The sequence below is a fragment of the Microbacterium indicum DSM 19969 genome (assembly GCF_000422385.1).
GTDB classification, from domain to species: Bacteria; Actinomycetota; Actinomycetes; order Actinomycetales; family Microbacteriaceae; genus Microbacterium; species Microbacterium indicum.
The window spans coordinates 172,444-228,948 of record NZ_AULR01000001.1 but is presented as its reverse complement, the minus strand read 5'-3'; the positions used below and the strand labels follow the sequence as shown (position 1 = coordinate 228,948).

The 56,505-nt window shown below is 71.9% G+C and carries 52 protein-coding genes (2 of these 52 cut by a window edge); 28 read left to right on the top strand and 24 right to left on the bottom strand.

The features are described 5' to 3' along the window. On the bottom strand, positions 1-869 hold the 5' portion of the coding sequence (pstS, locus tag H576_RS0101000) for a phosphate ABC transporter substrate-binding protein PstS (RefSeq protein ID WP_029149366.1). 250 nt of this gene lie to the left of the window's left edge; the window shows 869 of its 1,119 coding nt (coding positions 1-869); it begins with the start codon at positions 867-869; its stop codon lies off the left edge, out of view. A gap of 180 nt (positions 870-1,049) precedes the next feature. Between pstS and H576_RS16010 the strand changes: the two genes are divergently transcribed. Then, on the top strand, positions 1,050-1,562 hold the full coding sequence (locus H576_RS16010; RefSeq protein WP_051171980.1) for a hypothetical protein: 513 nt from the start codon (positions 1,050-1,052) through the stop codon (positions 1,560-1,562). A 52-nt stretch (positions 1,563-1,614) separates the two neighbouring features. On the opposite strand, the gene H576_RS0100980 is transcribed toward H576_RS16010, so the two are convergent. The 5 genes from H576_RS0100980 to sdhC form a co-directional block, all read right to left on the bottom strand. Next, entirely contained in the window at positions 1,615-2,499 is an 885-nt protein-coding gene (locus tag H576_RS0100980) for an exodeoxyribonuclease III (protein WP_156888066.1), read from the bottom strand. Between the two features lie 78 nt (positions 2,500-2,577). Continuing rightward, complete coding sequence (locus H576_RS0100975) at positions 2,578-3,333, bottom strand: succinate dehydrogenase iron-sulfur subunit (protein ID WP_029149363.1); 756 nt, start codon at positions 3,331-3,333, stop codon at positions 2,578-2,580. Between the two features lie 2 nt (positions 3,334-3,335). Beyond that, the gene (gene sdhA, locus H576_RS0100970) at positions 3,336-5,165 is read right to left on the bottom strand and encodes a succinate dehydrogenase flavoprotein subunit (protein ID WP_029149362.1); all 1,830 of its coding nucleotides are present in this window, start codon (positions 5,163-5,165) and stop codon (positions 3,336-3,338) included. Positions 5,166-5,185: 20 nt separating this feature from the next. After that, positions 5,186-5,629 (bottom strand): succinate dehydrogenase hydrophobic membrane anchor subunit, encoded by a 444-nt coding sequence (locus H576_RS0100965; RefSeq protein ID WP_029149361.1) that lies wholly within the window; start codon positions 5,627-5,629, stop codon positions 5,186-5,188. 2 nt (positions 5,630-5,631) lie between these two features. After that, positions 5,632-6,060 (bottom strand): succinate dehydrogenase, cytochrome b556 subunit, encoded by a 429-nt coding sequence (gene sdhC, locus H576_RS0100960; RefSeq protein WP_084502315.1) that lies wholly within the window; start codon positions 6,058-6,060, stop codon positions 5,632-5,634. A 180-nt stretch (positions 6,061-6,240) separates the two neighbouring features. Between sdhC and H576_RS0100955 the strand changes: the two genes are divergently transcribed. From H576_RS0100955 to H576_RS0100920, 8 genes are all read left to right on the top strand, one after another. Then, on the top strand, positions 6,241-7,353 hold the full coding sequence (locus H576_RS0100955) for a mannose-1-phosphate guanylyltransferase (protein ID WP_029149359.1): 1,113 nt from the start codon (positions 6,241-6,243) through the stop codon (positions 7,351-7,353). Positions 7,354-7,514: 161 nt separating this feature from the next. Next, positions 7,515-8,633 (top strand): BMP family lipoprotein, encoded by a 1,119-nt coding sequence (locus tag H576_RS0100950; protein ID WP_051171978.1) that lies wholly within the window; start codon positions 7,515-7,517, stop codon positions 8,631-8,633. A gap of 104 nt (positions 8,634-8,737) precedes the next feature. Further along, positions 8,738-10,252 carry an ABC transporter ATP-binding protein gene (locus H576_RS0100945; RefSeq protein ID WP_029149357.1) on the top strand — a complete coding sequence of 505 codons (1,515 nt, stop codon included), beginning with the start codon at positions 8,738-8,740 and terminating at the stop codon, positions 10,250-10,252. Continuing rightward, positions 10,249-11,490 (top strand): ABC transporter permease, encoded by a 1,242-nt coding sequence (locus H576_RS13850; protein ID WP_051171976.1) that lies wholly within the window; start codon positions 10,249-10,251, stop codon positions 11,488-11,490. The genes H576_RS0100945 and H576_RS13850 overlap by 4 nt, the downstream gene beginning before the upstream one ends. Continuing rightward, complete coding sequence (locus tag H576_RS0100935) at positions 11,487-12,779, top strand: ABC transporter permease (RefSeq protein WP_084502313.1); 1,293 nt, start codon at positions 11,487-11,489, stop codon at positions 12,777-12,779. Before H576_RS13850 ends, H576_RS0100935 begins: the two co-directional genes overlap by 4 nt. A 1-nt stretch (position 12,780) precedes the next feature. Continuing rightward, complete coding sequence (locus H576_RS0100930; protein ID WP_029149355.1) at positions 12,781-13,179, top strand: cytidine deaminase; 399 nt, start codon at positions 12,781-12,783, stop codon at positions 13,177-13,179. Beyond that, positions 13,176-14,459 (top strand): thymidine phosphorylase, encoded by a 1,284-nt coding sequence (locus tag H576_RS0100925; RefSeq protein WP_029149354.1) that lies wholly within the window; start codon positions 13,176-13,178, stop codon positions 14,457-14,459. The genes H576_RS0100930 and H576_RS0100925 overlap by 4 nt, the downstream gene beginning before the upstream one ends. Positions 14,460-14,485: 26 nt before the next feature. Next, a complete protein-coding gene (locus H576_RS0100920; RefSeq protein WP_051172071.1) occupies positions 14,486-15,619 on the top strand; it encodes an adenosine deaminase in 1,134 nt (377 codons plus the stop codon). Positions 15,620-15,725: 106 nt separating this feature from the next. On the opposite strand, the gene H576_RS0100915 is transcribed toward H576_RS0100920, so the two are convergent. From H576_RS0100915 to H576_RS13845, 7 genes are all read right to left on the bottom strand, one after another. Beyond that, positions 15,726-17,180, bottom strand: coding sequence for an NAD-dependent succinate-semialdehyde dehydrogenase (locus H576_RS0100915; RefSeq protein ID WP_029149352.1), 1,455 nt, complete (start codon positions 17,178-17,180; stop codon positions 15,726-15,728). Positions 17,181-17,191: 11 nt separating this feature from the next. Then, the gene (locus H576_RS0100910) at positions 17,192-18,037 is read right to left on the bottom strand and encodes a hypothetical protein (RefSeq protein ID WP_029149351.1); all 846 of its coding nucleotides are present in this window, start codon (positions 18,035-18,037) and stop codon (positions 17,192-17,194) included. 93 nt (positions 18,038-18,130) lie between these two features. After that, positions 18,131-19,273, bottom strand: a complete 1,143-nt coding sequence (locus H576_RS0100905; RefSeq protein ID WP_029149350.1) for a mannitol-1-phosphate 5-dehydrogenase — start codon at positions 19,271-19,273, stop codon at positions 18,131-18,133. Positions 19,274-19,284: 11 nt separating this feature from the next. Continuing rightward, positions 19,285-21,294, bottom strand: a complete 2,010-nt coding sequence (locus tag H576_RS0100900) for a PTS mannitol transporter subunit IICBA (RefSeq protein ID WP_029149349.1) — start codon at positions 21,292-21,294, stop codon at positions 19,285-19,287. Positions 21,295-21,317: 23 nt separating this feature from the next. Beyond that, a complete protein-coding gene (gene ptsP, locus H576_RS0100895; protein ID WP_036318817.1) occupies positions 21,318-22,904 on the bottom strand; it encodes a phosphoenolpyruvate--protein phosphotransferase in 1,587 nt (528 codons plus the stop codon). Between the two features lie 62 nt (positions 22,905-22,966). After that, the gene (locus H576_RS0100890; RefSeq protein WP_029149347.1) at positions 22,967-23,236 is read right to left on the bottom strand and encodes an HPr family phosphocarrier protein; all 270 of its coding nucleotides are present in this window, start codon (positions 23,234-23,236) and stop codon (positions 22,967-22,969) included. Between the two features lie 11 nt (positions 23,237-23,247). Next, positions 23,248-23,562 (bottom strand): PTS sugar transporter subunit IIB, encoded by a 315-nt coding sequence (locus H576_RS13845; protein WP_036318814.1) that lies wholly within the window; start codon positions 23,560-23,562, stop codon positions 23,248-23,250. A gap of 144 nt (positions 23,563-23,706) precedes the next feature. Here H576_RS13845 and H576_RS0100880 point away from each other — a divergent pair, with 144 nt between their 5' ends. Further along, positions 23,707-25,596, top strand: coding sequence for a BglG family transcription antiterminator (locus tag H576_RS0100880; RefSeq protein ID WP_051171975.1), 1,890 nt, complete (start codon positions 23,707-23,709; stop codon positions 25,594-25,596). Here the strand turns inward: H576_RS0100880 and H576_RS0100875 are convergent, their stop codons facing one another. Together H576_RS0100875 and H576_RS0100870 are read right to left on the bottom strand one after the other, a co-directional pair. Further along, entirely contained in the window at positions 25,597-27,252 is a 1,656-nt protein-coding gene (locus tag H576_RS0100875; protein ID WP_029149345.1) for a phospho-sugar mutase, read from the bottom strand. Continuing rightward, positions 27,249-28,070: a purine-nucleoside phosphorylase gene (locus H576_RS0100870; protein ID WP_029149344.1), complete on the bottom strand. Its 822-nt coding sequence runs from the start codon at positions 28,068-28,070 to the stop codon at positions 27,249-27,251. Before H576_RS0100870 ends, H576_RS0100875 begins: the two co-directional genes overlap by 4 nt. Before the next feature lie 54 nt (positions 28,071-28,124). Between H576_RS0100870 and H576_RS0100865 the strand changes: the two genes are divergently transcribed. Then, positions 28,125-29,549 (top strand): NAD(P)H-quinone dehydrogenase, encoded by a 1,425-nt coding sequence (locus H576_RS0100865; RefSeq protein ID WP_156888064.1) that lies wholly within the window; start codon positions 28,125-28,127, stop codon positions 29,547-29,549. 80 nt (positions 29,550-29,629) lie between these two features. Here the strand turns inward: H576_RS0100865 and H576_RS0100860 are convergent, their stop codons facing one another. The 4 genes from H576_RS0100860 to H576_RS0100845 all read right to left on the bottom strand — a co-directional run bounded on the left by H576_RS0100860 (position 29,630) and on the right by H576_RS0100845 (position 32,782). Continuing rightward, a complete protein-coding gene (locus H576_RS0100860; RefSeq protein ID WP_029149342.1) occupies positions 29,630-29,938 on the bottom strand; it encodes an ArsR/SmtB family transcription factor in 309 nt (102 codons plus the stop codon). Beyond that, positions 29,935-30,177, bottom strand: coding sequence for an SRPBCC domain-containing protein (locus H576_RS13840; RefSeq protein WP_051171972.1), 243 nt, complete (start codon positions 30,175-30,177; stop codon positions 29,935-29,937). The genes H576_RS0100860 and H576_RS13840 overlap by 4 nt, the downstream gene beginning before the upstream one ends. 120 nt (positions 30,178-30,297) lie before the next feature. Beyond that, a complete protein-coding gene (locus H576_RS0100850) occupies positions 30,298-32,064 on the bottom strand; it encodes an acetyl/propionyl/methylcrotonyl-CoA carboxylase subunit alpha (protein WP_029149341.1) in 1,767 nt (588 codons plus the stop codon). Between the two features lie 79 nt (positions 32,065-32,143). Then, a complete protein-coding gene (locus H576_RS0100845) occupies positions 32,144-32,782 on the bottom strand; it encodes a Maf family protein (protein ID WP_029149340.1) in 639 nt (212 codons plus the stop codon). 31 nt (positions 32,783-32,813) lie between these two features. Here H576_RS0100845 and H576_RS0100840 point away from each other — a divergent pair, with 31 nt between their 5' ends. The 6 genes from H576_RS0100840 (at position 32,814) to H576_RS0100815 (ending at position 39,096) form a co-directional block, all read left to right on the top strand. Beyond that, positions 32,814-34,046, top strand: coding sequence for a class I SAM-dependent RNA methyltransferase (locus H576_RS0100840; protein ID WP_029149339.1), 1,233 nt, complete (start codon positions 32,814-32,816; stop codon positions 34,044-34,046). A gap of 9 nt (positions 34,047-34,055) precedes the next feature. Continuing rightward, the gene (locus H576_RS0100835) at positions 34,056-34,709 is read left to right on the top strand and encodes a response regulator transcription factor (protein ID WP_029149338.1); all 654 of its coding nucleotides are present in this window, start codon (positions 34,056-34,058) and stop codon (positions 34,707-34,709) included. Beyond that, positions 34,699-36,018 (top strand): ATP-binding protein, encoded by a 1,320-nt coding sequence (locus H576_RS13835; protein ID WP_051171970.1) that lies wholly within the window; start codon positions 34,699-34,701, stop codon positions 36,016-36,018. The genes H576_RS0100835 and H576_RS13835 overlap by 11 nt, the downstream gene beginning before the upstream one ends. After that, entirely contained in the window at positions 36,015-37,025 is a 1,011-nt protein-coding gene (locus H576_RS0100825; protein ID WP_029149337.1) for a hypothetical protein, read from the top strand. The genes H576_RS13835 and H576_RS0100825 overlap by 4 nt, the downstream gene beginning before the upstream one ends. Positions 37,026-37,327: 302 nt before the next feature. Continuing rightward, positions 37,328-38,899 carry an acyl-CoA carboxylase subunit beta gene (locus tag H576_RS0100820; RefSeq protein ID WP_036318566.1) on the top strand — a complete coding sequence of 524 codons (1,572 nt, stop codon included), beginning with the start codon at positions 37,328-37,330 and terminating at the stop codon, positions 38,897-38,899. Continuing rightward, positions 38,896-39,096 (top strand): acyl-CoA carboxylase subunit epsilon, encoded by a 201-nt coding sequence (locus H576_RS0100815; RefSeq protein WP_029149335.1) that lies wholly within the window; start codon positions 38,896-38,898, stop codon positions 39,094-39,096. Before H576_RS0100820 ends, H576_RS0100815 begins: the two co-directional genes overlap by 4 nt. Positions 39,097-39,177: 81 nt before the next feature. Here H576_RS0100815 and H576_RS0100810 read toward each other — a convergent pair whose 3' ends face one another. Both H576_RS0100810 and H576_RS16005 read right to left on the bottom strand, forming a co-directional pair. Next, on the bottom strand, positions 39,178-40,011 hold the full coding sequence (locus H576_RS0100810; protein WP_029149334.1) for an endonuclease domain-containing protein: 834 nt from the start codon (positions 40,009-40,011) through the stop codon (positions 39,178-39,180). 90 nt (positions 40,012-40,101) lie between these two features. Next, positions 40,102-40,698, bottom strand: a complete 597-nt coding sequence (locus H576_RS16005; RefSeq protein ID WP_029149333.1) for a hypothetical protein — start codon at positions 40,696-40,698, stop codon at positions 40,102-40,104. Positions 40,699-40,826: 128 nt separating this feature from the next. Here H576_RS16005 and H576_RS0100800 point away from each other — a divergent pair, with 128 nt between their 5' ends. The 7 genes from H576_RS0100800 to H576_RS0100770 all read left to right on the top strand — a co-directional run bounded on the left by H576_RS0100800 (position 40,827) and on the right by H576_RS0100770 (position 46,962). Next, a complete protein-coding gene (locus tag H576_RS0100800) occupies positions 40,827-41,540 on the top strand; it encodes a biotin--[acetyl-CoA-carboxylase] ligase (protein ID WP_245559088.1) in 714 nt (237 codons plus the stop codon). A 26-nt stretch (positions 41,541-41,566) separates the two neighbouring features. Beyond that, positions 41,567-42,085 (top strand): PH domain-containing protein, encoded by a 519-nt coding sequence (locus H576_RS13825; protein WP_156888062.1) that lies wholly within the window; start codon positions 41,567-41,569, stop codon positions 42,083-42,085. A gap of 31 nt (positions 42,086-42,116) precedes the next feature. Beyond that, a complete protein-coding gene (locus H576_RS0100790) occupies positions 42,117-43,241 on the top strand; it encodes a 5-(carboxyamino)imidazole ribonucleotide synthase (protein WP_029149331.1) in 1,125 nt (374 codons plus the stop codon). 104 nt (positions 43,242-43,345) lie between these two features. Then, a complete protein-coding gene (gene purE / locus H576_RS0100785; RefSeq protein WP_029149330.1) occupies positions 43,346-43,816 on the top strand; it encodes a 5-(carboxyamino)imidazole ribonucleotide mutase in 471 nt (156 codons plus the stop codon). Then, on the top strand, positions 43,813-45,249 hold the full coding sequence (locus H576_RS0100780; protein WP_051171968.1) for an LCP family protein: 1,437 nt from the start codon (positions 43,813-43,815) through the stop codon (positions 45,247-45,249). The genes purE and H576_RS0100780 overlap by 4 nt, the downstream gene beginning before the upstream one ends. Positions 45,250-45,319: 70 nt before the next feature. Then, positions 45,320-46,198: an ABC transporter permease gene (locus H576_RS0100775; protein ID WP_029149328.1), complete on the top strand. Its 879-nt coding sequence runs from the start codon at positions 45,320-45,322 to the stop codon at positions 46,196-46,198. Next, the gene (locus H576_RS0100770) at positions 46,198-46,962 is read left to right on the top strand and encodes an ABC transporter ATP-binding protein (RefSeq protein WP_029149327.1); all 765 of its coding nucleotides are present in this window, start codon (positions 46,198-46,200) and stop codon (positions 46,960-46,962) included. The genes H576_RS0100775 and H576_RS0100770 overlap by 1 nt, the downstream gene beginning before the upstream one ends. 118 nt (positions 46,963-47,080) lie before the next feature. Here the strand turns inward: H576_RS0100770 and H576_RS13820 are convergent, their stop codons facing one another. Then, entirely contained in the window at positions 47,081-48,022 is a 942-nt protein-coding gene (locus tag H576_RS13820; protein ID WP_051171966.1) for a glycosyltransferase family 2 protein, read from the bottom strand. A gap of 4 nt (positions 48,023-48,026) precedes the next feature. Next, the gene (locus tag H576_RS0100760) at positions 48,027-49,328 is read right to left on the bottom strand and encodes a UDP-glucose dehydrogenase family protein (protein WP_029149326.1); all 1,302 of its coding nucleotides are present in this window, start codon (positions 49,326-49,328) and stop codon (positions 48,027-48,029) included. A 111-nt stretch (positions 49,329-49,439) separates the two neighbouring features. Between H576_RS0100760 and H576_RS16000 the strand changes: the two genes are divergently transcribed. Further along, positions 49,440-51,143, top strand: coding sequence for a glycosyltransferase family 2 protein (locus H576_RS16000; RefSeq protein WP_051171964.1), 1,704 nt, complete (start codon positions 49,440-49,442; stop codon positions 51,141-51,143). Here the strand turns inward: H576_RS16000 and H576_RS0100750 are convergent. Continuing rightward, positions 51,109-52,188 (bottom strand): glycosyltransferase, encoded by a 1,080-nt coding sequence (locus H576_RS0100750; protein WP_029149325.1) that lies wholly within the window; start codon positions 52,186-52,188, stop codon positions 51,109-51,111. The two genes, H576_RS16000 and H576_RS0100750, sit on opposite strands and share 35 nt — an antisense overlap. Positions 52,189-52,281: 93 nt before the next feature. Between H576_RS0100750 and H576_RS15995 the strand changes: the two genes are divergently transcribed. The 3 genes in view from H576_RS15995 to glf are tightly spaced (at most 46 nt apart) and all read left to right on the top strand, a layout consistent with a single transcriptional unit that may run on beyond the window. Then, positions 52,282-54,282: an LGFP repeat-containing protein gene (locus H576_RS15995; RefSeq protein ID WP_156888051.1), complete on the top strand. Its 2,001-nt coding sequence runs from the start codon at positions 52,282-52,284 to the stop codon at positions 54,280-54,282. A gap of 10 nt (positions 54,283-54,292) precedes the next feature. After that, positions 54,293-56,305 carry a DUF6541 family protein gene (locus H576_RS0100740; RefSeq protein WP_029149324.1) on the top strand — a complete coding sequence of 671 codons (2,013 nt, stop codon included), beginning with the start codon at positions 54,293-54,295 and terminating at the stop codon, positions 56,303-56,305. Between the two features lie 46 nt (positions 56,306-56,351). Next, a protein-coding gene (gene glf / locus H576_RS0100735; RefSeq protein ID WP_029149323.1) for a UDP-galactopyranose mutase crosses the window boundary here: on the top strand, positions 56,352-56,505 show its start. 1,001 nt of this gene lie beyond the right edge of the window; 154 of the gene's 1,155 nt are visible here — the first part of the coding sequence; its start codon is at positions 56,352-56,354; its stop codon lies off the right edge, out of view.

Genomic DNA, 56,505 nt, shown 5'->3' with positions numbered 1-56,505 from the left:
TCGGCCTCGCGGCCCTCCTCGAGGGGCGACGCGGCGACGAGCGCGGCGGCGGCGTCGGCCGAGTACGGGACGTACTCGCCGTTGACCTCGATCGCGACCTGGCCCAGGTCGCCGGCCTGCGACGCGTCGGCGAAGCCGATCGTGCCCTCACCCTGCGTGATGGAGCTGACGACGCCCGAGGTGCCGTCGCCCGACTCGCCGCCGAGGTCGCTCGGCCACTCGTCGCTCTCCTCCCACGTCCACACGTCGGGGGCGACGGCGGCGAGGTAGGTCGTGAAGGTCTCCTGCGTGCCCGACGCGTCGGCGCGGTGCACGGGGGTGATGGCGGTGTCGGGGAGGTCGACGCCGTCGTTCTGCGAGGCGATCGCGTCGTCGTTCCACGTCGTGATCTCGCCCGCGAAGATCTTGGCGATGGTCTCGCCGTCGAGGTTCAGCGTGTCGATGCCGGGGAGGTTGAAGGCCACGGCGACGGGGGAGATGTAGGCGGGGACCTCGACGATGCCGGCCTCCGAGCACGAACCGAAGGTGCCCTGGTCGGCGATCTCGTCGGTCGTGAACGCGCGGTCGGAGCCGATGAAGTTCGACGAGCCCGACTGGAAGTTCTCGCGGCCCGTGCCCGAACCGGTCGAGGTGTAGTTGACCGTGGCGTCGGGGTTCGCGGTCTGGAAGCCGGCGACCCAGGCCTGCTGAGCGGCCTCCTGCGACGAGGCGCCCGTGGCCTCGATGGTGCCGCTGAGCGACGAAGCCGAGGCGGTCGCGTCGGCCGAGGCGTCGGTGGTCGACCCGCCCTCGTTGGCAGCGCAGCCGGCGAGGGTGAGCGCAGCGACGGCGCCGAGGGCGGCGACGCTGGAAAGACGAGTGAGCTTCACGTCACATTCCGTTCCATGTGTGTGGACTGGTGGTGCTGGGTGGGAAGCCCAACGTGTGCCGACGCTAAGCGCGGGTTCTGTCCGAAGGGGAGCGCGAAGGTGAACGGCGGGTGAACGCCGCTGGGAGATTCATCGGGGCGGCGACGGCCCGCGCGGGGCTTCGGGCCGTACGCTTCGGTCATGGCACAGAAGAACTCCGCCGAGCGCAAGGCGAAGGACGCCCTCGACGACGCCCGCACAGCGGCGAAGAAGGCGCGGAAGACCGCGAAGGACCTCTCGAAGAAGGCCGCGGCCCAGCTGGGCGAGATCGCGGCCGACGCCGAGAAGATCGCCGACACCTCGAAGAAGAAGCTCGCGAAGCATCCGAAGCGGATCCGCAAGGCCGCCGAGAAGGTCGTCGCGTCGCTCGAGAGCGAGACGAAGCGCCTCGTCAGGAAGGCCGAGAAGAAGGCGGCGAAGGCGAAGGACGCCGTCGTCGAGAAGGTCGCCGAGGTCGTGCCCGAGGCGCCGGTCGTGCGGCGACCCGCGGCGAAGACCCCGCCCGCCGCGAAGCCCGCGCCGGCGGCGGAGCCCGCGGCAGGCGACCTCGCGTCGCTCACCGTCGTGCAGCTGCGCGCGCGGGCCCGCGCCGAGGGCCGCACGGGCTACTCGCGGCTCACGAAGGCCGCGCTCATCGAGCTGCTGGGCAGCTGAGCACAGCAGGCCGAAGGGGCCCCGGATCCGCTGGGATCCGGGGCCTCTCGCCTCATCCGAGGCGGAAGTCGCTCACGACAGGAGCGTGGTCGCTCCAGCGCGCGTCGTACGACGGGTAGCGGTCGACGCGGTACGCCTCGGCCCGCTCCGCGAGCGCCGGGGTCGCGAGGTGGTAGTCGATGCGCCAGCCCGTGTCGGTGTCGAAAGCCTGCCCGCGGTTCGACCACCACGTGTAGGGGCCGGGGGTCTCGCCCGAGAGGCGGCGGCCGAGGTCGACGTATCCGAGGCCCGTGCGGCCCTCGCTGTAGGCGCGCGTGTCGCTGAGCGCGCCGACCTGGCCGCGGCCGATGCCCTCCTGGCCCGCGACCGCGTCGCCCGCCGCCGTGAGGAATCGGTCGAAGTAGGCTCGCTCGCGCGCGAGGTAGCCCGACTTCTTGACGTTGCCCTTCCAGTTCTTGATGTCGAACTCGCGGTGCCCGACGTTGAGATCGCCCGTGACGAGGACGAGGGCGCCTCCGGCGGAGAGCTCGGCCATGCGCGCCTCCATCGCGTCGAGGAACGCCCACTTCTGCACCTGCTTGGGCGTGTCGGCCTCGCCGGAGTGCACGTACGCGCTCACCACCGTGACGACGTCGTCGCCGATGCGGAAGTCGGCCTCGAGCCAGCGGCCGTCCTGGTCGAGCGGGTCGATCCCCAGGTCGGTGCGGCTCGCGAGGGCGGGCTCGCGCGACGCGATCGCGACGCCCGCGCGGCCCTTCTGCGGCGCCTCGTGGTTGAGCAGGTGCCAGCCGGGCATGAGCGCCTCGAGCTGCTCGCGGGTCGCGCGCACCTCCTGGATCGTGAGGATGTCGACGTCGCTCGTGGAGAGCCACGCGTCCATGCCATTGCGGGCCGCGGCGCGGATCCCGTTGACGTTGATGGAGGCGATGCGGGTCATAGGGTCCAGCCTAGGAGAGACCGCCGACACGCGAAGGAGCCGGCCCCGGCAGGGGACCGGCTCCCGGGGAGTCGTCGATCAGCGGACGCCCGTGAGGACCGCCTGCTTGACCTCGGCGATCGCCTTCGTGATCTCGATGCCGCGGGGGCACGCCTCGGTGCAGTTGAAGGTCGTGCGGCAGCGCCACACGCCCTCCTTGTCGTTGAGCACGTCGAGGCGGACCTGCGCCTCGTCGTCACGCGAGTCGAAGATGAAGCGGTGCGCGTTCACGATCGCGGCGGGGCCGAAGTACTGGCCGTCGGTCCAGAACACGGGGCAGCTCGACGTGCACGCGGCGCAGAGGATGCACTTCGTGGTGTCGTCGAAGCGGGCGCGGTCCTCGATCGACTGCACGCGCTCCTTGCCCTTCTCGGGGGCCGAGTGCGACTGGAGGAACGGCTGCACCGCGCGGAACGACGCGAAGAACGGCTCCATGTCGACGATGAGGTCCTTCTCGAGGGGAAGGCCCTTGATCGCCTCGACGTACACGGGCTGCGAGATGTCGAGGTCCTTGATGAGCGTCTTGCAGGCCAGTCGGTTGCGGCCGTTGATGCGCATCGCGTCGGATCCGCAGATGCCGTGCGCGCACGAACGGCGGAACGACAGGGATCCGTCGATGTCCCACTTGATCTTGTGCAGCGCGTCGAGCACGCGGTCGGTCGGGTACATCTCGACGTCGTAGTCGACCCAGCGCGGCTCGGCGTCCTTCTCGGGGTCGAAGCGCCGCACCATGAACGTGACGACGTACGACTGGATGACCTCTTCTGCGGGGGCCTCGGCGACGGCGGTCGACATGGTCAGTACTTCCTCTCCATCGGCGCGTAGCGCAGCTCGCCGTTCTCGTCCTTCGTGAAGACGACCGGCTTCCATTCGAGATCGATGTGGTCCTCGGGGTTGGGCGAGTGGGGGTCGCCCGTGAGGTACGCCATCGTGTGCTTCATGTAGTTCTCGTCGTCGCGCGTGGCGTAGTCCTCGCGCATGTGGCCGCCGCGGCTCTCCTTGCGGTTGCGGGCGGCGTAGGCGACGATCTCGGCGAGGTCGAGCAGGAAGCCCAGCTCGATCGCCTCGAGCAGGTCGGTGTTGAACCGCTTGCCCTTGTCGTCGACGTACACGTTCTTGTAGCGCTGGCGCAGGTCGTGGATCGTGCCGAGGACGTTCGTGAGCGTCTCCTCGGTGCGGAACACCTGCGCGTTCGCGTCCATCTCCTCCTGCAGCGTGCGGCGGATGTCGGCCACGCGCTCGGTGCCGTTCGAGGAGCGGATCTGCTCGACCATCTCGCGGACGCCGCGGGCGGGATCCTCGGGCAGCGGGACGAACTCGGCCGTCTTCGCGTAGGCCACGGCGTTGCGGCCCGACCGCTTGCCGAACACGTTGATGTCGAGCAGCGAGTTCGTGCCGAGGCGGTTGGATCCGTGCACCGACACGCACGCGCACTCGCCGGCCGCGTAGAGGCCGGGGACGACGGTGTCGTTGTCGGCGAGCACCTCGGCGTCGTTGTTCGTCGGGATGCCGCCCATCGCGTAGTGCGCCGTCGGCATCACGGGGACGGGCTCGACGACCGGGTCGACGCCCAGGTACGTGCGGGCGAACTCGGTGATGTCGGGCAGCTTCGTCTCAAGCACCTCGGCGCCGAGGTGGGTGCAGTCGAGGTAGACGTAGTCCTTGTGGGGGCCGGCGCCGCGGCCCTCGAGGACCTCCTTGACCATCGAACGCGCCACGATGTCGCGCGGCGCGAGGTCCTTGATCGTCGGGGCGTACCGCTCCATGAACCGCTCGCCCGAGGCGTTGCGGAGGATCGCGCCCTCGCCTCGCGCTCCCTCGGTCAGGAGGATGCCGAGGCCCGCGAGCCCCGTCGGGTGGAACTGGAAGAACTCGATGTCCTCGAGGGGGAGGCCCTTGCGCCAGACGATGCCGACGCCGTCGCCCGTGAGGGTGTGGGCGTTCGAGGTCGTCTTGAACATCTTGCCGAAGCCGCCGGTCGCGAAGATCACGGCCTTCGAGTGGAAGACGTGCAGATCGCCCGTCGCGAGCTCCAGCGCCACGATGCCCGCGATCTTCGTGGATCCGTCGTCGGCCTTCACGGTGATGAGGTCGAGCGCGTAGAACTCGTTGAAGAAGTTGATGCCGAGCTTGACGCAGTTCTGGTACAGCGTCTGCAAGATCATGTGGCCCGTGCGGTCGGCGGCGTAGCAGGCGCGGCGCACGGGCGACTTGCCGTGCTCGCGCGTGTGCCCGCCGAAGCGTCGCTGGTCGATCTTGCCGTCGGGCGTGCGGTTGAACGGCAGGCCCATGTTCTCGAGGTCGATGACGGCGTCGATGGCCTCCTTCGCGAGGATCTCGGCCGCGTCCTGGTCGACGAGGTAGTCGCCGCCCTTGATCGTGTCGAAGGTGTGCCACTCCCACGAGTCGTCCTCGACGTTCGCGAGGGCGGCGGCCATGCCGCCCTGCGCCGCGCCCGTGTGCGAGCGCGTGGGGTAGAGCTTCGTCACGACGGCGGTCTTCGCACCGGGGCCCGCCTCGATGGCGGCCCGCATGCCGGCGCCGCCGGCGCCCACGATGACGACGTCGAACTCGTGGTAGTAGACGCCGTCGCGGAGCTCGGCGTCGGGGTACGCAGTGGAAGTCATTCCTCAGTCAATCTGTCGCGTCAGAGGGCGGAGCACGCGTCGGCGATCGCGCCGCCGGGGGTCGCGCCGAGGCAGGGGTCGAAGGTGAACACGACGAGCGTGCCGAGCAGGATCATGAGCGCTGCGACGATCCCGATCACCCAGATCAGGACGCGGCGGGCCGTCTGGTTCAGCACGTAGTCGTTCACGATCGTGCGCATGCCGTTCGCGCCGTGGATGAACGCGAGCCAGAGCATCAGGACGTCCCACCACTGCCAGAACGGGTTCGTCAGCTTGCCGGCGACGAACGCGAAGTCGAGGGCGTGGATGCCCTCGCCGAGCATGAGGTTGACGAACAGGTGTCCGAAGATCAGCACGACGAGCAGGACGCCCGAGACGCGCATGTACAGCCAGCCCCACTTCTCCCAGTTGGAGCCCTTCGCGCGGGCCGGGGTGCGGGGTGCGGCGAGAGTGTCGGCGGTCATCTTCAGCCTCCGATGCCCGAGAAGACGTTGATCAGGTGGCGCCAGCTGAAGCCGATCATGACGACGGCCCAGACGGCGATGACGATCCAGAACATGGCGCGCTGGTGCTTCGCGCCCTTCGACCAGAAGTCGATCAGGATGATCCGGATCCCGTTGAACGCGTGGAACGCGATGCCCGCGACGAGGACGACCTCGCCGAGCCCCATGACGGGGTTCTTGTACGTGCCGATGACCGCGTCGTACGCCTCAGGGGAGACCCGGATGAGCGCCGTGTCGAGCACATGGACCAGCAGGAAGAAGAAGATGGCGACGCCGGTGATGCGGTGCAGCACCCACGACCACATGCCTTCGCGGCCGCGGTACAGGGTGCCTCGCGGAACCTTCGACGTGGTGTTCTTCACGTCGGGAGTGAGTCGCGCGGTTGCGGACACGATCGTCCTCTCTGATCGATTGTGGGAGCCCCGCACGGCGACGACGTCGCGCGCGTGCGAACCGGGTTTCAGGCTACTCCCAGGGGTGCCGGGGTGCGACGAAGGCTCGCCTAAGTATCTCGATGCCGAGATAAACCGTCGGTCACGCGATCGTGATCCGCGCCGGGTACGGTGTCGGGCATGGCTCAGCCGATCGACGACTTCTACGCCGTGATCCCCGCAGGCGGGATCGGATCCCGCCTCTGGCCGATCTCCCGCGCGGAGTCGCCCAAGTTCCTGCACGACCTGACGGGCGCCGGCGAGTCGCTCCTGCAGATGACGTGGGACCGCCTGCTCCCGCTCGCCCCGCGCGAGCGCATCGCGGTCGTCACGGGCCGCGCGCACGGCGTCAAGGTCGAGGAGTCGCTGCCCGACGTCGACCCCGCGAACGTCTTCATCGAGATCGACCAGCGCGACTCCGCCGCGGCGATCGGGCTCGCCGCGGCGGTGATCGAGAAGCGCCACCCGGGCGCGATCATCGGATCCTTCGCCGCCGACCACGTCATCAAGCGCCAGCGCGTCTTCGAGTTCACGGTCCGCCAGGCCGTCGCCGCGGCGCGCGAGGGGTTCATCGCGACGATCGGGATCCAGCCCTCGGAGCCCGCCGTCGGGTTCGGGTACATCAAGACGGGGGAGGAGCTCGACATCGACGACGCTCCGCTCGCCGCCCTCGTCGAGCGCTTCGTCGAGAAGCCCGACCTCGACACCGCACGCGTCTACTTCGCCGACCGCTCGTACCTCTGGAACGCGGGCATGTTCATCTCGCGCGCCGACGTCCTGCTCGGCGAGATCGCCGCGAACCAACCCGAGCTGCACGCGGGTCTCGTCGAGATCGCCGAGGCGTGGGACACCGACGCGCGCCAGGAGGTCGCGGAGCGGGTGTGGCCCACGCTGACGAAGATCGCGATCGACTACGCGGTGGCGGAGCCCGCCGCCGACAAGGGCAAGCTCGCCGTCGTCCCCGGCCAGTTCGATTGGGACGACGTGGGCGACTTCGCGAGCCTGTGGACCCTCCTCTCCGGCGGGGTGCGCGACGACGTGACGGTCGTCGGGGCGCACGACAACGTGCTGAGCGACGAGGCCACGGGCCTCGTCGTCGCGAACACCGACCGGGTCGTCGCGGTCATCGGCGTCGAGGACGTCATCGTCGTCGACACCCCCGACGCCCTGCTCGTCACGACGCCCGAGCACGCGCAGCGGGTCAAGTCGGCGGTCACGGCGCTCCAGCAGCGCGGCCGCAGCAGCGTCCTCTGATCGACACGCGTCGCCTCGGTGACGCATGTGTCACGATCGTGTTTCGCGTGCCGACGGGGTCGTGCGATCCGCCCGCCAGCGGATAACGTGAGCACACTGCTTCATGCGCGGCGGGCGTCCCTGTGCCCTCTGCGAGGGGCTGAACACCAGGAGGACACAGCGTGACCAAGACGATCAAGCGCGCCGCCTTCGGCGGCCTGGCGGTGGCCGGCACCGCGCTTCTGCTCGCCGCGTGCGGCGCAGCGCCCGAAGACAGCGGCTCGAGCTCGGGCGGCGACGCCGCGACCGACTTCCAGCCCTGCCTGCTCTCGGACGAGGGCGGCTGGAACGACCGCTCGTTCAACCAGTCGGCCAAGGAGGGCATGGACGCCGCGGCCGACGAGCTCGGCATCACCTCGATCGACATGGAGTCGACGAACGCGAACGACTACGCGCCCAACATGGAGGAGCTCGTCTCCCAGGGCTGCGACCTGATCGTGTCGGTCGGCTTCAACCTGTCGGCGACGACGATCGAGTCGGCGACGGCGAACCCCGACATCGCGTACGCGATCATCGACGACTTCGCCGACGGCGACGGCGACGGCGAGCCCGACGCCCCGAACATCCGCCCCATCGTCTTCAACACGGCCGAGGCCGCCTACCTCGGCGGCTACGCCGCGGCGGCGTGGTCCGACCAGCAGGGCGGCAACGGCGTCGGCACCTTCGGCGGCGCGCAGATCCCCTCGGTGACGGTCTTCATGGACGGCTTCGAGCAGGGCGTCCAGAAGTACAACGACGACAAGGGCACCGACATCCCGTTCGTCGGCTGGGACCAGTCCGCGCAGTCGGGTCTGTTCACCGGATCCTTCGAGGCCAACGACGTCGCGCGTCAGACGGCCGACCAGGTCCTCTCGCAGGGCGTCGACGTCGTGCTGCCCGTCGGCGGCCCGATCTACACCTCGGCGATCGCGGCGATCCGCGACTCGTACCCCGACGCGCTGATCCTCGGCGTCGACAGCGACCTCGCCGTCGCCGAGCCCGACAGCGCCGACGTCACGCTCGTCTCGGTCATGAAGGCCATCGACGAGGCGACGCACGACGTCGTCATCTCGGCCTCCGAATCCGACGAGTTCGACGCGACGCCGTACATCGGCACCCTCGAGAACGACGGCGTCGGCCTCTCGAGCTTCCACGACTTCGAGTCGCAGCTGCCCGACGGCCTGACCGACGAGCTCGACGACCTGAAGGCGCAGATCCTCTCGGGCGACATCACCGTCGAGTCGGACAACTCGCCCTCCTGACGGGCGGAAGCACCATGCGGGGCGACCGGAGGCTGATCCGGTCGCCCCGCATGGTGCCGTCTGCCCTCTACCTCCCGATCAGGCCTTCGCGTTAGGTTGACCCTATGAAGCTCGAGCTCCGCGGAATCACGAAGAGATTCGGCAGCCTCGTCGCCAACGACCGCATCAGTATCTCCGTCGAGCCCGGCGAGATCCACGCCCTCCTGGGCGAGAACGGCGCCGGCAAGTCCACGCTCATGAACGTCCTTTACGGCCTCTACCAGGCCGACGAAGGCGAGATCGTCATCGACGGCGTCACGCAGAACTTCCGCGGCCCCGGCGACGCGATGGCGGCGGGAATCGGCATGGTGCACCAGCACTTCATGCTGATCCCCGTCTTCTCGGTCGCCGAGAACGTCGCGCTCGGGCACGAGGCGACGACGCGGATCGGATCCCTCGACCTGCGCAGCGCGCGCCGCCAGGTGCGCGAGGTCGCCGACCGCTTCGGCTTCCAGGTCGACCCCGACGCGCTCATCGAGAACCTGCCGGTCGGCGTGCAGCAGCGCGTCGAGATCATCAAGGCGCTCGCGCGCGACGCCGAGGTGCTCGTGTTCGACGAGCCGACCGCCGTGCTCACGCCGCAGGAGACCGACGAGCTGATGGCGATCATGCGGCAGCTGCGCGAGGAGGGCAAGGGCATCGTCTTCATCACGCACAAGCTGCGCGAGGTGCGCGAGGTCGCCGACCGCATCACGGTCATCCGCCGCGGCGCCGTCGTGGGCGAGGCGAGCCCGACGTCGACGAACGCCGAGCTCGCGAGCCTCATGGTCGGGCGCGCCGTCGAGCTGACGGTCCGGAAGGGCCCCGCGTCGCCCCAGCCCGGCGGACTCGTGGTCTCGGGCCTCAGCGTCCGCGACGACGCCGGCCAGGTCGTCGTCGACGACGTGAGCTTCGACGTGCATCCCGGCGAGATCCTCGCGATCGCGGGCGTGCAGGGAAACGGCCAGACCGAGCTGACCGAGGCGCTCCTCGGGCTCGAGAGCCACGTGACGGGATCCGTGACCCTCGGGGGCGAGGAGCTCAACGGCCGGAGCGTGCACGAGATCCTCGCGGCCGGCGTCGGGTACGTGCCCGAGGACCGCAACGTCGACGGCCTCGTCGGCGCGATGTCGATCGCCGAGAACCTCATCCTCGACCGAACCGACACCGGCGAGTTCACGTCGGCCGGCACGCTGAGGCGCCGCGCCATGACGGAGTTCGCCGAGGCGCGCATCGCCGAGTTCGACATCCGCGCGCAGGGGCCGCTCACGGCGGCGGGCACGCTGTCCGGCGGCAACCAGCAGAAGGTCGTCGTGGCGCGCGAGATGAACCGCGACATCACGATGCTCGTCGCGGCGCAGCCCACGCGCGGCGTCGACGTCGGATCGATCGAGTTCATCCACTCCCGCATCGTCGCGGCGCGCGACGACGGCCTCGCGGTCGTCGTCGTCTCGACCGAGCTCGACGAGGTCTCGGCGCTCGCCGACCGGATCGCGGTCATGTATCGCGGCCGCATCGTCGGCATCGTGCCCGGCGACACCCCACGCGACACGCTCGGCCTGCTCATGGCCGGAGCCGACATCACGGAGCAGGCCGTATGAGCACCGACAACACGACGCCCGAGGCGCCTCGGGGCAACCAGATCCTGCGTGAGATCATGCGCGGGCGGCTCGTCACGACGATCCTCGCCCTCGTCGTGGCGCTCGTCATCGGCGGGATCCTCATCGCCGTCACGAGCGAGGACGTCATCGCCTCAGCCGGCTACTTCTTCGCCCGCCCGAGCGACATGCTCAGCGCGATCGGCCAGGCCGTCGCCGGCGGGTACAGCGCCCTCTTCCGCGGAGCGATCTACAACACCAACGCCGACGACTTCCTCACGGGGATCCGCTCGCTGACGAACTCGATCGGCTACGCGGCCCCGCTCATCGCGGCGGGCCTCGGCGTCGCGGTCGCGTTCCGCGCGGGCCTGTTCAACATCGGCGGCCAGGGGCAGATCATCTTCGGCGCGGCCTTCGCGGCGCTCATCGCCTTCCCGATGGACCTCCCTGGCCCCGCCATGCTCGTCATGGTCCTCATCGGCGCCGTCGTCGGCGGCGCGATCTGGGCCGGGATCGTCGGACTCCTCAAGGCGCTCACGGGCGCCCACGAGGTGATCCTCTCGATCATGCTCAACTACATCGCCGTGTACCTCGTGACCTGGATGGTCTCGACGGCCGGCGTGCTGCAGAACCCCAACGGCAACCAGCCGATCTCGGCGGCGACGCCGGCCGCGGCGCAGTACCCGAACCTCCTCGGCGTCCGGTACCCGGCGCTCGACTGGGGCTTCGTCGTCGTCCTCGCCGCCGCGGCGGTCGTGTGGTGGCTCATGGAGCGCTCGGCGCTCGGCATGCGCATGCGCGCCGTCGGCGAGAACCCCCACGCGGCGCGCGCCGCGGGCATCTCGGTCAACCGGATCTACATCTACGCGATGGTCATCGCGGGCGCCCTCTCGGGCCTCGCGGCGTCGCAGCAGATCCAGGGCGCCGTGACGAGCGGCTTCACGGCGTCGATCGACGCGGGCTTCGGCTTCGACGCGATCACGGTCGCGCTGCTCGGCGGCAACCGCGTCTGGGGCACCGTCGCCGCGGGCGTGCTGTTCGGCGCGCTCAAGGCCGGGTCGTACTCGATGCAGGCGTCGGAGGGGATCCCCGTCGACATCGTCCTCGTCGTGCAGGCGGTCGTCGTGCTGTTCGTCGCGGCCCCGCCGCTCGTGCGCGCGATCTTCTTCCTCCCGAAGAGCGAGGCGGAGAGACGCGCGAAGGCCAGAGAGAAGCAGGCGAAGAAGGCGGTGGCGAAGTGAGCAGCGTCGTGAACGAGACCGTCGTCCCCGACGAGTCGCCCATCGAGCACCGCGTCGTCAAGGTGCGCAGCTGGAAGCTGCCGATCACGTTCGCCGTCGTCACGGTGATCCTCGGCGTCCTCTTCCTCGCCTCGCCCCGCGGCGGCGACGCCGTCTTCCGCCTCTCGGGCGGCCCGTCGGCGATCCAGCTCGGCGACATCAGCGTCCCCGCGATCCCGGCCGCCTGGACCGGCATCGTGATCATGGCCGCGCTCACGGCGTGGTCGATATTCGCGGCGTCGACCTACCGCAGGACGACGATCTGGGTTCCGATCGCGTTCGCGCTCTTCGGCATCTTCGCCTTCCTCGCGTGGGCGGGCGCCGATGGCCTGATCCCCGTCGTGAGCCTGCTCTCGGGCGCGCTCTCGCTCTCGGTCCCGCTCGTGTTCGGCGCCCTCGGCGGCGTGGTCGGCGAGCGCGTCGGCGTCGTGAACATCGCGATCGAGGGGCAGCTGCTGCTCGGCGCGTTCACGGCGACGATCATCTCGTCGGTCACCGACAACGCGTTCCTCGGCCTCATCGGCGCGATGGTCGGAGGCGCCCTCGTCTCGGTCCTGCTCGCGGTGTTCGCGATCACCTATCGCGTGGCACAGGTCATCGTCGGCGTGGTCCTCAACGTGCTCGTCGCGGGTCTCACGACGTTCCTCTACGGCATCATCCTCGTGCCGAACGAGCTCGACCTGAACCGCGCCACGACCTTCAAGGCGTGGGCGATCCCCGGCCTCAGCGAGATCCCCGTGATCGGGCCGATCCTCTTCAACCAGACGTTCATCGTCTACCTCATGTACATCGCCGTCGCGCTCGTGGCGTGGGGCCTGTACCGCACACGCTGGGGCCTGCGCCTCCGCGCCGTCGGCGAGCACCCGCAGGCGGCGGACACCGTGGGCATCCGGGTCAACGCGACGCGGTTCTGGAACGTGATCCTGGCGGGCGCGATCGCGGGCATCGGCGGTGCGTACTTCACGCTCGTCTCGGTCCCGCAGTTCAGCGAGGAGATGACGGCGGGACTCGGATACATCGCCCTCGCGGCCGTGATCTTCGGCGGCTGGGATCCGATCCGGGCGGCACTCGCGGGCCTGCTCTTCGGGTTCGCGAACCAGCTGCAGAGCCTGCTCGTCGTCCTCGGGACGCCGATCCCGAGCCAGTTCATGCTCATGCTGCCCTACCTCGTGACGGTCCTCGCCGTCGCCGGGTTCGTCGGGCAGTCGCGCGCCCCCGCCGCCTCGGGCACGCCCTACGTCAAGGAGTGATGTGACGGACATCGACTGGGACGCGCTGCGCCGGGTCGCCATCGAGGCGACGACGCGGGCCTACGTCCCGTACTCGCACTATCCGGTCGGCGCCGCCGCCCTCGCGACCGACGGCCGCGTCGTCGCCGGGTGCAACGTCGAGAACGCGGGCTACGGCGTCACGCTGTGCGCGGAGTGCGGCCTGGTCTCGGACCTCGTGTACTCGGGCGGCGGGCAGCTCGTCGCCTTCCTCTGCGTCAACAAGGACGGCGAGACGATCATGCCGTGCGGCCGCTGCCGCCAGCTGCTGTTCGAGCACGCGGCGCCCGGCATGCTGCTCGAGACGGTGTCGGGCGTGCGCACGATCGACGAGGTCCTGCCCGATGCCTTCGGCCCCCGCGACCTGGAGCAGGTGCGATGAGCGAGCCGTTCGACGCCGTCGACGTCATCCGCACGAAGCGCGACGGCGGCGCGGTGCCCGAGGCGAAGCTCCGCTGGCTCGTCGACGCGTACACGCGCGGCTACGTCGCCGACGCCCAGATGTCGGCCTTCACGATGGCGGTCCTGCTCAACGGCATGGAGCGCGACGAGATCCGCGTCCTGACCGACGCGATGATCGCCTCGGGCGAGCGCATGAGCTTCGACGGCCTCGGCAAGGTCACGGCCGACAAGCACTCGACGGGGGGAGTGGGCGACAAGATCACGCTGCCCCTCGCGCCGCTCGTCGCCGCGTACGGCGTCGCCGTCCCGCAGCTCTCGGGCCGCGGCCTCGGGCACACGGGAGGGACGCTCGACAAGCTCGAGTCGATCCCGGGCTGGCGCGCCGCGCTCTCGAACGATGAGATGCTCGCGCAGCTGCGCGACGTCGGGGCGGTCGTGTGCGCCGCCGGATCCGGCCTCGCCCCCGCCGATAAGAAGCTCTACGCCCTGCGCGACGTGACGGGAACGGTCGAGGCCATCCCGCTCATCGCGTCGAGCATCATGTCGAAGAAGATCGCCGAGGGCACCGCCTCGCTCGTGCTCGACGTGAAGTTCGGCTCCGGCGCCTTCATGAAGGACATCGACCGTGCACGCGAGCTCGCGCGCACGATGGTCGAGCTCGGCACCGACTCGGGGGTCGCCACGACGGCGCTCCTCACCGACATGACGACGCCGCTCGGTCTCGCGATCGGCAACGCCAACGAGGTCCGCGAGTCGGTCGAGGTGCTCGCGGGCGGCGGCCCGTCGGACGTCGTCGAGCTGACGCTCGCCCTCGCGCGCGAGATGCTCCGGGCCGCCGGCGTCGACGAGGATCCCGCCGACGCGCTCGCCGACGGCCGCGCGATGGACGCCTGGCGCCGCATGATCCGCGCCCAGGACGGCGATCCCGACGCCGCGCTTCCGACGGCGCGCGAAACCCACGTGGTGCGCGCCGAGCGCGACGGGTACGTCACGACGATGGACGCGTTCGGCGTCGGCATCGCCGCGTGGCGACTCGGCGCCGGCCGCGCACGGGCCGAGGACCCCGTCGTCCACGCGGCGGGCATCGACCTCGCCGTCAAGCCCGGCGCTCGCGTGCGCGCGGGCGACGCGATCCTCACGATGAGCGCCGACGATCCCGCGCTGTTCGACCGCGGCCTCGAGGCCCTGGCGGGTGCGATCGAGATCGGCGATACTGCTCCCGAGAGCGCCCCGATCGTGCGCGAGCGCATCACCGCATGACCCCGCACCAGCGCAAGGAGAACCGCATGTCGCGCCCGCCCCGTTCCCATCGTCCCAGCCGGTCGGAGGCCCAGATCGAGGGCGTCCCCGTGCGCAGCCTCCCCAAGGTGTCGCTCCACGACCACCTCGACGGCGGCGTGCGCGCCGCGACGGTCTTCGAGCTCGCGAACGAGGCCGGGATCGAACTGCCGACGTCAGACGCGCGGTCGCTCTGCGAGTGGTTCGCCGATCAGGCCGACTCCGGCTCGCTCGTTGACTACATCAAGACCTTCGACCTGACGATCGCCGTCATGCAGACGGCCGAGAACCTCACGCGGATCGCGCGCGAGTTCGTCGAGGACCTCGCGAACGACGGGGTGATCTACGCCGAGGTCCGCTGGGCGCCCGAGCAGCACCAGGCGCAGGGGCTGACGCTCGACGAGGCCGTCCAGGCCGTGCAGGACGGGCTCGAGGAGGGCGAGGACGCGGCCGACGAGAACGGCCACGCGATCCACGTCGCGCAGATCCTCTCCGCCATGCGCCAGGCCGACCGCTCGCTCGAGATCGCCGAGCTCGCTCTGCGCTTCCGGGACGACGGCGTGGTCGCGTTCGACCTCGCGGGCCCCGAGGACGGCTTCCCGGCGTCGCGCCACCAGCCCGCGCTCGACCTGCTCGCGCGCGAGTTCTTCCCCGTCACGCTGCACGCGGGCGAGGCGGCCGGCCTCGACTCGATCCGCGGGGCCCTGCTCGACGGGCGCGCGCTGCGCCTCGGGCACGGCGTCAGGATCGCCGAGGACCTCGAGGTCATCGAGACCGAGGGCGACGAGGTGCGCGTGCGCTTCGGCGACCTCGCCCGCTGGGTGCGCGATCGCGAGATCGCCCTCGAGCTCTCGCCGTCGTCGAATCTCGGCACGGGCGCGATCGAGGCGTGGGGCGACAGCCTCGAGGATCACCCCTTCGACCTGCTCTACCAGCTGGGGTTCTGCGTCACGGTCAACACCGACAACCGGCTCATGAGCCGCACGACGATCACGCGCGAGCTGTCGCTGCTCGCCGAGGCGTTCGACTACGACCTCGAGGACGTCGAGCAGTTCCAGCTCAACGCCGCGGCGGCGACCTTCCTGCCGATCGAGCAGCGCGAGGAGCTGATCGACCTCATCACGGAGGGCTTCGACCGCTGAAGGACATCTTCCCGCCTGATGGACATCCGATTGGATGTCCGAGAGGCGGGAAGATGTCCTCGCGAGGGCCTGCCGGGCATCGAAGCACCGGCCGGTGGGCGGATCGTCAGGACGAGGGCAGCAGCGTGTACTTCGTCTCGAGGTACTCGTGGATGCCCTCGGCGCCGCCCTCGCGGCCGACGCCCGACTGCCTGACCCCGCCGAACGGTGCGGCGGCGTTGGAGACGACGCCCGCGTTGAGGCCCATCATGCCGGTCTCGAGCCGATCGATCATGCGGTGCCCGCGGGCGAGGTCCTGCGTGAATACGTAGGACACGAGGCCGTACTCGGTGTCGTTGGCGAGCCGCACGGCCTCGTCCTCGGTGTCGAACTCGGCGATCGCGAGCACGGGCCCGAAGATCTCCTCGCGCCAGATCTCGGCCGCGCTCGTCACGCCCGCGAGCACCGTGGGCTCGAAGAAGGTGCCCGGCCGGTCGACGGGGGAGCCGCCCGCGAGGATCCGCGCCCCGCGACCGGCGGCGTCGGCGACGAGATCCCTCGCCTTCGCGACGGCGTCGCCGTCGATGAGCGGCCCGATCGCGACGCCGTCCTCCGTGCCACGGCCGATCCGCATCGCGCGCACGGCCTCCGTCACGCGCCGGGCGAACTCGGGGGCGACGGAGGAGTGCACGATGAAGCGGTTCGCGGCGGTGCACGCCTGCCCGATGTTGCGGAACTTCGCCGCGAGCGCCCCCTCGACGGCTGCGTCGAGGTCGGCGTCGCCGAAGACGACGAAGGGCGCGTTGCCCCCGAGCTCCATCGACACCCGGAGGACGCCGTCGGCGGCCTGCTTCATGAGCTGGCGCCCGACCGGCGTCGACCCCGTGAAGGACAGCTTGCGCAGCCGCGGATCCGCGATGATCGGCTCGGATACGCGTCGCGACGACGACGAGGTGACGACGTTCACGACGCCGTCCGGAACGCCCGCGTCGACGAGGATCTGCGTGAGGAGCAAGGTCGTCAGGGGCGCGAGCTGCGCGGGCTTCACGACGACGGTGCAGCCGGCCGCGAGCGCCGGCGCGATCTTCCGCGTCGCCATCGCGAGGGGGAAGTTCCACGGCGTGATGAGGAACGCGGGGCCGACGGGGCGCTGCGACACGATCATGCGCCCCGTGCCCTCGGGCACGGCGCCGTAGCGCCCCGAGATCCGGACCGCCTCCTCGCTGAACCAGCGGAGGAACTCGCCGCCGTACGCGACCTCTCCGCGCGACTCGGCGAGCGGCTTGCCCATCTCGAGCGTCATGAGGAGGGCGATCTCCTCCGCGCGCTCCTGGACGATCTCCCACGCGCGGCGGAGGATGTCGGATCGCGTGCGCGGGGGGGTCGCGGCCCACGCGTCCTGCGCGGCGACGGCCGCGTCGAGCGCGCGCGTCGCGTGCTCGGCCGTGGCGTCGGCGACCTGCGCGATGACCGCGTCCGTCGCGGGGTCGCGCACCGCGAACGTCGCATCGGTCGCCACCCACGCGCCGCCGATGCGGAGTCCCGTGGGGACGGAGGACAGGAGATCGGATTCCGCGGTCATGCGCGCCTCGCTCAGAAGGTCGGGATCTCGAAGCCGCAGCTCGCGGCGAGCTGCTGGCCCGCGGCCTGCACCTGCACGATCGCGTCGGCCGCCGCCGTCGGGTCGTCGAGGTCGTACACGCTCTCGATGACGTCGGCGATGTCCTCGAGCGGACCCGCGACCTCCTCGGTCTGCATCTGGGCCGCGAGGTCGTCGAAGTACGCCTCGACCGCCGCGGCGTCGCCCGTGTCGGGCTGCGGCTCCGCGATGAGCGTCGCGCAGTCGGCCTGCACCGCGGCGTCGCTCGACCCGCCGGCCTCGGGCGTCGACTCGGGGGCGGGCGTCGACCCGCCCTCGGGGGTCGGCTCCTCGAACGGCCAGCCGTCCGACGGCGACTCGGAGGGGAGGAGCCCGTCGAGGTCCTCGCCGAACTCCTGCGCGACGCCGGCGATGCCCGCGATGAGGACGACGAACACCGAGAACACCCCGACGATCCCGCCGACGACCGAGACGGCGAGGGCCGCGATGCTCATGCCCGTGCCGCGCGCGCGGCGCACGAGCGCGATGATCGCGAGCACGATCGCGGTGACGAAGAGGGGCCACGCGAGGAACGAGAGGTACCCGAGGGCCATCGCGATGCCCGAGGCGAAGCCCAGGAGGGCGAAGACGAATCCCGCGATCGCGAGGATCAGGGCGGTCGTCGCCAGGCCGGCGCCCGGCCGCGGACGCTGCGCCGGCTGCGTCGGGACGACGCGCTGCGGCGGAAGGGGCGGGACCGCGGCCGCGGGATACGGCTCCGTCGGCCGCGGGTAGGCCTCGGTCGGCTGGCGGTCGGGATCCGGCAGGGGCACCGTCGGCTGGTCGTCGGAGGAGCTCATGCCTCGATTGTGTCAGGTGGATCCGCGGCGCACACGGGGGAAGGCCCCTCCCTTGTCCGGGGACAGGGGAGGGGCCTGCGGAAGGCGTGGGGGTCAGGCCTGTGCGGCGGCCACGACCTCCACGATGTCCGAGAAGAGCGGGTGGCCCTTCTCGAGACCTGTCACCTCGGCGGCGAACTCCGAGGCGGTGAGCGCGGCGAGCTTCTCGTGCAGCTCGACCGACTGGGGATCCTCGGGGTTGTCGAACGCGAGGGCGGCGCCCATCGCGGCGACGAGGGCCGTCGTCGGCAGCCCGCGCTCGGCGGCCTCTGCGGCGGGGCCGACGAAGCGCTCGTGGCGTGAGAGCTTGCGCAGGGGCTGGCGCCCGACCCGCTGGACGGTGTCGGGCAGGTGCGGATTGCGGAAGCGGCCGAGGATCGTCGCACGGTACTCCGCGAGCTCCTCGGCCGGGAAGCCGTGCTTGGCGGCGAGCAGCGCGCTCGTCTCCTCGAGCGCCGAGGCGACGCCCGCGGCGACCGTCTCGTCGGCGAGCGCGTCGGCGATCCGCTCGATGCGGCGCGCGGCGCCCAGGTACGCGGCCGTGGCGTGGCCCGTGTTCACCGTGAACAGCTTGCGCTCGATGTACGGGGCGAGGTCGTCGACGAAGTGCGCGCCCGGGATGGACGGGCGGTCGGCCCCGAACGGGCGGGCCTCGATGGCCCACTCGAAGAAGGGCTCGACCGTGACGTCGATGCCGGCGCCCTCGGGCTGGCCGGGCACGATGCGGTCGACGGCGGTGTTCGCGAAGACGGCGCGCGGCGCGAGGGCCGCCCACTCGTCGCCCGCGAGCTCCTCGATGTGCGCGCGCAGCTGATCGGTCGCCCCGATCGCGTTCTCGCAGGCCATGACCTGCACGGGCGCGGCGTCCGCCGCCCGCTCGCGGAGCCCCGCGAGCACGTGCGGCGCGATGAACCGCAGGACCGTCGGGCCGACGGCGCAGGTGACGACGTCGGCCGTCGCGACCTCGCGCGCCACCCCGGCCGGATCCTCGGCGCTGTCGACCGCACGGAAGCCCGTGACGACGCGGTCGCGCCCGCCCTCGCCGACCTCGTGCACCGTGTAGGCGTCGGCCGCGTTGATCGCGGCGACGAGGGGCGCGGCGACGTCGCTGAACACGATGTCGTAGCCGCCCTCCGCGAGGAGCATTCCGACGAATCCGCGGCCGATGTTCCCGGCCCCGAAGTGAACTGCCTTCATGGGGATCCCTTTCAGTTGATGCCGTCGGCGAGGAGCGCGTAGAGCTCCTCGGGCGTCGCGGCTGCGGTGAGCTTCGCGACGGCGTCGTCGTCGCCGAACTGGACGGCGACGCTCGAGAGGATCTCGAGGTGCGCGCCGCCCTTGCCGGCGATTCCGACGACGAAGGTCGCCGTGTCGCCGTCGCCCCAGTCGACGCCGCCGTCGTAGCGGACGACCGACAGGGCGGATCCGAGGACCGCGTCCTTGGCGGCGTCGGTGCCGTGGGGGATCGCGAGGCCGTTGCCCATGAAGGTCGACACGGTCTCCTCGCGGGCCTTCATCGCCTCGAAGTAGTCGCCCGTCACGGCGCCGGCCTGCTGGAGGATCCCCGCGGCCTCGCGCAGGGCGTCGTCGCGCGTGACGGATCCCGCGTGGATCCGGACGTACTCGGGCCGCAGGACGTCGCCGGACGCGGGGGCCGGCTCCGCGGCGGGCTCGGCCTGCGCGGCGGGCTCGGGCGCGGCGGCGGGCTCCTCGCCCGACTGCTGGCGCCTGAGCAGCTCGACGATCTCGTCGTACTCGGGCGCGTTCATGAACGCGTCGACCGAGACGTGCATCGCCGACGGCTCGTTCTGGCGCGCCCTGTCGGTGAGCTGCTGCTGCGTCACGACGAGGTCGGCCGTGCCGTCGAGGTTCGCGATCGACTTGTTCGTCACGTCGAGGCCCGTGAGGCCCGCGTCCTTGAACTTCTTGCGGAGCACGCTCGCGCCCATCGCCGAGGATCCCATGCCCGCGTCGCACGCGAAGACGACCTTCTGGATCGTCTTCGTCGCGGCGGCGGGGGCGTCGGCGAGGTTCGCGAGGAAGGCCGACTGCTTGCCCTTCGCGGCCTGCGTCTTCGCGACGGCGGCCGAGAACTGGTCCTCCTTCTCGAGGTCCTTCTTCCGGCTCGCGCGCAGGATGATCGCGGCGATGACGAAGGTCACCGCGGCCGAGATGACGACCGAGAGGATGACCCCGAGGTAGTCGGTGCGGAAGGTCATGCCGAGCACGGCGATGATCGACCCCGGCGACGCCGGGCCGACGAGGCCGTCGCCGAACAGCTGGTTCGTCGCGACGCCCGACATCCCGCCGAGGATGACGGCGATGATCAGGGCGGGCTTCATGAGGACGTACGGGAAGTACACCTCGTGGATGCCGCCGAAGAAGTGGATGATCGCGGCGCCGGGCGCCGAGCCCTTCGCGGCGCCCGTGCCGAAGAACGTGAACGCCAGGAGGACGCCCAGGCCGACGCCCGGGTTCGCCTCGAGGAGGAACAGGATCGACTTGCCGTGCTCCGCCACCTCGGCGGTCCCGAGCGGCGTGAGGACGCCGTGGTTGATCGCGTTGTTGAGGAAGAACACCTTCGCGGGTTCGATGATGATGCTCGTGAGCGGGAGGAGCGAGTGGTTCACGAGCCAGCCCACGGCCTCGCCGAGGACCGCCATGATCCAGTTGACGACGGGCGCGAGCACGTAGAACGAGAAGATCGCGGCGAGGAACCCGAAGATCCCCGCCGAGAACATGTTCACGAGCATCTCGAAGCCGGCCTTGATCCTGCCGTCCCACAGCCCGTCGAGCTTCTTCATGATCCAGGCCGCGAGCGGGCCCATGATCATGGCGCCGATGAACATGTGGATCTGGCCGATCTGGTTGTCGGCGGGCAGATCGGCGTTCTGGACGGCGATGAGCAGGTCGCTGCCCGCGATCGCGCCGACGGTCGCGATCGCGCCCACGACGCCGCCGCGCTTGTCGTGGATCATGAAGCCGCCCGTGTAGGCGATGAGGAGCGGCAGGAGGTAGTGGATCATCGGGCCGCCGACGGACGCGAGCTGCTCGTTGGGCAGCCAGCCGTCGGCGATGAACAGGGCCGTGAACAGGCCCCAGGCGATGAGCGCGGGGATGTTGGGCATGACCATGCCCGACATGAAGGATCCGACCTTCTGGATCCCGACGCGCAGGCCGCCCGGCGTCTTCGCCGAGGTGGTGGTGGAGGACATCATCTGTGCTTTCTTCAGGGTGGTGATCAGGCCGCGGAGCGGGCAGCGGCCTGGGCGCCGGCCGCGTCGGACGCCGCCAGGGCGGCCTCGGCCATGCGGCGCGCGTCGTCGGCCGTGTGGAGCTTCAGCTCGGCGCGCACGTCGGCGAGCGCGGACGGGGACATGGACAGGCTCGTGACGCCGAGGCCCGCGAGGACGACGGCGAGGAGCGGGTCGGCCGCGGCCTCGCCGCACACGCCGACGGGCTTGCCGTTCGCGGATCCGCCCTCGCCGACCATCTGGATGAGCCGGAGCGCGGCGGGGTGCCAGGGCGACTGCAGGTTCGCGACGGTCCCGAGCAGGCGGTCGGCGGCCATCGTGTACTGCACGAGGTCGTTCGTGCCGATCGACGCGAAGTCGGCGACCTGGAGGACCCGGTCCGCGAGGATCGCGGCCGCGGGGACCTCGACCATGACGCCCGTCGTGCGGAGCCCGAGCTCCTTCGCGAGCGCCGTGAAGTACGCGGTCTCCTCGACCGTCGCGACCATGGGCGCCATGACCCAGAGGTCGGCGTCGGACTCGGCGTCGGCCTGCGCGAGCGCCGTGAGCTGGTCGCGGAGCACGTTCTCGCGGTTGCGGAGCGCGCGGATCCCGCGGCGCCCGAGGGCCGGGTTCTCCTCGCCCTCGTCGGTCAGGAAGGGGAGGGGCTTGTCGGCTCCCGCGTCGAGCACGCGCACGACGACCTTCCTGCCGGGGAACGCGGCGAGGAGCTTCGCGTAGCTCGCCTTCTGGCTCTCGACGGAGGGCGCCTCCTCCGACGAGAGGAACAGGAACTCCGTGCGGAACAGGCCCACGCCCTCGGCGCCGAGCGCGACGGCGTCGGCCGCCCCCTCGGGGCTGCCGAGGTTCGCGAGGAGCGGGATCTCGGTGCCGTCGGCCAGCGCGCCGGGCGTGATCGGCGCGGCCGCGGCGGCCTTCCTGGCCTCCGCGCGCTCTGCGGCCGCGGCGAGCTGCTCGTCCGTGGGGTCGGCGACGACGACGCCGTCCGCGGCGTCGACGATGACCGTCTGGCCGTCGGCGAGGTCGGCGGATCCCGTGCCGACGACCGCGACGATCCCCTTCTCGCGCGCGAGGATCGCCGTGTGCGAGGTGGGGCCGCCCTCGGTCGTCACGACGGCGAGGACCTGGTCGAGGTCGAGGAGCGCGGTGTCGGCGGGCGCGAGGTCGGTCGCGACGAGGACGAACGGGTGGCCCGGATCCGGGACGCCGGGCGCCGCGACGCCGCGCAGGTGCGCGATGACGCGCTGGGCGACGTCGCCGAGATCGGCGGCGCGCTCGCCGAGGTAGCCGCCGATCGCGGCGAGCTGCTCGGCGAACTCGGCGAAGGCCGTGTGCACGGCGTGCTCGGCGGTCGCGCCGGCGTCGATCTTCGCGCCGACCGACTCCTCGAGCGTCGGATCCTCGGCCATCATCGCCTGCGCCTCGAGGACGTCCTGGGCGGATCCGCCCGCCTTCTCGCCGCGCGCGTTGAGCTCGGCGGCGACGGCGGCGACCGCTTCGGTCACGCGGGCCTTCTCCTCGGCGGCGGGCAGGGCGCTCGGCGCGTCGGACGGCGCCTCGAGGGGAGGCGCCATGTGGGCGACGGGGCCCTGGGCGACGCCCCGGCCGATTCCGACCCCCGTGATCTCGGTCACGATCAGGCCTGGTCGGAGTCGGTCTCGAGCAGAGCCGCGAGCGCGTCGAGCGCCGCGTCGGCGCCGTCGCCCGTCGCCTCGAGGGTCACGACGTCGCCCGTGTTCGCGCCGAGGGCGATGACGCCGAGGATCGACGCGGCGTTGACGGGCGAGCCGCCCTCCTTCGCGACGGTGACGTCGAGGCCCGACTCCTTCGCGGCCTGCGCGAAGAGCTTCGCGGGGCGGGCGTGGAGCCCGTGCGATGCGGCGATGGTGACGGTGCGAGTGGCCATGATGTGTCCTTTCAGAGGGTGGGACCCGCGGCCGCGGGCCCCGTGATCAGTTCCCGAACGATGGCGAGCGCGCGCGTGCCGTCCCGGTCGGCGGCGATGTCGGCGGGCAGCACGGCGAGGGGCACGCCGGGGGCGGCCGCGCGGACGCGGCCCTCCTCCGGTGCGAGGTGGGCGCCGAGCAGGATCGCGTCGGCGGCGGGGTCGACGGCGGAGAGGGCGGACGCGCGCGCCTCGAAGGGCGTCCCCGCCGCCGCGGAGGCGCGCTGAAGGCGCGACGCGACGAACGTGCTCGAGGCGCCGGCACCGCAGACCACACTGATCCTCATCGATCCCACAACTCCTATTCGCCCTCATGCTTCTCTCTCCCGGCCGCGCGCACAACGAGGGTCGCTTCCGGAGGGGGCGGAAAGTTGTCGCGGGCGCCCGCATGCCGGAGACTGGCAGGCATGGCGAGGGCGCGGCAGGCACAGATGCTGGCCATCCTGATGCGCCGCGGATCCTGGGTCACGGCGGGCTTCCTCGCCGACCAGCTCGGCGTCACGCCGCGCAGCGTCCGCTCGTACGTCACGGCGATCAACGCGCAGGCCGCGTCGGGCGACGCGATCGAGTCGGGCCCGCAGGGGTACCGCGCGACGCCCGCCGCGTCGGGGCTGACGCGCGACGATCTCGAGCCCGATCGCGGCACGCCGCGCGAACGGCTCCGCGGGCTCGTGCGCATGCTGCTCGACGCCCGCGAGGGGCTGAGCGTCTACGCGGCCGCCGAGGCACTGCACGTGAGCGAGAGCACGATCGAGGGCGACCTGCGGCGCGTGCGCGGGCTCCTGACGCGATCGGACCTGCGCTTCGAGCGCGCGGGCGAGGTCGTACGGCTCGAGGGATCCGAACTCGCCCGCCGTCGCCTCGTCTCGACGATCGTGCACGACGAGATGAGCGACGCGGGCTTCGACCCCGGGATCATGAGCCGCGCGGCCGAGAGCATGCGGATCCCCGCCGGCGCGTTCGACGCGATGCACGAGGACCTCGTGGAGGAGCTCCGCCGGGAGGGATCCGTCGACGAGCTCGCGATCGCCGACGTCGTCCTGCACATCGCGATCGCCGCCGAGCGCGTGCGCCGCGGCTACGCGCTCGAGGGCGAGGGCGAGGCCGATCCGCAGGTCGAGCGGGTCGGCGCCGCGCTCGACGCCGTGGGGAGGGCGCACCTCGGGGTCGTCTGGGGGTCGGGCGACCGCCGCCACCTCGCGGCGCTCGCGCTCCTGGCGGTCGACGGCTCGGCGGGAGGGAGCGCCGGCGCGGACCCCGTCGTGCGCGCCGCCGTCCGGACGGCGCTCTCGCGCGCCTCCGCGACCTACCGCGTGGCGCTCGACGACCCTGCTTTCGAGGAGCGCCTCGCGGTGCACGTGCAGAATCTCGCCGACCGATCCCGCGAGCAGGTGTGGTCGCGCAACCCCATGACCCGTTCGCTCAAGTCGGCCTCTCCGCTGCTCTTCGAGATGTCGGTCGCGGTCTCGGGGGTCCTGTCGTCGGCGCTCGGGCTCACGATCCCCGACGACGAGATCGCGAACATCGCGATGCACCTCGGGGGAGCGATCGCCCCAGCCCGCGCGGCGTCGGCGCGGCTCACCGCGACGATCGTGTGGCCCGGAGCGTTCGAGCAGCCCCGCGCGCGCCTGCGCGAGGCGATCGAGGCCTCGCTCGGGCACGACATCGACGTCGTCGCGACCGTGACGGGCGCCGCGCCCGACTGGGGCGGGATCGAGTCCGACCTCGTGATCGCGACCGTCGAGCCGCCCGCCGGCGCTCCGCTCGATCGCGTCGTGCAGATCCCGCCGTTCCCGACCGATCGCGACATCGCGGCCGTCGCCGATGCGGCGGGGCGCGTGCGCAGGCAGCGGCGCCTCGCGGGGCTGCGCGCCGAGTTCGCGCGCTGGTTCGCTCCCGGCGCGTTCCTCGTCGACGTCGACCCGGCGACGCCACAAGACGAGCTGATCCGCCGCCTCGCGGCCCCGCTCGTCGCCGACGGCGTGATCGACGAGGCCTACGTCGAGAGCGCGATCGAGCGCGAGCAGCTCTCATCCACGGCGTTCACGGAGAGCCTCGCGGTGCCTCATGCCCTGACGATGTCGGCGACGCGGACGGCGATCGCCCTCGCGGTGAGCGAGCAGGCGATCCCGTGGGGGCCCGAGCGGGTGCAGGTCGTCGCGTTCGCGGCCTTCAGCGAGGCCGATCGCGCTTCGTTCCAGGCGGTGTTCGAGCAGTTCGTCGACGTCTTCGCGAGCCCCGAGAACGCGCGGCGGCTCGCGAGGAAGGGCCGCGACCTCCCGTCGTTCCTGACGGAGCTCGCGGCCCTCATCGACGGGTGATCAGGCCCCGCGGCTCGCCAGCAGCTCCCGCACAGACGCCTCGAGGCCGGCGATCCGCCCGGCCGCCGACTCGGCGGAATCGGCGGCGACGTCGAGGTAGACCTTGAGCTTCGGCTCGGTGCCGCTCGGGCGGAAGATCGCACGGGACCCGCCCGCGAGCACGTAGCGCAGGACGTCGCCGTGCGGCTGCCCCGCGGGAGCCTGCAGCAGGTCGTCGGCGCGCTCGATCGCCAGGTCGCCGAACGCGGCGGGCGGCTCGTCGCGCAGCGACTGCATCGTGCGGGCGATGATCCCGAGGTCCTCGACGCGCACCGACACCTGGGCGCTCGCGTAGTGGCCGATCTCGTCGGCCAGCTCGGCGAGCAGGTCGGCGATCGTCGCGCCGCGCCCGCGGGCCTCGGCCGCGAGGCCCAGGATCGCGACGGCGGCCGAGATGCCGTCCTTGTCGCGCACCGTCTCGGGGTTGACGAGGTAGCCGAGGGCCTCCTCGAACCCGAACACGATGCCGGGCGCGCGCGAGATCCACTTGAAGCCCGTGAGCGTCTCGTGCCAGTCGAGCCCGTGCTTCGCGGCGATGGCGCCGAGGCCGGGGGAGGAGACGAGCGAGCACGCGAGGGCGTCGCCGGGGCGTGCGGACTGCGCCGCGCGGCGCCCGAGCAGCAGTCCGATCTCGTTGCCGGTCAGCCGGCGCCAGCCGTCGTCGGCGGGGATCCCCACGGCGACGCGGTCGGCGTCGGGGTCGTTCGCGATGACGAACTCGGCGCCCGCGGCCTCGGCGGTCTCGAACGCGAGGTCCATCGCGCCCGGCTCCTCGGGGTTCGGGAACGCGACGGTCGGGAACGCGCCGTCGGGCTCGACCTGCGCCGGGACGACGGCGGGCAGGGGATAGCCGGCGCTCTCGGCGACGGAGCGCAGCGTCTCCCACCCGACGCCGTGCATCGCCGTGTAGGCCCACGTCATGCCCGCGGCCGACGCGGGAGCGGGGGCGACCTCGGCGGTCGCCGCGACGTAGGCCTCGACCACCTCCTCGCCCGCGATCTCGAAGGTCCCGTCGAGCGGCAGCGCGCTGATCGGGCCCGCGGCGGCGACCCGGTCGATGTGCGCCGCGATCTCGGCGTCGGCGGGGGCGACGATCTGGGATCCGCCGTCCTCCCCGCCGAGGTAGACCTTGTAGCCGTTGTCGCGCGGCGGGTTGTGGCTCGCCGTGACCATGACGCCGGCCGAGGCGCCGAAGTGCCGCACCGCGAACGCCAGGACGGGGGTCGGCAGCATGCGGGGGAGCAGCACGGCGCGCACGCCGGCGCCCTCGAAGATGCCGGCGGAGTCGCGCGCGAAGACGTCGGAGTTCTTCCGTCCGTCGTACCCGATGACGACGGACGGCGTCTCGTCGTCGCCGGCCTTCTCGAGCAGGTACGCCGAGAGGCCGGCCGCGGCCTGCGACACGAGGACGCGGTTCATCCGCATGGGACCCGCGCCGAGCTCGCCGCGGAGGCCCGCTGTTCCGAACTGCAGGCGGCCCGCGAAGCGCGCCTCGAGCTCGGCGACGGCCGCCGGCTCGCTCTTCTCGGCGCCGATGATGAGCGCCTCGAGCTCGACCTGCGTCTCGATGTCGGGATCCTGCGCCGCCCAGGCGCGCGCGTCGTCGAGGAGCGTCATGCGATGCGCCCGATCACGTGCGCGAGCAGCTGCGAGATCCGCCCCTCGGCCTCGCGGCCCGCGTCGATGACCTCCTGGTGGCTCAGCGCCGTCGGCGAGATGCCCGCCGCCAGGTTCGTGATGAGCGAGAAGCCCAGGACCTCCATACCGGCCTGGCGCGCGGCGATCGCCTCGAGCGCCGTCGACATGCCGACGATGTGGCCGCCGATCGTCTTCGCCATCTGCACCTCGGCGGGCGTCTCGTACTGCGGGCCGCGGAACTGGCAGTACACGCCCTCGTCGAGCGTCGGGTCGACCTCGCGCGCGATCTCGCGCAGGCGGGCCGAGTAGAGGTCGGTCATGTCGATGAACGTGGCGCCCTCGAGCGGCGTGTCGCCCGTCAGGTTGATGTGGTCGCTGATGAGGACGGGCTGCCCCGGCTGCCACGAGTCCTTGATGCCGCCCGCGCCGTTCGTCAGGACCATGACGGTCGCGCCCGTCGCCGCGGCGGTCCGCACGCTGTGGGCGACGCGGCGCGTGCCGTGGCCCTCGTAGTAGTGGGTGCGCGCCCCGATGACGAGGACGTGCGATCCGGCCGGCGTGCGCACGCTGCGCAGGGTGCCGACGTGGCCCTCGAGCGCGGGCTTCGAGAAGCCCGTCACCTCGGTAGCGGGGATCGTCGCGACCGTCTCGCCGATGAGGTCGGCGGCGGCGCCCCAGCCGCTGCCCAGGGTCACGGCGATGTCGTGGTGGGCGACGCCGGTGAGGCGGGCGATGTCGTCTGCCGCCTGGCGGGCGACGTCGAAGGGATCGGCGGGCTGGTCGAGCGGGTGCGTCATGGGTCCCACGATAGGCGCTCTGTGCGTTCACCTGGATAGGGGAGAATGAGCACTATGACCTTCGACTTCGACCAGAAGCAGCGCATCGCGATCATCGGAGCGGGGCCCGGCGGCTACGAGGCGGCGCTCGCGGGCGCGCTCCTCGGCGCCGACGTGACCCTCGTCGAGAACACGGGGATCGGCGGATCCGCCGTCCTCACCGACGTCGTCCCCTCGAAGTCGCTCATCGCGACGGCCGACGCGGCCCGCGCGATCGACGAGGCGACCGACCTCGGCGTGCAGTTCTTCGCGAAGGGCGGCGACGGCACGCCCCTCAAGCCCGAGGTCGCGATCAACCTGCACGCGGTCAACAAGCGGATCCTCGCCCTCGCGGGGCAGCAGTCGGAGGACATCCGCGCGCGGCTGCTCGAGGCCGGGGTCAAGATCATCTCGGGCCACGGCCGCGTCGAGGGCTCGAGCGCCGTCGTCGTGTCGACGGGCCCCGACGGCACCGACTTCGACCGCATCGACGCCGACACGATCATCGTGTCGGTCGGAGCGTCGCCGCGCGAGCTGCCGAGCGCGAAGCCCGACGGCGATCGCATCCTCACGTGGAAGCAGATGTACAACCTCACGGCCGTCCCCGAGCACCTCGTCGTGGTCGGGTCGGGCGTGACGGGCGCCGAGTTCGCCTCGGCGTACATGAACCTCGGCTCGAAGGTCACCCTCGTCTCGAGCCGCGAGCAGGTCCTGCCCGGCGAGGACCAGGACGCGGCGGCCGTGCTCGAGCGGGTCTTCACCCGCGGCGGCATGACGCTGCTCGCGAAGTCGCGCGCGGACGAGGTCGTCAACACGGGCGACGGCGTCGCGGTCACGCTGTCCGACGGCACGGTCGTCGAGGCGTCGCACTGCCTCATGGCCGTCGGCGGGATCCCGAACACCGCCGAGATCGGCCTGCAGGAGGCCGGCGTGCAGATGCGCGAGTCGGGCCACATCGTGGTCAACCGCGTCGGCCGCACCTCGGTCCCGAACATCTACGCCGTCGGCGACTGCACGACCCTCACCCCGCTCGCGTCTGTCGCGTCGATGATCGGCCGCACCGCCGTCTTCCACGCGATGGGCGACGCCGCGATCCCGTTCACCGACCGCAAGATCGCGTCGAACATCTTCACGACCCCCGAGATCGCCACGGTGGGATGGACCTCGGGCGACGAGGTCGTGGCGAAGAAGGTCGACATCACGACGAACCCGCGCGCCAAGATGATGGGCGTCACCGACGGCTTCGTGAAGATCTACTCGCGCCGCGGATCCGGAACCGTCATGGGCGGCGTCGTCGTCTCGCCCAAGGCGAGCGAGCTGATCTACCCGATCTCGATCGCCGTCGACCGCCGCCTCTCGGTCGACCAGCTGGCGCGCGTCTTCACCGCGTACCCGTCGCTCACGACGTCGATCAACGACGCGGCGCGCGCCCTCCACGGCGTCAACAAGCGCGGCTTCTGACCCGCGCCGAGACTCTGACGAAGCGCTGACGCTCTGGCGATCCCGCCGGATCCGGCGGCCCTCGCCGCATCGTCAGAGTCTCAGGATCCCTCGGCCGCCCGCCTGAGGAGGGCGAGCTGAGCGTCCCAGCGGTCCGCGGCCTCGATGAGCGCCCGTCCCGCGGATCGCAGGGCGTCGGGCCGCGCGGAGTACTGCACCTCACGGCCCGCGCGCCGCGACTCGACGAGCCCCGCATCCGCGAGCACCGCGAGGTGCTTCGCCGTGCCCTGGCGCGTGATCGCGAGCTCGCGTGCGAGGGAGGACGGCCCCGCGGGCCCGCGCGAAAGCCGGTCGAGGATCCGCAGGCGGTTGTCGTCGGCGAGCGCGGCGTGGATCCGCGTCGCGGTCACGCCGAACCCAGCGCGGTCGCCGCGAGCGCGAGCTCCTGACGCCACCCGGATCGGTTCGCCTCGTAGTTCGCCGCGTGCTGCGCGGCGCCGAACGCGGCGAATCCGGTCTCGTGCACCGTCACCCGCACGCCCGCGGGGATCTCCGCGATCGCGAACTCGACGGTCGTCGGCGGTGATTCGGCGTCGGGCCGCCACGTGAAGACGGCGCGTCGGGGCGCGTCGAGTGCCACGACCGTCACGCGGAAGGCGCCGGCCAGATCCCAGGCGCTGACTCCGACGCCCTGACGAAGCGCCGAGACTCTGACGATCGCGCGGCTCCGGGCGGGAGCGGCGCGATCGTCAGAGTCTCGAAGCGCGGATCAGGAGATCTGCAGGAGGCGGTGGCCCGACGAGATCGTCTGGCCGACCGGCGCGTCGATCGCCTGGACGGTGCCGTCCTTGTGCGCGCGCATCGGCTGCTCCATCTTCATCGCCTCGAGGACGACGACGAGGTCGCCCTTGACGACCTTCTGGCCCTCTTCGACCTCGACCTTGACGACGGTCGCCTGCATGGGGGAGACGAGCGCGTCGCCCGAGGCGCCGGTGGCGGCCGACGAGCCGTGGGCACGGCGGGAGGTCGGCGCGGCGGCGGGGCGCCCCGCGGCGGGCGCGGCCCGCGTGATCCGGTCGGGCAGACTGACCTCGACGCGCTTGCCGTTCACCTCGACGACGACGCTGTGGCGGGGCTCCTCGGCGGCGGGCGACGACATCTCGCCGTCCCACGCGGGGATCCGGTTGTCGTACTCGGTCTCGATCCAGCGGGTGTGGACGCCGAAGGATCCGTCCTTCGCCGCGAACGCCGGCTCGCGCACGACCGAGCGGTGGAAGGGGAGGACCGTCGGCAGGCCGGCGATCTCGAACTCGTCGAGCGCGCGGGCCGCGCGGGCGAGCGCCTCGTCGCGGTCGTGTCCCGTGACGATGAGCTTCGCGAGCATCGAGTCGAAGGCGCCCGAGACCTCGTCGCCCGTCGTGACGCCCGAGTCGACGCGCACGCCGGGTCCGCCCGGGACCTTGAACTGGTGGATCGGGCCCGGCTGCGGCATGAAGTCGCGGCCGGCGTCCTCGCCGTTGATCCGGAACTCGAACGAGTGGCCCTCGGCGACCGGGTCGCTGTAGTCGATCGTGCCGCCCTCGGCGATGCGGAACTGCTCGCGCACGAGGTCGATTCCGGTGACCTGCTCGGAGACGGGGTGCTCGACCTGGAGGCGCGTGTTGACCTCGAGGAACGACACGGTGCCGTCGGCGCCGATGAGGAACTCGCAGGTTCCGGCCCCGACGTAGCCGACCTCGCGGAGGATCGCCTTGGACGACTCGTAGAGGACGGTCGTCTGCTCGTCGGTCAGGAACGGCGCGGGCGCCTCCTCGACGAGCTTCTGGTTGCGGCGCTGCAGCGAGCAGTCGCGCGTCGAGATGACGACGATGTTGCCGTGGCTGTCGGCGAGGCACTGCGTCTCGACGTGGCGGGGCTTGTCGAGGAACTTCTCGACGAAGCACTCGCCGCGGCCGAACGACGCGACGGCCTCGCGGGTCGCCGACGCGAACATCTCGGTCACCTCGTCGAGCTCGCGGGCGACCTTGAGGCCGCGCCCGCCGCCGCCGTACGCGGCCTTGATCGCGATGGGCAGGCCGAACTCCTCGGCGAACGCGACGACCTCGTCGGCGGTCTCGACGGGGCCGGGCGTGCCGGGGGCGAGGGGGGCGCCGACCTTCGCGGCGACGTGGCGCGCGGTGACCTTGTCGCCGAGCTGGTCGATCGCCTCGGGGCTCGGGCCGATCCAGATGAGGCCCGCGTCGATCACGGCGCGCGCGAAGTCGGCGTTCTCGGCGAGGAAGCCGTAGCCGGGGTGCACGGCGTCGGCGCCCGAGCGGCGGGCGACCGAGAGGATCTTCTCGGCGACGAGGTACGTGTCGGCGCCCGTGGATCCGTTCAGCGCGTAGGCCTCGTCGGCGAGCTTCGTGTGGCGGGCGTCGCGGTCCTGGTCGGAGTACACGGCGACGGAGGAGATCCCGGAGTCGCGGGCGGCGCGGATGACGCGGACGGCGATCTCGCCACGGTTGGCGATGAGCACCTTGCGGATAGACGGCATGGATTCGAGCCTATCCAGCCGATCCGAACGTCTTTTGAGCGACCTCCACAACAAAAGGCGCGGATCGTGGGGGATCCCCTCAGATCCGGTTCCAGAGGGCCGTCCACTCGGCGCCGAGCTCGCGCGCGAGTCGCCTGACGGTCGAGAGCGACATGCCGACGACGGTCGACGGGTCGCCGTCGACCCGCTCGATGAACGGGCCGCCCAGGCTGTCGACCGTGAACGCGCCCGCGACCTCGAGGGGCTCGCCCGTCGCGACGTACGCCGCGATCTCGGCGTCGGTGACGTCGGAGGCGAAGGTCACGCGTGCCTCGGCGACGGCGTGGGCCTCGGCGAGGGATCCGCCCGTGACCCGGATCACCGTGTGGCCGGAGTGGAGGACGCCGGTGCGGCCGCGCATCGTCTCCCAGCGCGCCGTCGCGTTCTCGGGCGTGTGCGGCTTGCCCGAGAGGACGCCGCCGAGCTCGAACATCGAGTCGCCGCCGATCACGAGCCCGTCGAAGCCCTCGCCGGCGAGCCGCGCCGCGACGTCGCGCGCCTTCGCCGCGGCCAGGAGCTGCACGTGCTCGGCCGGCGGGAGCGTGCGACCCTCCGCCCGTTCGACGGCCGCGACCGCCGCATCCTCGTCGACGCCCGGCGACTCGAGCCGGGGCTCGATGCCGGCCTGGCGCATGAGGGCGAGGCGGGCGGGCGACGTTGAGGCGAGGCAGACCTGCATGCGTCCAGCGTATTGCTGGGACGATGGGGGAATGGATACGGGCGACCTCATCGATCTCGACGTGACCGGAATCGCCCACGGCGGCGTCTCGGTCGCGCGCCACGGCGACACCGACCTCGTGGTGTTCGTCCCCGACACGCTCCCCGGCGAGCGGGTGCGGGCGCGCGTGACGCAGGTGAAGAAGTCGTTCGCGCGCGCCGAGACCGTCGAGGTGCTCGACGCGTCCCCGCACCGGCGCCCGCACGTCTGGCGCCAGGCCGACGTCTCCCGCGCCCCCGAGACGCGCCCGGGCGGCGCCGACTTCGGCCACATCGCCCTCGACCACCAGCGCGCCCTCAAACAGCGCGTGCTGACGGAGGCCCTCGAGCGCTTCGCGGGCGGATCCGTCCCCTTCGAGGTCGCTTCGGCCGGGCGCGACGAGTCGGACGACGGGACCCGCTGGCGCACCCGCATCGGCCTGCACGTCGACGAGGCGGGGCGCGTGGGGCCGTACGCCGCGCGCACCCACAGCGTCATCGAGGTCGCGGATCACCCCCTCGCGACCAGCGGCCTCGAGGCCGCCGCGCTCGCGCTCGGTCGCGAGAAGGCGGGCCGCGTCGACCTCGTGCAGCCGCACGACGGAGACGTGCGCGTGCTCCGGCGCCCCGACGAACGCCGCCGCGGGAAGCGCCAGACGCCGGAGGTCGTGACCGAGGTCGTCGGCGACCGCGCGTTCCGCGTCGACGCCGGCGGGTTCTGGCAGGTGCACCGCCTCGCGGCGACCGCGCTCGACGGCGCGGTCCGCGGCGCGCTCGCGACCCTCGAGCCGCAGGAGGGCGCGCACCACCTCGACCTCTACGGCGGCGTCGGCCTCTTCGCGGCGGCGCTCGCGGCGCACGGATCCGGATCCCGCGTCACGACCGTCGAGTCCGCCCCGCGCGCCACGCTGCACGCCCGCGAGAACCTCACGGGGCTCTCGGCCGAGGCGGTCACGGCCCGCGTCGAGCACTTCGTCGACCGGATCCCCGACGACCGCCGCGCGGGCCTCGGCCGCGGCGTGACGCTCCTCGATCCGCCCCGCTCGGGCGCGGGAGAGCAGGTCGTCGCGCGCATCGCCGATCTCGGCCCGAGCGCCGTCGTCTACGTCGCGTGCGATCCCGTGGCCCTCGCCCGCGACGTCGGCGCGTTCCGGGCGCGCGGCTGGGATCTCGCGGACCTCCGGGCGCTCGACCTGTTCCCGAACTCCCACCACCTCGAGGCCGTCGCCGTCCTCCGCCGCGGGTAGTTTTGACCCGTGACGACGGTTGCCCTCATCGATGACCACGAATCGGTGCGCCTCGGCCTCGCCGCGGCGCTCGCGAACGACGGCATCGACGTCGTCTTCAGCGGGGCGACGGTGCGGTCATACGCCCGCGCGGGCCTCGCGCGGCCGGCCGACATCGTGCTGCTCGACCTCATGCTCGGCGACGGGACGACCGTGATCGAGAACGTCAGCGCGCTCGCGGCGTCGTCGTCGGTGATCATCCACTCGGTCGCCGATCGACCGGGCGCGGTCCGCGAGGGGCTCGCCGCCGGCGCCGTCGGCGTCGTCAGCAAGGCGTCGCCGCTCGCGACCGTCGTCGCCTCGGTGCGCGCCGTCGCGGCGGGGGATCCCCTCGACAACGTCGAGTGGGCGGCCGCCGTCGACAGCGACACCGACTTCGCCGACGCGCACCTCTCGGGGCGCGAGCGCGAGGTGCTCCGGCTGTACGCCGCGGGCCTGCCGCTCAAGGCCGTGAGCCTGCGCCTCGGGATCGCGTACTCGACCGCGAAGGAGAACATCGCCCGCGTGCGCGCGAAGTACACGCAGGTCGGGCGCCCCGCGCCGACCAAGGTCGACCTCATGCGGCGCGCCCTCGAGGACGGCCTCGTCGCCCCGCCGAACGAGCAGCCCGCGGATGGCGCCTGACGGATCCTCGCCCGGCACGGTCGACGCGCAGGGAGGCGTCGCCGCGGTCGAACGCGCCTGGATGCTCGCGCCTCGCCGGCCCGAGCGCCCCGCGGAGCCGGGCTTCACGGGCGCCCGCATCGAGCGCGCCTACGAGATCCTCATGGCGATCGGCGGCGTGGCGATGGGGGCGCAGACCTTCGTCGTCGCGCTCCGGCACGGCGTCCTCCAGCCGGGGCGCCTCCCGATGTTCGCGATCGTCATGGCGGCGGTCGCCGCCGTCATCGTGTGCTGCGCGATCGGTCGCGGCGCGCGGATCGCGGCGACGGTCTTCGCCTGGCTCTTCCCCGCGTCGATCCTCATCTGGATGACGGGGACGGGGACGACGGGGGTCCGCCCGCCCGACGAGCCGTGGTCGTTCTTCCTCATCTCGGTCGCGTCGAGCTGCGCGATCATCGCGACGCGCCGCATCGCCTGGCACCTCGTGGCGGCGATCGGGATCCCCGTGCTCTTCGGGATCGGGCGCGTCGTCATCGGACGCGGCGAGGCGCCGTACTGGGCCCAGCTGCAGTACGACGTGTCGATCGCGATCCTCATCAGCCTGGGGCTCGTCCTCATCGGGGTCACGATCCGCGACATCGCGGCGAACGTCGACGCGGCGCGGGAGGCGGCGCTCGCGGCCTACTCGGAGGCGATCGGGATCGAGTCGGCCGAGCGCGAGCGGCGCGAGACCGCCGCGCTCATGCACGACAGCGTGCTCGCCGCTCTCCTCGCGAGCGCGCGGGCCCGCTCGCCGCAGGAGCGCCGGCTCGCCGTCGCGATGGCGCGCGAGGCCCTCAACCGGCTCGCCGACGACGAGCAGGAGGCCGCCGTCGGCACGAACGAGCCCGTCGACGCCGTCGCGATCGCCGACGAGCTGCGGGCCGAGATCCAGGCGCTCGGCGTTCCGATCGACGTCGTCGAGAGGCCGGGCGGATCCGCGATCCCCGGCCGCGCGGCGCGCGCCCTCGTCCTCGCGGCCGCGCAGGCCGTCGCCAACGCCGTGCAGCACGCCGGGGCGGAGGGCCTCGGCGTCGTCGTCGAGCCGGCGGGGGAGGGCGTGCGCATCACGGTGCGCGACGCGGGCCACGGCTTCGACGTCGAGGCGATCCCCGCCGATCGCCTCGGGATCCGCGGATCCATCCTCGCCCGCGTCGCGGCGGCGGGCGGCGAGGCCGACGTGCGATCGGACGCGACAGGCACGACCGTCACGGTGTCATACCGCCCGCCCGACCCGCGCGTCGCCGCCACCCGGCCGGTGCCGATCGTGCACCCGGGGGCGGCGGCATGAGGCTGCGCTGGGCGCTCGTCGCGCTCGCCGCGGCGTTCGTCGTCTACTACGGCGTGCGCGGGCTCCTCAACCCCATCCCCTACGACAGGCCCGGATCCGCCGTCCTCGCCGTCGCCATGCTGTTCGCCGCCGCGGCGGTGGCGCTCGGCGTCCCGGCGACGGGCCCGCGCGACCGCGAGCGCCTCGGCCCGGGCGCCATGCCGCGGTGGGCCGCGGGCGTCTCGGCCGCCCTCGCCGCCGCGCTGCCGTTCCCCGCGCTCGATGCGCTCTCGTCGATCGACGACAGGGCCGCGCCGCACGCGACCTGGTACATCGGCGCGGCGGGCGTGATCCTCACGACCATCGCCGTGCGCCGCCGCTTCCTCTGGGCGATCGCGGGGCTCGCGGCCCTCGCCGTGACCTCGACGATCGTGCTGCGCGCGCTCGGGACCGCGCTCGCCGCGGGGCTCGTGGGGTCGGCGCTGTGGGTGGCGCTCGCGATCACCCTCGTGACGCTCGCGGACCGGGCGTTCCGCGACACCCTGCGGCTCACGAAGCTGCAGCACGAGTCGTCGGCGTGGCGCGCGAGCCAGATCGCCCGCCGGCGCGAGCGGCGCGAGCGCGTGCAGCTGGCGCTCGGCGTCGCGGGCCCCGTCCTGACCCGGGTGATCGAGTCGCAGGCGCAGCTCGACGACGCGTGGCGCGACGAGGCGCTCTTCGCCGAGGCGACCCTGCGCGACGAGCTGCGGGGCACGGCGCTCCTCGACGACGCCGTGCGTGCGGCGATCGCGGGGGCCAGGCGCCGCGGATCCGTCGTCTCGCTGTACGACGAGGGCGGTCTCGCGGGGCTCGACGAGGCCGGGCTGCAGGGCGTGCGCGCCGAGCTCGCCCGGACGATCGCGGCGGCGGGGAGCGCGCAGATCATCGTGCGCACCTCGCGGCTTCCCGCGACGGCGGTGACGGTCGTGGGGCGGGCCTCCGACGACGAGGACGACGTCGACCTGTGGAACGAGATCCCGCGGCCCTGACACGGAGAGGGCCCGGGGTGACGAGAGATGTCACCCCGGGCCGAATTGCGACCGGTTACCCGAAAACCTGCCGCAGGGAGCCTGTCGGACTCCGCCTACCCTGGAGCGGAGACGACGGCGAACGCTGAACGTTCATCAGAGACGCTACAGATCCTGGACCGGGTCCGGTAGTCGGCCATTCGGGGGACAAAGTGTCGGCCGCACCATTCCGATCCGACACGGGAAGGCCGGATCCGTTGTGCCTGTCCTCCAAGGCCGCGCGGGGCGTCGCGGCTAGGGTTGATCGGGTGACCGAACCCGACATGTCGACAACGGCCGGCAAGATCGCCGATCTGCGCGCACGCCACCAGGAAGCGGTGGTCGAGCCCGAGAAGAAGGCGATCGAGAAGCAGCACGCGAAGGGCAAGCAGACGGCGCGCGAGCGCATCGAACAGCTCCTCGACCCGGGCAGCTTCGTCGAGATGGACGAGTACGTGCGTCACCGCACGACGGCGTTCGGCATGGACCGCTCGCGGCCCTACGGCGACTCGGTCGTCACGGGCGTCGGCACGATCCACGGCCGCACGGTCGCCGTCTACTCGCAGGACTTCTCGACCTTCGGCGGTTCGCTCGGCGAGGTCGCCGGCGACAAGATCGTCAAGGTCATGAAGCTCGCGCTGCAGGGCGGCATGCCGATCATCGGCATCCTCGACTCCGGCGGCGCGCGGATCCAGGAGGGCGTCCTCGCCCTCGGCAAGTACGCCGAGATCTTCCGCCTCAACACCGCCTCGTCGGGCGTGATCCCGCAGATCTCGATCGTCATGGGGCCCGCGGCCGGCGGCGCGGTGTACTCGCCGGCTCTCACCGACTTCGTGATCATGGTCGACAAGACAAGCCAGATGTTCGTCACGGGCCCCGACGTCATCAAGACGGTGACGGGCGAGGACGTCGGCATGGACGAACTCGGCGGCGCGCGCACCCACAACACCCGCTCCGGCGTCTCGCACTACCTCGCCGAGGACGAGGACGACGCGCTCGACTACGCGCGCTCGCTGCTCGGCTACCTGCCCGACAACAACATGGCGGATCCGCCTGCGTACGACTCGGCGTTCGAGTTCGAGACGACCGACGGCGACCGCGAGCTCGAGACGCTGATCCCCGACTCGCCGAACCAGCCCTACGACGTCAACGAGGTCATCTCGCGCGTCGTCGACGACGGCGAGTTCCTCGAGGTGCAGCCCCTGTTCGCGCCGAACATCGTCGTCGGCTTCGGCCGCGTCGAGGGCCGCTCGGTGGGGATCATCGCGAACCAGCCCTCGCAGATGGCGGGCACGCTCAACATCGACGCGGGCGAGAAGGCGGCGCGGTTCATGCGCTTCTGCGACGCGTTCTCGATCCCGATCGTCACGCTCGTCGACGTTCCCGGCTACCTGCCCGGCACCGACCAGGAGTGGGACGGCGTGATCCGCCGCGGCGCGAAGCTGCTCTACGCTTACGCCGAGGCAACGGTCCCGCTCGTCACGGTGATCCTGCGCAAGGCGTACGGCGGCGCGTACATCGTGATGGGATCCAAGCAGCTGGGCGCCGACGTGAACTTCGCCTGGCCGACCGCCGAGATCGCCGTCATGGGCGGCCAGGGCGCGATCAACATCCTGTACCGCTCCGAGCTGCGCAAGGCCGAGGAGGCCGGGCTCGACGTCGCGGCCGAGCGCTCGCGCCTCGCCGCCGAGTACACCTACAACGTCGCGTCGCCGTTCCTCGCGGCCGAGCGCGGCGAGCTCGACAGCGTTATCGACCCCGTGTCGACCCGCGTCATGATCGCCAAGTCGCTGCGGGCCCTGCGCGGCAAGCGCGCCGAGCTGCCGCCCAAGAAGCACGGGAACATCCCGCTGTGAGCGACGCGCCCGTCGTCCAGATCGTCGGCGGCGATCCCACGGCTGACGAGCTCGCGGCGATCGTCGCGGTCGTCAGCGAGGCCTACGTGCAGGAGGCCGCCGCCGCGACGGTGCCCGAGGCGCAGTCGTCGACCTGGACGACCTCCCGCCGCCTCCGCCGGTACTCGCGCACCCCGTGGGGCCGCTTCGCCGGCTGAGCTGAGCCTCTGACGATGCGCTGACGCTCTGGTGATCCGGGGCCGATGGGGCGGCGCTCGGCGTCGCGTCAGAGCCTTGGATCACGCGGCCTCGATGCGGGCGAGCGCGGCCCGGATGTCGCGCTCGACGAGCGGCCAGTCGTGCATGATGTCGCGGTAGTCGAACCGCAGCACCGTGTACCCGCGCGCGAGCAGCCGGCGATCCTGCGCCAGGTCGCGCCGGCGCCGCGCGGGGTCGCTGTGGAACGCGAAGCCGTCGAGCTGCACGACGAGCCGCCTCCCGATCAGGCCGTCGACCGGGTGCCCGTCGATCATCGCCTGCTGCACGACGCGGAAGCCCGCGTTCCGGGCCTGCCACACGAAGGTCGACTCGACGCCGGAATCAGACAGATCCGACGCGAGCGCGCTCAGCCGCCGCGCCGCGATCGACGTCCACGGCAGGGATCGCAGGTGGTGCGAGGTCACGAGATCCCGGTTCAGCGCCGACTCCCAGATCGCGAACGCCTGCGGCTCGGCGAAGCACACGGCGGCGTGAGCGAGGACGTTCTCGATCGGATCCACGAGATCGCGTGGGCTGCGGCGGGCGAGCGCCCGCGCGCGGTGCGCCACGACCGACGTGGTGTCCTCGTGCGCCGACGGGTCGATCGCGATGTGCGGGATCACGTGCGCGGCGATCTCGGGCGGGACCCACAGCCCGTATCGCGCGAGCGCGGACGCGCACGTCACGTGCCCGCCGAGCGCGGCGGCGGCGCGGATCTCGGGCGGCGCGTCGGGGAGGACGAGCCACCGGCGGCGCATGAGCAGGATCCCCTCGTCCCGGCGGCGCCGGAGGATCCCGGACGAGGACCAGCCGCGCTCGAGCAGATCCCGTCTGTGCAGCCAGCCGCCGTGCGCGGCGAGCAGCTCCGTCAACATGGTGGGCCTCCGAGACTCTGGGGATCGGCCGAGGTTCTGGCGGAAACGCGGGATTCGGGCGGGAGTGGGCGCATCGTCAGAGGCTCGGCGTCACGCGGCGCGGCGGGCCGCCGGGGCGAAGGCTCGGGCGAGTGCGCGCGACGCGTCGTTCGACCACCGGAGCTCGGGGATCCGGGCCGCGTCCAGCAGACCGCGGTCGAGCGCGTGCTGCCACACGGCGCGGTCGACGGGAGCGGGAAGGCACAGCGCCGCGGCGTCGAGCGCGTTCTCGACCGGATCCACGAGCGCCCCCGCCTCGGGCGGCACGACGGGCCGGTGCCAGTGCGCGACCGAGCGGTCGGTGTCGCCGCGCCGCGTCGCGATGTGCGGTGCGACGCTGTGCGGCACCGCGACGCCGAGCCGCTCGAGCGCCGTGACGCAGGTGATCCGGCCGTCCTGCCGGATCGCCTCGAAGACCGCGAGCGGGGCCTCGGGGAGCACGGCCCATCGCCGGCGCAGCACGACGACGTGCCCCGCGCCGATCGCTGCGCGCAGCTCGTCGTCCCGCCCCTCGGCCCGCAGCCGCGCGATCGGAACGGCGCCGTCGTGCGCCCTGAGATGCGCCGCGAGGGGCGCGGGGCGGGGCGCGGCGGGGGCCGCCGGTGGGGATCCGACGGGCGCGCGCAGGTCCTCGAGTTCGCGATGCATGCCGGGAGCATGCCGCCCCGCGCGGCGTCCCCGCTCGGCGCCGCGAGGGGGCGCTGTGGAGGGCGGCGCGGGATCCGCGGCTGTGGACGCGCTGACCCGCACAGCCGACACGCCGTACCGTGGAGGGCGTGCCCCGCATCGTCGAGGTCCCGCACACGGGATCCACCAACGCCGACCTCGTCGCCGCGCTCGCCGCGGGCGAGGATCTGGACCACCTCCACGCCCTCGTCACGCGCGACCAGCGCGGCGGCCGCGGCCGCCTCGACCGCTCGTGGGACACGCCGGCCGGCTCGTCGATCGCGCTCTCGCTCGTCCTGCGCGTCGGGCGGATCCCCGCGGAGCGCCGCGGGTGGATCCCGCTCGTCGCGGGCGCCGCGATGGCGGCGGCGATCGGCGAGCAGCTCCCGGGGCACGATGTCGGCGTGAAGTGGCCCAACGACGTGCTCGTCGACGGGAGGAAGATCTGCGGCATCCTCGCCGAGGTCGCCCTCCCGGACGCGGTCGTCGTCGGCAGCGGCGTCAACACGCGCATGACGGCCGAGGATCTCCCGGTTCCGACGGCGACCTCCTTCGCGGCCCTCGACGAGGAGGCCGACGAGGAGCGCCTGATCCGCGACTACCGCGATCGGCTCTCCGAGCTCCTCGCGGTCCTCGAGCGGCGCCCGGCGCGGGCCGAGGTCGAGCGCGTGCTCGTCACGCTCGGCCGCGAGGTCACGGCGCACCTGCCGGGCGGGGGGAAGCTCACGGGCGTCGCGGAGCACCTCGACGACGACGGACGGATCGTCATCGCGGGTCGCGCCGTCGCCGCGGCCGACGTCGTGCACCTGCGCCCGGCGGTCTGACGGGCGCCGTCGGAGACAATGGAGCCGTGGAGAACGAACGGCCGGAGCTGCGGATCGCGTCGATGCGCGGGGGAGCCGCGCACCTGACCTGGTCGGCGATCATCGCGATCGCCGTCGCCGCGGGCGTGGGATACGGCGCGGGCAACCTGCCCGACCCGTTCCAGGACTGGATGCTCTTCGCCGTCGCGGGAGCCGTGGTGCTCGTCGGCGTCATCGTGCCGTGGTGGCGGTGGGCGGGCCGCAGCTACATCATCACGACGCGCCGCGTCATCGCGACCAACGGCCTGATCTTCCGCCGGCGCAGCGAGCTGCTCCACGCGGCGGGCTACGGCGTCGAGACCACCCGCACGCTCGCGCAGCGGATCTCGGGAACCGGCACGCTGACGCTCGTCGGCCCGGGCGGATCCGTCGAGCTGCGCGGCGTGCACCGCCCGCGCCTCGTGAGCGAGACCCTCGCGGACCAGGTCGAGATCTCGCAGATCCTCGCCCACCGCCAGGCGCAGCAGCTCGCGGCCGACCCCTACCTCGAGCACCCCGAGGCCTGACGGCGACGCGCGTCCTGGGATGATGGATCCCATGACGAAGCGCGTGGGTGTTATCGGGGGCGGACAGCTGGCACGGATGATGATCGCGCCGGCGAGCGAGCTCGGCGTCGAGATCGCGGTGCTCGCCGAGCAGGAGGGCATGTCGGCCCGCCTCGCCGCGACTCGCGTCGGCGACTACGCCGACGTCGAGACCGTCCGGGCGTTCGCCCGCGAGGTCGACGTCGTGACCTTCGACCACGAGCACGTCCCGCAGGAGGTGCTGCGCGCGCTCGTCGCCGACGGCATCGCCGTGCACCCGGGGCCCGACGCGCTGCGGTTCGCGCAGGACAAGCTCGTCATGCGGCGCCGCCTCGCCGAGGTCGGCGCACCGCAGCCCGACTGGGCTCCCGTCTCGACGCGCGACGAGCTCGCGGAGTTCATCGCCGACCACGGCGGCCGCGCCGTCGTGAAGACGCCGCGCGGCGGCTACGACGGCAAGGGCGTGCGCGTCGTCTCCTCCGCCGACGAGGCCGACGACTGGTTCGCGGCGTTCGCGGGCGAGGCGATCCTCGTCGAGGAGCTCGTCGACTTCCGCCGCGAGCTCGCTCAGCAGGTCGCGCGCCGCCCGAGCGGCGAGATGATGCCGTACGTGCTCGTCGAGACGGTGCAGAAGGACGGCGTCTGCGCCGAGGTCTTCGCGCCCGCGCCGCAGGCGAGCCCGCGCGAGCTCGAGGTCGCCGCCGAGATCGGCACCTCGATCGCCGAGGGCCTCGGCGTCACGGGCATGCTCGCCGTCGAGCTCTTCGAGACGACCGACGGGCGCCTGCTCGTCAACGAGCTCGCGATGCGCCCGCACAACAGCGGCCACTGGACGCAGGACGGATCCGTGACGAGCCAGTTCGAGCAGCACCTGCGCGCCGTGCTCGACCTGCCGCTCGGCGCGCCGGACCCCCTCGCCGAGGCGACCTGCATGATCAACATCCTCGGCGGCCCGCAGGACGGATCGGCGATCGACGGCCGGTTCGCGGCCGCGATGCTCGACCAGCCGCGCGCGAAGATCCACACCTACGGCAAGGATCCGCGTCCGGGGCGCAAGGTCGGCCACGTCAACGCGACGAGCGACGAGCTCGACGACGCCGTGTACGTCGCCCGCGCCGCCGCCGCGCACTTCGGCTGACCCGCTTCCGCCGGATCGCGAGGTGTCTCCCAGCCAGTCGCAACCTCGGCCCCTACGCTGAGACGGTGCTGCACTCGTCTGAGACGCCCCTCGTCGGCGTCGTCATGGGATCCGACTCCGATTGGCGCGTCATGCAGGCCGCGTCCGATGCGCTCACGGAGTTCGGCATCGCGCACGAGGTCGAGGTCGTCTCGGCCCACCGCACGCCCGACAAGCTCGTCGCCTACGGCCGCGAGGCGCGCTCGCGCGGCCTGAGGGCGATCATCGCCGGCGCCGGGGGAGCGGCCCACCTGCCGGGCATGCTCGCCTCGCTCACCGCGCTCCCCGTGATCGGCGTCCCCGTGCAGCTCGCGACGCTCGAGGGCATCGACTCGCTCCTCTCGATCGTGCAGATGCCTGCGGGGATCCCCGTCGCGACCGTCTCGATCAACGGCGCCAAGAACGCGGGGATCCTCGCGGCCCGCATCATCGGGGCGGGCGATCCCGACGTCGCCGATCGCGTCGAGGCCTACGCCCGCGAGCTCGAGGCCCAGGTCGACGAGAAGAACCGCCGGCTGAAGGAATCGCTGTCGTGACCATCGCGCCCGCCCGGCCGGGGGCGCGCGGTTCGCTCGTGAACCAGACGCCGATCCGCACGCCAGACGTCGCGGACGGCGCCGTCATGACGAAGCGGGCCTGGTGGCTCGTGATCCTCAACTTCCTGATCCCCGGATCCGCGCAGTCCCTCGCGGGCAGCCGCCGGCTGGGGCGCTTCGGCCTCGCCTCGACGCTCCTCATGTGGGTCCTCGTCGTCGTCACGGTGCTCGGCATGCTCCTGTGGCGCAGCGCCGTGCAGCCGATCCTCCTGCGGCCGGCGGTCCTCTTCGTCATCGCCGCGCTCATCGCGGCGTACGCGATCGTGTGGGTGATCCTCTCGATCGACACCTTCCGGCTCGTCCGCATCGTGAAGACGCGCGCGCCGCAGACGTTCCTCGTCAGCCTCCTGGCAATCGTCCTCGCCGTCGTGCAGGGAATGACGGGCTGGTACGGATCCACGACGGTCTTCGCGGCCGCGGGCGGGCTCGGTTCGATCTTCTCCAACTCGGCCCCCGTCGTCGAGCCGAGCGACGGGTACTACAACGTGCTCCTGCTCGGCGCCGACTCGGGCGAGGGGCGCGACTCCATGCGCTTCGACAGCATCTCGGTGATCTCGGTCGACGCCGACACGGGCAAGACGACGATCACGGGCATCCCGCGCGACCTCCAGCACTTCTCGTTCAGCGAGGGCAGCCCCATGCTCGCGCAGTACCCCAACTACTTCGAGGGGAAGAGCGACCCGACCTGCGGCTGGACGAGCGGCATCAACCAGCTCACGAACGCCGTCTCGGTGTGTGACGAGTCGGGCCACGGCGACGAGCTGTACCCCGACGCCGAGAGCCAGGGATCCACGCCCGCGATCGAGGCGACGAAGGACGCGGCCGAGGGGATCCTCGGCATCGACATCCCCTATTACGTACTCGTCGACATGCAGGGCTTCGCGAGCCTCGTCGACGCGCTCGGCGGCGTCGACATCAACGTGACCGAGCGCCTGCCCGAGGGCGGCGGCCCCGCCTACGAGGGCCAGCCCGCCGAGGACTGGGCCTCGGGGTGGATCGAGGTCGGCCAGCAGCACATGGACGGCGAGACGGCGCTCTGGTACGCCCGCAGCCGCTACACGACGAGCGACTGGGATCGCATGCAGCGCCAGCGCGAGCTGCAGGAGGCCGTCATCAGCCAGATGACGCCGCAGAACGTCCTCGCGCGCTTCCAGGAGGTCGCGTCGGCGACCGACGACGTGCTCACGACCGACATCCCCCAGGGGCTCGTCTCGACGTTCGTCGACCTCGCCGTCGACGCGCGGCAGCAGGACATCACGAACATCGAGCTCACGCCCGAGGGCGCGGGCGTCGACCAGGAGTGGCCCGACATGAGCGCGATCCACACGCTCATCGACGGGACTCTGCACCCCGACGACGGCAGCGGCCAGTGAGGGCGTTCAGGTTGACGGCGATAAGATCCGGTGTGCTTTTCAGTCACCTCAGTGAGCGGAGTACGCGCGCGTGACGACGATCGATCTGTCCGAATACGACGTCCCCGGCCGCGGCCGCGGACTGAGCGACGTGTGGCGCTGGCGGTACCTGCTCGGCCTTCTGATCCGCAAGGGAACCGCCCTCCGCTACCGCAACTCGGCGCTCGGCTGGGTCTGGTCGTACATCAAGCCGCTCATCCAGTTCTTCATCTACTACTACGTGATGGGGTTCATCTTCGGGATGGCCCGAGGCAGCGTCGACAACTACCCGCTGTACCTCTTCGCGGGCTTCGTCACGGTGACGTTCTTCAACGAGGCGTTCGGCAACGCGACGACGGCCGTCGTCGACAACCACGCGCTCGTCAACAAGATCTACCTGCCGCGCGAGCTCTTCCCGATCTCGGCGGTCATCGGCGCCTTCATCCACTTCCTCCCGCAGGCGGGCATCCTGCTCGTCATCGCGATCCTCTACGGGTGGGTCCCCGGATTCCTGCACATCGGGGCGATCCTGCTGGCGCTCGTGCTCGTCGCGCTGTGCTCGACGGGGCTCGGCCTCTTCTTCGCGGGCCTCAACGTGCGCTTCCGCGATTCGCAGAACTTCGTCGACGTGATCCGACAGCTCGCCACGTGGGCGTCGCCCGTCCTTTACACGTGGGACCTCATCCAGCAGCACCTGCCGCACTTCCTCGTGCCGATCTACATGGTCAACCCCATCACGGTCGCGGTCGAGCTCATGCACTACGGCTTCTGGCAGCCGTCGGTCGTGGGCGACACGGACAAGGGCTGGCTCGGGTTCCCTCCGCACTTCGAGATCTACACGATCGGCGCCGTGGTGCTCTGCCTCATCTTCCTGTTCATCGGACAGGCCACGTTCCGCCGCTTCGAGCGCACCTTCGCCCAGGACCTGTGATGGCAACAGAGACTCTCGCACAGACCTCGACGGCGCGTCCGTCGATCATCCTCGATCACGTCACGAAGAAGTTCCTCAAACGGAACACGCACTCCTTCAAGGAGGCGTTCGTCGGGTGGATCCGCGGCCGCAAGGTGCGCGCCGACGAGTTCATCGCGCTCGACGACGTGTCGTTCCAGATCGGCGAAGGCGAGTCGGTCGCCGTCCTCGGTTTCAACGGATCCGGCAAGTCGACCACGCTGAAGATGGTCTCCGGCGTCCTCGAGCCCGACAAGGGCCGCGTCTTCACCCGCGGCCGCGTCGCGGGCCTCATCGAGGTCGGCGCGGGCTTCCACCCCGAGCTCTCGGGCCGCGAGAACGTCTATCTCAACGCCGCGATCCTCGGCATGTCGAAGGAGGAGACCGAGGCCCGCTTCGACGACATCGTCGCGTTCAGCGAGATCGGCGACTTCATCGACCAGGAGGTCAAGCACTACTCCTCGGGCATGTTCATGCGCCTCGCGTTCGCGGTCGCGATCCACGTCGACCTCGACGTCATGCTCGTCGACGAGGTGCTGTCGGTCGGCGACGCGCCCTTCCGTGAGAAGTGCTACGACAAGATCGAGGAGCTCGTCGCGCGCGGCGTCACGATGCTCGTCGTGAGCCACGACATGTCGACGATGCAGCGCCTCTGCAAGCGCGGCATCGTGATCCACGACCACAAGGTCCTCTACGACGGAGACATCGAAGAGGCCGTCAGCATCATCAAGTCCACCCCGCACTGATCCGTCGGGCCTGCAGGCATCGGGTCTGGCGGGAGCCGCGCAGCAGCGGGGGACTGCGCCGCGCAGGCATCGCCCGCTCAGCGGACCCAGCTCAGACCGCGCAGCGGATCGGTAACCGCTACTTCTTCTTGCGGCGGAGGGCCTTCTTCGCGGCGCGGGCGGCGCGCTCGGGGATGCTGTAGTGCACGGCCACGTTCTCGATGTGGGCGGCGAGGCGCTGCTCCATCTCGGCGAGGCGGCGATCGATGTACTTCGTGAGGTACAGGGGGAGCCCCTGGCCGTTCTCCTGCACGTACTCGCGCAGCGCCTGGTCGCGGATCAGGGCGTCGTACTTCGCGTGGTCGCCCGAGGCGTCGATGACGCTGTTGCCGGCCGATCCGTCCTGCCCGGGGCGCTGGTGCCAGAACGCGTACGGGGTGTCGCCGAGGTACTCGAGGGGGCCGCGGGCGAGGACCTGGAGGGTGAAGTTCCAGTCGCCGACGACGGGCAGCCGCTCGTCGTAGGGCCCGATCTCGTCGTGCAGCGCGCGGCGGTAGACGAAGCCGATCGGCACGAAGCGGTTGAACTGCATCGTGTCGCCGAGGGTCGGCGCCGTGAGCTGCTGCTGGAAGATCTCGCGGCCCGTCTCGACGTAGTCGCCGGCGGGGGAGACCTGCTCCCAGACGATCTCGATGCGCGAGACGACGCCGCCGCGGTCGGCGTGCGCCGGGTCGTCGAGGTAGGCGGCGGCGCGCTCGAGGAACTCGGGGTGCCACGAGTCGTCGTCGTCGTGCAGGACGAGGAGCGGTGCGCTCGTCGCGGCGACGCCGGCGTTCGCGCTGACCCAGCGGCCGCGCGCCTCGTCGTGGCTGACGACGCGGATCCTGTCGCGCTGGGCCGCGGGAACGTGCGAGACGACGGCGTCGACCGCGGCGGGGTCGCCGCCGTCGTTGACGATGACGCACTCCCACTCGGCCAGGGTCTGGCGCGTGATGGAGCGCAGAGCACGCTCGAGGAAGCGGGGCCTGTCCTTCGTGCGGACGACGACCGCGACGCGCGGCCCCGCTTCCTGCTCGCTCATCGGGTCAGCGGCCCATTCCGGCGTAGGTCCAGCCGGCGGCGCGCCACGCGGCGGGGTCGAGCACGTTGCGGCCGTCGAAGATGACGGGGCGCGCGACCTTGGCGGCGGTCTCCGCGGGGTCGAGCTCGCGGAACTGCTTCCATTCGGTCACGACGGCGACGGCCTCGGATCCCTCGAGCGCCGCGTCGAGCGAGTCGGCGTAGGAGAGCTGCGGGTGCAGGCGGCGGGCGTTCTCGATCGCCTCGGGGTCGTACGCGACGACCTCGGCGCCGAGGCCCTTGAGGCGCACGGCGACGTCGAGGGCGGGCGAGTCGCGGATGTCGTCGCTGTCGGGCTTGAACGCGAGGCCGAGGACGGCGACGCGCTTGCCGAAGACGGATCCGTCGAACGAGTCGACCACGAGGTCGACGACGCGCTGGCGGCGGCGGAGGTTGATCTCGTCGATCTCCTTGAGGAAGGCGAGCGAGTCGCCCTTGCCGAGCTCCTCGGCGCGGGCCGTGAAGGCGCGGATGTCCTTGGGGAGGCAGCCGCCGCCGAAGCCGACGCCCGCGTTGAGGAACTTGCGGCCGATGCGCGCGTCGTAGCCGATCGCGTCGGCGAGCTGCGTGACGTCGGCGCCCGTGACCTCGGCGATCTCGGCCATCGCGTTGATGAACGAGATCTTCGTGGCGAGGAACGAGTTGGCCGAGATCTTCACGAGCTCGGCGGTCGCGTAGTCCATGACGAGGCGCGGCGTCTCGCGCTCGAGGATCGACGCGTAGACCGCGTCGAGCGTCGCGACGTCCTCGTCGCGCGTCGCGTCGGCGACGCCGTAGACGAGGCGGTCGGGGTCGACGGTGTCCTTGACGGCGAAGCCCTCGCGCAGGAACTCGGGGTTCCACGCGAGGTGCGCGCCCGTGGGGGCGACGATCTCGGCGAGGCGGGCGGCCGTGCCCACGGGGACGGTCGACTTGCCCGCGATGAGCGAGCCCGCCTTGAGGTGCGGCACGAGGGATGCGACCGACGCGTCGACGTAGGTCAGGTCGGCGCCCTGGCCGTCCTTGCGCTGCGGGGTGCCGACGCCGATGAAGTGGACGTCGGCGTCGGCCGCGGCCGCGAAGTCGGTCGAGAAGGTCAGGCGGCCCGAGTCGATGCCGGCCTGGAGGATCTCGGTGAACCCGGGCTCGTGGAAGGGCGCGACGCCCTGGGAGAGCTTGGCGATCTTCGCCTCGTCGACGTCGATGCCGACGACCGTGTGGCCGAGCGAGGCCATGGAGGCCGCGTGGACGGCTCCGAGGTAACCGCAACCGATCACGCTGAGCTGCATGGGGATACTCCTTGAATACCGATCGAGAGATGCCCGTCCATCCTGCCATGCGGCACCCGGGAGACGGCGTTCCGCTGATCGTGCAGGGCGCGTCGTTATCGTGTAATCGCCATGACCTCCTCCTCGCACCCCCTGCTCTCGGTCGTGATCCCCACGCACGACGTGCGTCCGTGGATCCGCCAGACCCTCGACTCGGTCCTGCGCCAGCGCGGCGACGACATGGAGGTCATCGTCGTCGACGACCGATCGACCGATGGGACCGCCGCGTTCGCCCGGACGTACGCCGAGCGCGACCCGCGCGTGACGGTCATCGCGTCGCCGACCCCGGGCGGCGGATCCGCGCGCAACGCCGGCGCCGAACGCGCCCGCGGCCGCTACCTCGTCTTCGCCGACGGCGACGACCTGATCCCCGACGGCGCCTACACGGCCCTCGTCGAGAGCCTCGAGGCGTCGGGATCCGACGTCGCGATCGGCGACTATCTGAAGTTCCGCGCCGTGGACACGTGGCGCCCGACGGCGGCGATGCCCGCGTTCCAGCGTCCGGCGCGGGGCGTGACGCTCGCCGACGAGCCGACGTTGCTGTACAGCCGCCCGTGCTGGAACAAGGCGTATCGCACCGACTTCTGGCGCGAGGCGGGCATCGCGTTCCCCGACGTGCCGCGGTCGAACGACATCGTGCCGATGGTGCGCTCCTACCTCGCGGCGCGCGCGATCGACGTCGTCGAGGACGTCGTCTACGTCTACCGCGAGCGCCCCGGCGCCGGATCCATGACGGCGCAGGCCGGCGCCGCGACCTCGCTCGTCAGCTATCTGACGCAGGAGACCGCGTGCGCCGAGCTCGTCGCCGCGTCGGGCGACGAGGCGCTGCGCGCCGTGCACGCCAACCTCGTGTGGGATCGCGACGGGTACGTCGCCGTCGCGAAGCACCTCGCGGCATGGACCGAGGCGACGGATGGCGACGCCGAGGTCGAGGCGGCGCTGCGGGGCCTCCTCGCGGCGACGGCGGAGCCCGGCGCGCAGACGGCCCCGCTCAAGCGCCTCGCGATCGAGCTCGCGGCCCGCGGATCCTTCGCCGCGGCGCACCTCGTGGCTCAGATCGAGCGCGGCCACGTCGACGCGTCGGCCGACGGCGGCCTCGTCGTGTCCTCGTGGCGCGCGCTCCTCGCCGAACCCGACCTCGCCGACCTCCCGCAGGAGGCGCGCGAGATCCTCGTCGAGCGGCTCTCGCGACAGCTGACGCACGCGCGACCCTCCGGATCGGCCTGGCGCGCCGTCCTCGGCGAAGCGCGCGCCGAGCTGGGGGAGCGGGTCGCTCTCTTCGCCCCGGACGCGTTCGCGGACCCGTCGGGCGACGCGCGACGCGACGCGCTGCGCGCCGAGCTCGCGGGGCGAGTCGATGCGATCGCCGGCGGACACCTGCTCGCGATCGAGGGCGTCTCGGCGCGGCGCGACGGCGTCACGCCCGCGCTCTTCGACGGCGAGGCGGCGATCGCGGCGGGCGAGCCGCGCCTGCTCGAGCCCGCGAGCGTCACCTGGACCGAGGCCGCCGACGGCACGTGGCGCTGGGCCATCGCCTACACGACGCCGCTCGTCCCGCTCCACAGGCCGCTGACCCCCGTGCTCGTGGCGGGCGGCGACGTCGTCCCGGTGCTCGGGGCCCCCGAGCTTCCGCCCTACACACCGCGCGACGGCTTCCTCTACGACGTCGTCGACGGCGTGCCGGTGATCCGCCGCAGGCGGCACTGGGCGCCGCGGGCCGCGCGCCGCGGCGCGATCGTCGCTATCGAGCGCCTGCGCTCCGCGACACGTCGCTGAGCAGCGCCGAGTAGCTGCGCGACACGTCCCACGGGGCGATCCCCGCGAGGAACGCGTCGAACGACGCGTCGTCGACGCCCGCGAACAGATCCGGATCCGCCAGCAGATCGGCGATCGACGCCGCCGGATCCGCCGGGTCGAAGAACGCGACCCACGGCTCGGCCGAGAACTGCTCGCGCAGGAACGGGTCGCCGGGCAGCACGACGGGCACGCGGAAGGTCGCCGCGAGGTGCACGCTTCCCGAGTTGAGGATCGCGCGGTAGGGGAACACCGCGACGTCGGCCGCGCCGAACCAGCCGGCCATGTCGCCGTCGTCGACGAACGACAGCTGCGTCACGGCGTGGACCTCGTCGGGGATCGAGGCCGCGAAGTCGTCGGCCGACATGCCCTTCACCTGCCCCGCGAGGAGCAGGGCGATGTCGGCGCGCTCGGCCGCCGACGCCGCGGCCGTCACGAGGGCGTCGACGCCCTTGTACGGGCGGATCTGGCCGAGGAAGAGGACGGCGCGCTCGCCGTCGCCGAGACCGAACGCCGCGCGCGAGGCGTCGCGCGGCGCGCGGGTGTCGTAGATCCCCTCGTAGCTCGGGTGGGGCAGCACGCGGATGCGGTCCTCGGGAAGGTCGACGACATCGGCGAGGGCCGCGCGGGTGTGCGGCGCCATGACGTGGATCGCGTCGGCAGCGGCCGCGATCGTCTGCATGAGGCGCACCTCGAGATCGCGGAAGGTGAGCTCGTGCGGCAGGCGGTTGTGCACCGTCCAGACGACCCCGACTCCGCGGCCGCGGAGGCGCGCGAGACCGTCGCGCATCGCCGACAGGCGCTGCCGCGCGGCGCTCTCCGTCGGCGCCTGCTGGAGGATCGGCGTCGTCCAGTGCAGGTGCAGGACGTCGCCGCGCTCGAGCTCCCGAGCGTGCGACACGAGGTCGTCGTAGGTGTTCGCCCGCACGATGCGGTACCCGTCGGCTGCGGCCGCGAGCTGCAGCAGGTTGAGGAACGGGTTGTCGTTGTACGACGGGAAGACGAGCACGTGCGGGCCGGGGCGCATGAGGTCGATCGTAGGGGCGGCGGCTGGGGGATCCCGTCGTCAGCGCGCTCATAACGGTGTCGCAATCCATTCACATCTGTCACACTGGTCACCATGCGTCGCACGCACATGCCCTCTCACGCCGCCCGGAGAGCACGCGCGCTCCTCTCCGCGGCCGCTGTGGTGATCCTCGGATCCGCCCTCCTGCCGAACGCCGCCTTCGCCGACGAGACGCCGACCCCGACGCCGGAGGCGACGACGTCGGCCACCGCGACGCCGTCGCCCGAGGCGATCGACACGACCGAACCCGAAGCGACGGCGGAGCCTGAGCCGACAGCGACGCGCGAGGCGACCGCGACGGCGACGCCCGAGCCGACGACGGAGCCCAGCGCGACGCCGGAGCCGACGCCCGAGGCGACGGAGGACGTCGACGACCTCGGGATCCCGACGCCCCTCGCAGGCGACTACATCGGCTCGAACACCGAGGACGAGGCCGACCCCGGCGACTACAGCGCGACGTTGGGCCAGGACAGCGGCGAGATCGGCAGCGTCGAGGCGTATTCGCTCAAGAGCTTCCAGGCCGGCAACCTCATCAGCGACAAGGCCATGTACACGTCGGGCACGATGTCGGCCTCGACGATCCAGGCGTTCTTCGAGAAGAAGGTCCCGAAGTGCTCCTCGGGGTACACCTGCCTCAAGGACTTCCGCCAGACCACGATCTCGAAGTCGAAGAACAGCTACTGCACCGGCACCTACACGGGCGCGCGGAACGAGTCGGCGGCGACGATCATCTCGAAGGTCGCGAAGGCCTGCAACGTGAGCGAGAAGGTGCTCATCGTCATGCTCCAGAAGGAGCAGGGCCTCGTGACGCACGTGTGGCCGAGCGACTGGCGCTACGACACCGCGATGGGCTACGCCTGCCCCGACACGGGCCCCGGCGGGTCGGCGAACTGCAACTCGACGTACTTCGGATTCCAGAACCAGATGTACATGGCGGCCTACCAGCTGCAGCGGTACTCGAAGGACTCGTACTTCAACTGGTACCCCGTCGGTAAGACCTCGCAGGTGCGCTACGACGTCGAGACGTCGTGCGGATCCGGCCCCGTCTACATCCAGAACAAGGCCACGGCGGCGATGTACTACTACACGCCCTACCAGCCCAACCGGGCGTCGCTGAACGCCGGCTACGGCGTGGGCGACAGCTGCTCGTCGTACGGCAACCGCAACTTCGTGAACTATTACACCGACTGGTTCGGGTCGACGCAGACCGGCGGTGGAACCGGCGTCTCGACACCGGGCTACACCGTGAAGGGCGCGATCAAGACCGCCTGGGACAAGGCCAAGAGCACCCTCGGTCAGCCCACGATGAACGAGAGCTGCGGGCTGCCCCAGAACGGCTGCTACCAGAACTTCCAGAACGGCAAGATCTACTGGCGTCCGGGGCACTCGGCCTTCTCGGTGTCTGGCGCGATCCTCGTCAGGTGGCAGTCGCAGAACTATGAGCGCGGCATCCTCGGCTACCCCACCTCGAACCAGAGCTGCGGCCTGCCTCAGGGCGGCTGCTACCAGAACTTCGAGAACGGGAAGATCTACCGCACCACGAGTTCGACGGCGTACATCGTCCGCAGCTCGATCCTGAACGCCTGGGCGAAGCAGGGATACGAACGCGGCGACCTCGGCTACCCGACGGCGAACCAGAGCTGCGGGCTCGCGCAGGGCGGGTGCCTCCAGACCTTCCAGAACGGTCGCATCTACTGGAAGCCGGGCCGCACTTCGCAGGTCGTTTCCGGATCGATCCTCAACGCGTGGACGAAGCGCGGAGCCGAGCACGGCACGCTCGGATACCCGCAGAACGACGCGTGGTGCAAGCTGCCGCAGGGCGGCTGCTACCAGAACTTCGACGGCGGCAAGATCTACTGGCGTCCGGGATCGGTGTCGCACGCCGTGACGGACGCGATCCTGAACCAGTGGAAGGCGACGGGCTACGAGCGCGGGCGCCTCGGCTATCCGACGAGCGGGGCGACGACCAACAAGAACGGCGTCGTGGTCCAGCGCTTCGAGCACGGGCGGATCACCTGGAAGAGCGGGCGCGGCACGCGCGTCGTCTACAACTGATGCGGCGCACATGACCTGGTTGGGGGCGCTGCCCGCGGCCCTCGCGGCGCTCGTCGTCGTCCTGGCGCCAGGGCTCGTCGCCACCGCACCGCTGCGGGCGGGCCTCCTCGCGCGCGCGGGCCTCGCGGGGCTCGCAGGCGTCGGCTCGTGGGGTGTCGCGGGCGCCCTCGCGGGAGCGGCGGGCCTGTCCTTCCGGGCCTGGCAGGCGCTCGTCCCGGCCGTCGTCTTCGCGCTCATCGCGTGGGGGGTGCGCCGTCTGGCTCCGGCGCTCGTGATCACGCCCGCGCGCCTCGGACGCTGGGCGGCGCCGGCGTGGATCCTCGGTGCCGCTGTCGTGGCGATCGTCGCCTTCGCGGGCGTCCCCGACGCCGATCGCATCTCGCAGACGTACGACAACGTCTTCCACCTGTCCGCCACGACGGCGATCCTCGACGGGTTCTCGCCCTCTCCCTTCACCCTGCGATCGCTCATCGAGACCGCGGACTCGGGGCTCGCCTACTACCCGGACGGCTGGCACCTCATGGCGGCCGCGACGGTGCAGCTCAGCGGGTCGACGGTCGCGGTCGCGTTCAACGCGCTCTGGCTCGTCGTGGCCGTCGCCGTGTGGCTCCCCGGCGTCGCCTGGCTCGCGCAGGTGATCCTGCCCGGCCGCTCCGCGGGCCTCGTCGGGCTCGTCGCGCTCCCACTCGGGGCCGCGTTCGGCGCGTACCCGTACGCGCTTCTCGCCTGGGGGACGATCTACCCGACCTTCCTCGCTCACGCCCTCCTGCCCGCGGCCGTCGCCGTGACGATCGTCGCGATACGCGGTGCGCTCGTCGCGCGTCATCGTGCGCGGGCCGTCCTCGTCGCGGCGATCGCCGTGCTCCTGGCCGTCGGCGCGATCGGGGTCGCGCATCCGCGCGTGCTCGCGACATGGGCGCTGATCGGGATCCCCTTCGTCGTGGCCGTGCTCGCCGGCGCGTACCGGCGCGCCGTGCAGAGCGGCGGTCGACGTCGCACGATCGCGCGGCGCTGGCTCCTCTGGTCGATCGCCGTCGCCGTCGCGGCGTTCGCCGCGGCATTCGCCTACGCCGTCGTCGGCCTGGGCCTGTTCGACGAACCCCTCGCCGACCGGCTGAACGGGCCGCAGGCCCTCTCGGTGCAGCCGCTGTGGCAGGGCATCGTCGAGGTCGTGATGCAGCAGTCGCTCACGACGGGCGCTCCCGCCGTGACCTGGCCCGCCATCCCGCTCGCGATCGTCGTGGCGGCCGGGGCCATCGCGGCGTGGCGGCGCAGGGGAGCTCGCTGGATCGTCGTCGCCGCGGCCGTCACGGCGGCGCTCTTCGTGCTCGCCGCGGGGTCTGACGATCCCGTCACGAAGATCCTCACGGGCACCTGGTACAAGGATCGCTTCCGCCTCGCGGCCGCGATCCCCGTCCTCGCGGTCCCGCTCGCGGCCCTCGGCACCGTCTCGATCGTCCGCTGGCTGCGCGGGGCGCGGCGCGCGGGAGAGAAGGCGATCGCCCTCGCCGTCGCGGCGGCGATCGCCGTCTCATCGGCGCTGACGCTCGGGCTCACGGGGATGACGCAGGCGACGGCCGACGCGTTCGCGCTGCCGACCGATCGCGCGGCCTGGGAGGTCGTCTCGCAGCGGCAGATCGACTTCCAGCGCGACGTCGTCGCCTCGATCGTCCCGGACGACCAGCGCGTGCTGGGCGATCCCTGGGACGGCTCCGCGCTCACGGGCCTGTACGCGGGCCGCGAGCCCGTCTTCCCGCACGTCAACGGGCAGTGGGATCCCGCGCGCCTCGTCCTCGCCTGGCATCTGCAGGACATCGACACGGATCCCGCCGTGTGCGCGGCGCTCGACGAGCTGCGCGTGCGGTACGTGCTGTACGACCCGCACGAGTTCGGCGGGGGAGACCCGTCGGGCAACCACTTCCCGGGGCCGCACGCCGCGGTCGAGCGCGGGCTCTTCACGGAGGTCGCCAGCGACGGCGGGTCGACCCTGTACGAGATCACCCAGTGCGGGCCCCTGCCCTGACGCGCCGCTCACAGGCGCGGGCGCCGCTGTCTGGAAGAATGAGGACATGGACACCGATCTTCTTGTCGTCGGCTCCGGCTTCTTCGGCCTGACCATCGCTGAGCGGGCCGCACAGGCCGGCCGCAAGGTCACCGTGATCGACCGGCGCACCCACATCGGCGGCAACGCCTACAGCGAGGCCGAGCCCGAGACCGGCATCG

What these genes read in the sequence shown, in the direction of transcription:
- H576_RS16010 (WP_051171980.1), top strand. Translation starts at nt 1,050, where the DNA reads ATGGCACAGAAGAACTCCGCCGAGCGCAAGGCGAAGGACGCCCTCGAC.
- H576_RS0100980 (WP_156888066.1), bottom strand. Translation starts at nt 2,499, where the DNA reads ATGACCCGCATCGCCTCCATCAACGTCAACGGGATCCGCGCCGCGGCC.
- H576_RS0100975 (WP_029149363.1), bottom strand. Translation starts at nt 3,333, where the DNA reads ATGTCGACCGCCGTCGCCGAGGCCCCCGCAGAAGAGGTCATCCAGTCG.
- sdhA (WP_029149362.1), bottom strand. Translation starts at nt 5,165, where the DNA reads ATGACTTCCACTGCGTACCCCGACGCCGAGCTCCGCGACGGCGTCTAC.
- H576_RS0100965 (WP_029149361.1), bottom strand. Translation starts at nt 5,629, where the DNA reads ATGACCGCCGACACTCTCGCCGCACCCCGCACCCCGGCCCGCGCGAAG.
- H576_RS0100955 (WP_029149359.1), top strand. Translation starts at nt 6,241, where the DNA reads ATGGCTCAGCCGATCGACGACTTCTACGCCGTGATCCCCGCAGGCGGG.
- H576_RS0100945 (WP_029149357.1), top strand. Translation starts at nt 8,738, where the DNA reads ATGAAGCTCGAGCTCCGCGGAATCACGAAGAGATTCGGCAGCCTCGTC.
- H576_RS13850 (WP_051171976.1), top strand. Translation starts at nt 10,249, where the DNA reads ATGAGCACCGACAACACGACGCCCGAGGCGCCTCGGGGCAACCAGATC.
- H576_RS0100925 (WP_029149354.1), top strand. Translation starts at nt 13,176, where the DNA reads ATGAGCGAGCCGTTCGACGCCGTCGACGTCATCCGCACGAAGCGCGAC.
- H576_RS0100920 (WP_051172071.1), top strand. Translation starts at nt 14,486, where the DNA reads ATGTCGCGCCCGCCCCGTTCCCATCGTCCCAGCCGGTCGGAGGCCCAG.
- H576_RS0100915 (WP_029149352.1), bottom strand. Translation starts at nt 17,180, where the DNA reads ATGACCGCGGAATCCGATCTCCTGTCCTCCGTCCCCACGGGACTCCGC.
- H576_RS0100910 (WP_029149351.1), bottom strand. Translation starts at nt 18,037, where the DNA reads ATGAGCTCCTCCGACGACCAGCCGACGGTGCCCCTGCCGGATCCCGAC.
- H576_RS0100905 (WP_029149350.1), bottom strand. Translation starts at nt 19,273, where the DNA reads ATGAAGGCAGTTCACTTCGGGGCCGGGAACATCGGCCGCGGATTCGTC.
- H576_RS0100900 (WP_029149349.1), bottom strand. Translation starts at nt 21,294, where the DNA reads ATGATGTCCTCCACCACCACCTCGGCGAAGACGCCGGGCGGCCTGCGC.
- ptsP (WP_036318817.1), bottom strand. Translation starts at nt 22,904, where the DNA reads ATGGCGCCTCCCCTCGAGGCGCCGTCCGACGCGCCGAGCGCCCTGCCC.
- H576_RS0100890 (WP_029149347.1), bottom strand. Translation starts at nt 23,236, where the DNA reads ATGGCCACTCGCACCGTCACCATCGCCGCATCGCACGGGCTCCACGCC.
- H576_RS13845 (WP_036318814.1), bottom strand. Translation starts at nt 23,562, where the DNA reads ATGAGGATCAGTGTGGTCTGCGGTGCCGGCGCCTCGAGCACGTTCGTC.
- H576_RS0100880 (WP_051171975.1), top strand. Translation starts at nt 23,707, where the DNA reads ATGCTGGCCATCCTGATGCGCCGCGGATCCTGGGTCACGGCGGGCTTC.
- H576_RS0100875 (WP_029149345.1), bottom strand. Translation starts at nt 27,252, where the DNA reads ATGACGCTCCTCGACGACGCGCGCGCCTGGGCGGCGCAGGATCCCGAC.
- H576_RS0100870 (WP_029149344.1), bottom strand. Translation starts at nt 28,070, where the DNA reads ATGACGCACCCGCTCGACCAGCCCGCCGATCCCTTCGACGTCGCCCGC.
- H576_RS0100865 (WP_156888064.1), top strand. Translation starts at nt 28,125, where the DNA reads ATGACCTTCGACTTCGACCAGAAGCAGCGCATCGCGATCATCGGAGCG.
- H576_RS0100850 (WP_029149341.1), bottom strand. Translation starts at nt 32,064, where the DNA reads ATGCCGTCTATCCGCAAGGTGCTCATCGCCAACCGTGGCGAGATCGCC.
- H576_RS0100845 (WP_029149340.1), bottom strand. Translation starts at nt 32,782, where the DNA reads ATGCAGGTCTGCCTCGCCTCAACGTCGCCCGCCCGCCTCGCCCTCATG.
- H576_RS0100840 (WP_029149339.1), top strand. Translation starts at nt 32,814, where the DNA reads ATGGATACGGGCGACCTCATCGATCTCGACGTGACCGGAATCGCCCAC.
- H576_RS13835 (WP_051171970.1), top strand. Translation starts at nt 34,699, where the DNA reads ATGGCGCCTGACGGATCCTCGCCCGGCACGGTCGACGCGCAGGGAGGC.
- H576_RS0100825 (WP_029149337.1), top strand. Translation starts at nt 36,015, where the DNA reads ATGAGGCTGCGCTGGGCGCTCGTCGCGCTCGCCGCGGCGTTCGTCGTC.
- H576_RS0100820 (WP_036318566.1), top strand. Translation starts at nt 37,328, where the DNA reads ATGTCGACAACGGCCGGCAAGATCGCCGATCTGCGCGCACGCCACCAG.
- H576_RS0100810 (WP_029149334.1), bottom strand. Translation starts at nt 40,011, where the DNA reads ATGTTGACGGAGCTGCTCGCCGCGCACGGCGGCTGGCTGCACAGACGG.
- H576_RS16005 (WP_029149333.1), bottom strand. Translation starts at nt 40,698, where the DNA reads ATGCATCGCGAACTCGAGGACCTGCGCGCGCCCGTCGGATCCCCACCG.
- H576_RS0100790 (WP_029149331.1), top strand. Translation starts at nt 42,117, where the DNA reads ATGACGAAGCGCGTGGGTGTTATCGGGGGCGGACAGCTGGCACGGATG.
- purE (WP_029149330.1), top strand. Translation starts at nt 43,346, where the DNA reads ATGGGATCCGACTCCGATTGGCGCGTCATGCAGGCCGCGTCCGATGCG.
- H576_RS0100770 (WP_029149327.1), top strand. Translation starts at nt 46,198, where the DNA reads ATGGCAACAGAGACTCTCGCACAGACCTCGACGGCGCGTCCGTCGATC.
- H576_RS13820 (WP_051171966.1), bottom strand. Translation starts at nt 48,022, where the DNA reads ATGAGCGAGCAGGAAGCGGGGCCGCGCGTCGCGGTCGTCGTCCGCACG.
- H576_RS0100760 (WP_029149326.1), bottom strand. Translation starts at nt 49,328, where the DNA reads ATGCAGCTCAGCGTGATCGGTTGCGGTTACCTCGGAGCCGTCCACGCG.
- H576_RS16000 (WP_051171964.1), top strand. Translation starts at nt 49,440, where the DNA reads ATGACCTCCTCCTCGCACCCCCTGCTCTCGGTCGTGATCCCCACGCAC.
- H576_RS0100750 (WP_029149325.1), bottom strand. Translation starts at nt 52,188, where the DNA reads ATGCGCCCCGGCCCGCACGTGCTCGTCTTCCCGTCGTACAACGACAAC.
- H576_RS15995 (WP_156888051.1), top strand. Translation starts at nt 52,282, where the DNA reads ATGCGTCGCACGCACATGCCCTCTCACGCCGCCCGGAGAGCACGCGCG.
- H576_RS0100740 (WP_029149324.1), top strand. Translation starts at nt 54,293, where the DNA reads ATGACCTGGTTGGGGGCGCTGCCCGCGGCCCTCGCGGCGCTCGTCGTC.